48 protein-coding genes, 2 pseudogenes and 1 other annotated feature are annotated in these 50,506 nt (G+C 28.7%); of the genes and pseudogenes, 40 read left to right on the top strand and 10 right to left on the bottom strand.

All coding sequences use genetic code 11. The annotated features are described in order from the left end of the window. Positions 1 to 235 precede the first annotated feature (235 nt). Positions 236 to 913 (top strand): YczE/YyaS/YitT family protein, encoded by a 678-nt coding sequence (locus VN21_RS01040; protein WP_046821628.1) that lies wholly within the window; start codon positions 236 to 238, stop codon positions 911 to 913. Positions 914 to 978: 65 nt separating this feature from the next. Here the strand turns inward: VN21_RS01040 and VN21_RS01035 are convergent, their stop codons facing one another. Further along, positions 979 to 1,419 carry a hypothetical protein gene (locus VN21_RS01035; protein WP_046821627.1) on the bottom strand — a complete coding sequence of 147 codons (441 nt, stop codon included), beginning with the start codon at positions 1,417 to 1,419 and terminating at the stop codon, positions 979 to 981. 74 nt (positions 1,420 to 1,493) lie between these two features. Here VN21_RS01035 and VN21_RS01030 point away from each other — a divergent pair, with 74 nt between their 5' ends. Together VN21_RS01030 and VN21_RS01025 are read left to right on the top strand one after the other, a co-directional pair. Then, on the top strand, positions 1,494 to 2,615 hold the full coding sequence (locus VN21_RS01030) for a serine/threonine-protein kinase (RefSeq protein WP_046821626.1): 1,122 nt from the start codon (positions 1,494 to 1,496) through the stop codon (positions 2,613 to 2,615). A gap of 89 nt (positions 2,616 to 2,704) precedes the next feature. After that, positions 2,705 to 3,115 (top strand): FxLYD domain-containing protein, encoded by a 411-nt coding sequence (locus VN21_RS01025; protein WP_046821625.1) that lies wholly within the window; start codon positions 2,705 to 2,707, stop codon positions 3,113 to 3,115. Between the two features lie 105 nt (positions 3,116 to 3,220). Here VN21_RS01025 and gltS read toward each other — a convergent pair whose 3' ends face one another. The 3 genes from gltS to VN21_RS01010 all read right to left on the bottom strand — a co-directional run bounded on the left by gltS (position 3,221) and on the right by VN21_RS01010 (position 6,731). Next, a complete protein-coding gene (gene gltS, locus VN21_RS01020) occupies positions 3,221 to 4,486 on the bottom strand; it encodes a sodium/glutamate symporter (protein ID WP_046821624.1) in 1,266 nt (421 codons plus the stop codon). 166 nt (positions 4,487 to 4,652) lie between these two features. Next, entirely contained in the window at positions 4,653 to 5,996 is a 1,344-nt protein-coding gene (locus VN21_RS01015) for a uracil-xanthine permease family protein (protein ID WP_046821623.1), read from the bottom strand. A 33-nt stretch (positions 5,997 to 6,029) separates the two neighbouring features. Continuing rightward, positions 6,030 to 6,731 (bottom strand): cyclase family protein, encoded by a 702-nt coding sequence (locus VN21_RS01010; RefSeq protein ID WP_046821622.1) that lies wholly within the window; start codon positions 6,729 to 6,731, stop codon positions 6,030 to 6,032. A 218-nt stretch (positions 6,732 to 6,949) separates the two neighbouring features. Between VN21_RS01010 and ftcD the strand changes: the two genes are divergently transcribed. The 19 genes from ftcD to VN21_RS00915 all read left to right on the top strand — a co-directional run bounded on the left by ftcD (position 6,950) and on the right by VN21_RS00915 (position 24,845). Further along, positions 6,950 to 7,891, top strand: a complete 942-nt coding sequence (gene ftcD / locus VN21_RS01005; RefSeq protein ID WP_046821621.1) for a glutamate formimidoyltransferase — start codon at positions 6,950 to 6,952, stop codon at positions 7,889 to 7,891. A gap of 15 nt (positions 7,892 to 7,906) precedes the next feature. Beyond that, a complete protein-coding gene (locus VN21_RS01000; RefSeq protein WP_046821620.1) occupies positions 7,907 to 9,451 on the top strand; it encodes a dihydroorotase in 1,545 nt (514 codons plus the stop codon). A gap of 170 nt (positions 9,452 to 9,621) precedes the next feature. Beyond that, a complete protein-coding gene (locus tag VN21_RS00995; RefSeq protein WP_046821619.1) occupies positions 9,622 to 10,233 on the top strand; it encodes a cysteine hydrolase family protein in 612 nt (203 codons plus the stop codon). 182 nt (positions 10,234 to 10,415) lie between these two features. Continuing rightward, positions 10,416 to 10,970, top strand: coding sequence for a UbiX family flavin prenyltransferase (locus VN21_RS00990; RefSeq protein ID WP_046821618.1), 555 nt, complete (start codon positions 10,416 to 10,418; stop codon positions 10,968 to 10,970). A gap of 1 nt (position 10,971) precedes the next feature. Then, positions 10,972 to 12,312: a UbiD family decarboxylase gene (locus VN21_RS00985; RefSeq protein WP_046821617.1), complete on the top strand. Its 1,341-nt coding sequence runs from the start codon at positions 10,972 to 10,974 to the stop codon at positions 12,310 to 12,312. Positions 12,313 to 12,339: 27 nt separating this feature from the next. Next, positions 12,340 to 12,600, top strand: a complete 261-nt coding sequence (locus VN21_RS00980; RefSeq protein ID WP_021431056.1) for a BMC domain-containing protein — start codon at positions 12,340 to 12,342, stop codon at positions 12,598 to 12,600. An 11-nt stretch (positions 12,601 to 12,611) separates the two neighbouring features. Then, positions 12,612 to 12,923, top strand: coding sequence for a hypothetical protein (locus VN21_RS00975; RefSeq protein ID WP_046821616.1), 312 nt, complete (start codon positions 12,612 to 12,614; stop codon positions 12,921 to 12,923). An 11-nt stretch (positions 12,924 to 12,934) separates the two neighbouring features. Beyond that, positions 12,935 to 13,285 (top strand): BMC domain-containing protein, encoded by a 351-nt coding sequence (locus VN21_RS00970; RefSeq protein ID WP_046821615.1) that lies wholly within the window; start codon positions 12,935 to 12,937, stop codon positions 13,283 to 13,285. A gap of 15 nt (positions 13,286 to 13,300) precedes the next feature. Then, positions 13,301 to 13,579, top strand: a complete 279-nt coding sequence (locus VN21_RS00965; protein WP_270659173.1) for a BMC domain-containing protein — start codon at positions 13,301 to 13,303, stop codon at positions 13,577 to 13,579. 4 nt (positions 13,580 to 13,583) lie between these two features. After that, on the top strand, positions 13,584 to 13,976 hold the full coding sequence (locus tag VN21_RS00960; protein WP_046821614.1) for a hypothetical protein: 393 nt from the start codon (positions 13,584 to 13,586) through the stop codon (positions 13,974 to 13,976). Between the two features lie 2 nt (positions 13,977 to 13,978). Continuing rightward, positions 13,979 to 14,251: a EutN/CcmL family microcompartment protein gene (locus tag VN21_RS00955; protein ID WP_021431051.1), complete on the top strand. Its 273-nt coding sequence runs from the start codon at positions 13,979 to 13,981 to the stop codon at positions 14,249 to 14,251. 2 nt (positions 14,252 to 14,253) lie between these two features. Continuing rightward, positions 14,254 to 16,059, top strand: a complete 1,806-nt coding sequence (locus VN21_RS00950) for an adenine deaminase (protein ID WP_226896656.1) — start codon at positions 14,254 to 14,256, stop codon at positions 16,057 to 16,059. A 149-nt stretch (positions 16,060 to 16,208) separates the two neighbouring features. Next, positions 16,209 to 16,877: a hypothetical protein gene (locus tag VN21_RS00945; RefSeq protein WP_046821613.1), complete on the top strand. Its 669-nt coding sequence runs from the start codon at positions 16,209 to 16,211 to the stop codon at positions 16,875 to 16,877. 69 nt (positions 16,878 to 16,946) lie between these two features. Next, positions 16,947 to 17,429, top strand: coding sequence for a prolyl-tRNA synthetase associated domain-containing protein (locus tag VN21_RS00940; protein ID WP_046821612.1), 483 nt, complete (start codon positions 16,947 to 16,949; stop codon positions 17,427 to 17,429). A 324-nt stretch (positions 17,430 to 17,753) separates the two neighbouring features. Further along, positions 17,754 to 18,434, top strand: coding sequence for an ABC transporter ATP-binding protein (locus tag VN21_RS00935; protein WP_046821611.1), 681 nt, complete (start codon positions 17,754 to 17,756; stop codon positions 18,432 to 18,434). Positions 18,435 to 18,445: 11 nt separating this feature from the next. Next, positions 18,446 to 20,986, top strand: coding sequence for an ABC transporter permease (locus VN21_RS00930; RefSeq protein ID WP_046821610.1), 2,541 nt, complete (start codon positions 18,446 to 18,448; stop codon positions 20,984 to 20,986). A 53-nt stretch (positions 20,987 to 21,039) separates the two neighbouring features. Continuing rightward, positions 21,040 to 21,738: a response regulator transcription factor gene (locus tag VN21_RS00925; RefSeq protein WP_046821609.1), complete on the top strand. Its 699-nt coding sequence runs from the start codon at positions 21,040 to 21,042 to the stop codon at positions 21,736 to 21,738. Next, positions 21,739 to 22,959: a sensor histidine kinase gene (locus VN21_RS00920; protein WP_046821608.1), complete on the top strand. Its 1,221-nt coding sequence runs from the start codon at positions 21,739 to 21,741 to the stop codon at positions 22,957 to 22,959. Between the two features lie 620 nt (positions 22,960 to 23,579). After that, the gene (locus tag VN21_RS00915) at positions 23,580 to 24,845 is read left to right on the top strand and encodes a chloride channel protein (protein WP_052951934.1); all 1,266 of its coding nucleotides are present in this window, start codon (positions 23,580 to 23,582) and stop codon (positions 24,843 to 24,845) included. Between the two features lie 186 nt (positions 24,846 to 25,031). Here the strand turns inward: VN21_RS00915 and VN21_RS00910 are convergent, their stop codons facing one another. Continuing rightward, a complete protein-coding gene (locus tag VN21_RS00910) occupies positions 25,032 to 26,222 on the bottom strand; it encodes a coenzyme F420-0:L-glutamate ligase (RefSeq protein ID WP_046821607.1) in 1,191 nt (396 codons plus the stop codon). Positions 26,223 to 26,340: 118 nt separating this feature from the next. On the opposite strand from VN21_RS00910, the gene VN21_RS00905 reads away from it, so the two are divergent. After that, positions 26,341 to 27,246 (top strand): LysR family transcriptional regulator, encoded by a 906-nt coding sequence (locus VN21_RS00905; RefSeq protein WP_046821606.1) that lies wholly within the window; start codon positions 26,341 to 26,343, stop codon positions 27,244 to 27,246. 346 nt (positions 27,247 to 27,592) lie between these two features. Here VN21_RS00905 and VN21_RS00900 read toward each other — a convergent pair whose 3' ends face one another. From VN21_RS00900 to VN21_RS00890, 3 genes and pseudogenes are all read right to left on the bottom strand, one after another. Then, the gene (locus VN21_RS00900) at positions 27,593 to 28,405 is read right to left on the bottom strand and encodes an alpha/beta fold hydrolase (RefSeq protein ID WP_046821605.1); all 813 of its coding nucleotides are present in this window, start codon (positions 28,403 to 28,405) and stop codon (positions 27,593 to 27,595) included. Between the two features lie 101 nt (positions 28,406 to 28,506). After that, positions 28,507 to 29,199 carry a YoaK family protein gene (locus VN21_RS00895; protein WP_046821604.1) on the bottom strand — a complete coding sequence of 231 codons (693 nt, stop codon included), beginning with the start codon at positions 29,197 to 29,199 and terminating at the stop codon, positions 28,507 to 28,509. 191 nt (positions 29,200 to 29,390) lie between these two features. Then, positions 29,391 to 29,729: pseudogene (locus VN21_RS00890) on the bottom strand (CatA-like O-acetyltransferase); the annotation flags it as partial. 241 nt (positions 29,730 to 29,970) lie between these two features. Between VN21_RS00890 and VN21_RS00885 the strand changes: the two are divergent. From VN21_RS00885 to VN21_RS00860, 6 genes are all read left to right on the top strand, one after another. Beyond that, positions 29,971 to 30,321 (top strand): GIY-YIG nuclease family protein, encoded by a 351-nt coding sequence (locus VN21_RS00885; RefSeq protein WP_046821603.1) that lies wholly within the window; start codon positions 29,971 to 29,973, stop codon positions 30,319 to 30,321. Positions 30,322 to 30,323: 2 nt separating this feature from the next. Continuing rightward, on the top strand, positions 30,324 to 30,770 hold the full coding sequence (locus VN21_RS00880) for a DUF6530 family protein (RefSeq protein WP_046821602.1): 447 nt from the start codon (positions 30,324 to 30,326) through the stop codon (positions 30,768 to 30,770). Positions 30,771 to 30,789: 19 nt separating this feature from the next. Further along, positions 30,790 to 32,436, top strand: coding sequence for an AAA family ATPase (locus VN21_RS00875; protein WP_226896655.1), 1,647 nt, complete (start codon positions 30,790 to 30,792; stop codon positions 32,434 to 32,436). A gap of 5 nt (positions 32,437 to 32,441) precedes the next feature. Then, positions 32,442 to 34,541 (top strand): vWA domain-containing protein, encoded by a 2,100-nt coding sequence (locus VN21_RS18155; protein ID WP_052951932.1) that lies wholly within the window; start codon positions 32,442 to 32,444, stop codon positions 34,539 to 34,541. Positions 34,542 to 34,999: 458 nt separating this feature from the next. Continuing rightward, a complete protein-coding gene (locus VN21_RS00865) occupies positions 35,000 to 36,445 on the top strand; it encodes a DEAD/DEAH box helicase (protein ID WP_046821601.1) in 1,446 nt (481 codons plus the stop codon). Between the two features lie 99 nt (positions 36,446 to 36,544). Then, positions 36,545 to 37,027 (top strand): hypothetical protein, encoded by a 483-nt coding sequence (locus VN21_RS00860; RefSeq protein WP_046821600.1) that lies wholly within the window; start codon positions 36,545 to 36,547, stop codon positions 37,025 to 37,027. A 99-nt stretch (positions 37,028 to 37,126) separates the two neighbouring features. On the opposite strand, the gene VN21_RS00855 is transcribed toward VN21_RS00860, so the two are convergent. Then, complete coding sequence (locus VN21_RS00855; RefSeq protein WP_046821599.1) at positions 37,127 to 37,801, bottom strand: beta/alpha barrel domain-containing protein; 675 nt, start codon at positions 37,799 to 37,801, stop codon at positions 37,127 to 37,129. A gap of 303 nt (positions 37,802 to 38,104) precedes the next feature. Between VN21_RS00855 and glpT the strand changes: the two genes are divergently transcribed. The 4 genes from glpT (at position 38,105) to VN21_RS00835 (ending at position 43,156) form a co-directional block, all read left to right on the top strand. Beyond that, positions 38,105 to 39,433: a glycerol-3-phosphate transporter gene (glpT, locus tag VN21_RS00850; protein ID WP_021431039.1), complete on the top strand. Its 1,329-nt coding sequence runs from the start codon at positions 38,105 to 38,107 to the stop codon at positions 39,431 to 39,433. Positions 39,434 to 39,594: 161 nt separating this feature from the next. Continuing rightward, on the top strand, positions 39,595 to 40,221 hold the full coding sequence (locus VN21_RS00845) for a TetR/AcrR family transcriptional regulator (protein ID WP_046821598.1): 627 nt from the start codon (positions 39,595 to 39,597) through the stop codon (positions 40,219 to 40,221). Beyond that, a complete protein-coding gene (locus tag VN21_RS00840) occupies positions 40,221 to 40,919 on the top strand; it encodes an ABC transporter ATP-binding protein (protein ID WP_046821597.1) in 699 nt (232 codons plus the stop codon). The genes VN21_RS00845 and VN21_RS00840 overlap by 1 nt, the downstream gene beginning before the upstream one ends. Beyond that, complete coding sequence (locus VN21_RS00835) at positions 40,919 to 43,156, top strand: FtsX-like permease family protein (RefSeq protein ID WP_046821596.1); 2,238 nt, start codon at positions 40,919 to 40,921, stop codon at positions 43,154 to 43,156. The genes VN21_RS00840 and VN21_RS00835 overlap by 1 nt, the downstream gene beginning before the upstream one ends. A gap of 46 nt (positions 43,157 to 43,202) precedes the next feature. Here VN21_RS00835 and VN21_RS00830 read toward each other — a convergent pair whose 3' ends face one another. Continuing rightward, complete coding sequence (locus VN21_RS00830; RefSeq protein ID WP_046821595.1) at positions 43,203 to 44,066, bottom strand: YitT family protein; 864 nt, start codon at positions 44,064 to 44,066, stop codon at positions 43,203 to 43,205. A 208-nt stretch (positions 44,067 to 44,274) separates the two neighbouring features. On the opposite strand from VN21_RS00830, the gene VN21_RS00825 reads away from it, so the two are divergent. The 7 genes and pseudogenes from VN21_RS00825 to VN21_RS00795 form a co-directional block, all read left to right on the top strand. Continuing rightward, entirely contained in the window at positions 44,275 to 44,583 is a 309-nt protein-coding gene (locus tag VN21_RS00825; protein WP_046821594.1) for a hypothetical protein, read from the top strand. A gap of 140 nt (positions 44,584 to 44,723) precedes the next feature. Continuing rightward, positions 44,724 to 45,167, top strand: coding sequence for a MarR family winged helix-turn-helix transcriptional regulator (locus VN21_RS00820; RefSeq protein WP_046821593.1), 444 nt, complete (start codon positions 44,724 to 44,726; stop codon positions 45,165 to 45,167). A gap of 76 nt (positions 45,168 to 45,243) precedes the next feature. Further along, positions 45,244 to 46,608 carry an MATE family efflux transporter gene (locus VN21_RS00815; protein WP_046821592.1) on the top strand — a complete coding sequence of 455 codons (1,365 nt, stop codon included), beginning with the start codon at positions 45,244 to 45,246 and terminating at the stop codon, positions 46,606 to 46,608. 134 nt (positions 46,609 to 46,742) lie between these two features. Continuing rightward, positions 46,743 to 46,948, top strand: a binding site (T-box leader). A gap of 157 nt (positions 46,949 to 47,105) precedes the next feature. Next, a complete protein-coding gene (locus VN21_RS00810) occupies positions 47,106 to 48,236 on the top strand; it encodes a M20 family metallopeptidase (protein WP_046821591.1) in 1,131 nt (376 codons plus the stop codon). Between the two features lie 82 nt (positions 48,237 to 48,318). After that, positions 48,319 to 49,128: a nitroreductase family protein gene (locus VN21_RS00805; RefSeq protein WP_046821590.1), complete on the top strand. Its 810-nt coding sequence runs from the start codon at positions 48,319 to 48,321 to the stop codon at positions 49,126 to 49,128. A gap of 177 nt (positions 49,129 to 49,305) precedes the next feature. After that, positions 49,306 to 50,016, top strand: coding sequence for a LytR/AlgR family response regulator transcription factor (locus VN21_RS00800; RefSeq protein WP_046821589.1), 711 nt, complete (start codon positions 49,306 to 49,308; stop codon positions 50,014 to 50,016). Then, positions 50,010 to 50,506, top strand: a pseudogene (locus VN21_RS00795) (ATP-binding protein); the annotation flags it as partial. The gene VN21_RS00800 and the pseudogene VN21_RS00795, both read left to right, overlap by 7 nt.

Genomic DNA, 50,506 nt, shown 5'->3' with positions numbered 1-50,506 from the left:
AATATTTTAAAAAATAAATTCTTAATAAGTTATCAAAGTATAGTAATATCAAAGGTTTAAAGGTAAGAAAAAAGACAATAAGAAATATTATTACGTCGTAAGAATGAGTAAAAAATAACAAACTTTATTGACATATTTTTGAAATTATATTATTCTGTAAAAGTCAATAAATCAAGTAACCAAGTAATTAACTTAAAGTCAATTGGAATGATAGACATACTTAGGGGGTATATACATGAATAAACTTTTAAGCTCTGTGAAAAGGTTAACATTGTTTTTTATAGGAATGAGTATAATTCAATTTGGAGTAGCGTTATATTTAAAAACAAATATAGGCTCAGATCCATTTACAGTTTTTACACAAGGGTTAGCGTGTGCATTAAATAGCATTGGGGTAAACGCTACTACAGGAACTGCAAATAGAATAATCTTAATTGTATTATTTACAATAATATTTTTAGTTCAGAAAAATCATATCAAAATAGGTACTTTAATATGTGTTATTGGAGTTGGGCCAATTATTGATATGGCTGTAAACGTTGTTACATATTTTCCAATTCAACACTATAATTATATTGGGAAAGTAGTTTTAGTAGGATTAGGGTGTTTTATCATAGCTGTAGGATTTTCTATTCTTTCATCTACTAAGGTAGGAATGGCACCAAATGACATAATACCGTTTATTATAAAAGATAAAATGAAATTAGAATATGGCTGGATAAGAATGGGAATTGATGCTACATTTTTGATTGCAGGATATTTATTAGGAGGAACGGTAGGACTTGGAACAGTTATAGCGATGCTTATAACAGGTCCATTTATACAAACATGTCTTCCATATGGAGAAAAGCTAGTTAACTTTATTTTAAATGAAGAACCTGTAAGAAATAGTGTTGAAGACTTTAACATATAATATAATAAAAAACTCTTTCTTAGGTAAATTAAAATTACGAGGAAAGAGTTTTTTTATTAAAAAAATTAAATATCTAAAAGAGTTTCAAAATTTCTACTATAAAGTAATTCATCAATTTTAGAAATATTAAGGTTTTTATTAATACCAAAGATTAAAATACTATCTCTAGGATTTTTAGGATATAACTCTCCTACATTTCCTAGTTTTAGAGCTTTATTGCTATCTTCTAAGTTTAATTTAGCAGATAAGCATAGTTGAATAATTTTATCTCTGCTTGGTTTTTTGCTTCCGTTTAAAATTTGATATCCATAAGTCCTATCGATTTCAGCATTTTTTATAAGTAAACTCTTGCTTATATTTTTATCCTTACATATGCTTTCAAAAAAATTAGGCAAGCTTAAATCAGAAAAATTTTCTTTAGCAATTTTGATAAACTCATCTAGACAAGATTCATCTTCTATATTGTTTAAAACGCTCATAAGTTCAACTGTTTTATCCTTATTCATATAAATAATTCCACCTCACATATTAATATGATATAATTCTATGGAAGTAAAATCAATAAAAGAGGTGCAAAAAATTGAATATAGATGAAGAATATAAATTATCGCTATACGAAGAATTAAAATCTATACACAAGAGTAGAAAAAGTGAAATATTTTTAGTTCAAAATACTTTGGATGAAAAATTTTATATAAAACGAGTATTAAAAGAGTATACGTTACAAGTATACGAAAGCTTAAATCATATAGAAAGTAAAAATTTGGCTAAAGTATATGAATTTTTTGAATATGAAGACAAATTGATAATAATTGAAGAGTTTATAAGTGGACATACGTTACAAGAAATTTTAAAAATAGACGGTAAGCTAAGTGAAGATGCTGTAGCAAAATATATGATTGATTTATGTTGTGTGCTAAAAAAAATTCACAATTTAAATCCTTGTATAATTCATAGAGACATAAAACCTGCTAATATAATGATAAGTAATGATGGAGTATTAAAACTTATAGATTTTGATATAGCAAGAATATATAAATACGGAGAAAACATGGATACGACTCTTTTGGGAACAAAGGGATATGCATCTCCAGAACAATTTGGATTTGATCAAACTGATTGCAGAAGCGATATATACGCTATTGGGATAATGATGAATGTATTGACTACAGGGAAGCATACAAAAGAAATAGAAAGCGATGGCAAGCTAAAAGATATAATAAAAAAATGTACGAAAATATCTGCTAATGAAAGATATCAAAGTGTAGAAGATTTAAAAGTAGACTTAGAAAAGTTAATTAATTTAGATTATAAAGAAGGAAAAAAATTATATAAATTAAATAAAATCTCAGATAATGATATAAAAGATTTAAATATTAATATGAAAAAGAATAACAATTTGTTGGATATATTGCCAGGGTTTAGGTCTAGAAATAAGTTGAATATGATGTTAGCTATTTTATGGTACTTATTTTTAATAACTGGTCTAGTTTTTGTAGATAGTACAACAACATTCATAGAAAATATACTTGTAATAGGATTATTATTATCATTATTTTTATTATATACTAACTTCTTAAATATAACGAGTAGATTACCTATGGTACGAAGTAAAGTAAGATATTTTAGTGTATTTGGATATATAATTTATAGCTTTATGCTTTTTATGGTTTTTGGTTTAGGTCTTGAGTTAGTGAAATAATTAAAAATGTGTATGCTAATAGCATACCAAAAAATTAAAAATAAATTTTATAATAAAATCAACAAGTAATTATTAGTGGAGGTTTTATTATGAAAAAAGTTATAGTAGGTATATTAATAGGTATTGTAGTTGTTTTAGGAGGGTGTGCAGCAATGTTTACTGCTGGAGTATCTAGTGTTGATAAAGCTGTAAATCAAGTTAAAGAAGATACTGTTAAAAATGATAGCAAAGTACAAGATTTAGCTAAAGATATGTCGTGGGACGTAGAAAAAGATCAATTTACTACTAAAATAGTTGGAACATTTGAAAACAAAAGTAATGAGAAAATAGATTATTTACAGTTTGATTATAAATTAATAGACAAAGAAGGAACAGTTATTGAAAGTTCATTTACTAATGAAACAGATATTATGCCTAAAGAGAAAAGAAAAGTAGAAATATTATGTTCTAAGAATAATTTTGATAAGTATGAAATAACAGCTAAATCAAGTACATTTTAATAAAAAAGAGTTGCCATTAATTAAAGGCAACTCTTTTTTACGTTAAAAAGATTATAATTTAAACAATATAAATAAAAAACTTAGACTTAACATTCAAGTAAGATTTTAAGATAGTATATTTATAAACATTATTATAGTAGGTATTGCAACTAGATCAATTAAAAAAGCGCATACAATTGGTATCGTGAAAAATGCTTTTTCTGAGTAACCATACCTACTACATATTGAATTCAAGTTGGCAAGTGCATTTGGAGTAGCACCAAGTTCATGACCTATAAATCCACCAACCATTACGGCTGCATCATAATCCTTACCTAATAATTTAAACATTACAAATATAGTAAATAAAACTATAAATAATACTTGCATTAAAACTATAATTAACATAGGTAATCCAAGTGTTTTTAATTCCCAAAGTTTAATACTCATAAGGGCCATAGTTAAAAATAAATTTAAACTTATATCACCTAAAAGTTCGAAGCATGAATAGTCAACATCTACAAATTTAAATTTATCATTACTATTTCTAAATAACATAGCAACTAAAATACCACCTACATACTCAGGTAATGCATAACCTGTTATTTTACCTATAAAATTGCTAACAACATACCCTAATGACATACACGTAGTCAATATAAATATATGCTTAATAAATTCTGAAGAATCCAATTTAGATGATACTTTAGAATCGGATGCTATCGCAATTTCACTATTGATATCATCTTCAATTTGGATATGATTATGTAAGTTGTTTGAAAGCGAATCTTTTGGTTTTAATTTATACTTCTCAATTAAAAATTTAGAGGTTGGAGCTCCTATAAATCCACCACTAATAAGCCCTAATGTTGCAGCGGCAAGACCTATAGTATTAGCACCTACAACTCCCATTGATTCTAAAGTTGGACCAAAAGTTGCACTAGTTCCATGACCTCCACCCATAGAAATGGCACCACACATAAGACCTAGTAATGGGTCAAGTCCTGTTAGTAATGCCCCTAATAATCCTATGATGTTTTGAGAAAATATAAGTATTATACAAAATATCCAGTAAATAAGTACAGATTTGCCTCCTTTTTTAATAAGGCTAAAACTTGCGCCTATACCTACTGTAGTAAAGAAAGCAACCATAAATGTAGATTGTAAGCTAGTGTCTAATACAATATTTAATATATTAAATTGATTAAGAAAAAAAACTAAAAGTGCAAAAAAGATACCTCCTATAACTGGTCCAGGTATACATAGTCTATCTAAAACTGATATTCGTTTTTTTACTATTTTTCCTAAAATTATTAAAAAACATGTTAATGCAATTGTAGCAGCAATGTTTAAATTAAGATTAAGGATTCCATTAATTTTATAAAGCTCCATCAAATCACTCCTTATTTAATTTAGTTAGATATTAGATTATTATACTATGAAACGATATGGAATGTAAATACAATTTAAACAATTCTTAAATTTCATAATAGAATTTTAATTGAATTAAAATAAAAAGAACTATCTTTTGTATTAAAGATAGTTCTTTTTATAAAACTTATATTGTATTATTTTTATCTCTAAGCAATAAATTAAGAGTTAAAGCAAATATAGTTCCTGTACTTATACCTGAACCAAATAACATTTTTAAACTATCAGGAAGATTTAATAAAAGATCTGGTCTAGTTGTAATACCAAGACCTAGAGCCAATGAAATAGATATTATAATTAAGTTTCTATTGTTCATATCTACTCTACTTAGTGTTTTTATACCGCTAGCAGCAACAACACCAAACATTACAACTCCAGCGCCACCCAATACAGGATTAGGAATAGATGCAACTAAAGCTCCTAATTTAGGAAAAACTCCAAGTATCATCATGATTATTCCAGACATTATAACTACATGCCTGCTTGCAACTTTAGTTATAGGGATAAGACCCACATTTTGACTAAATGATGTATTTGGACCTGCACCCAAAAATCCAGCTATAAAACTTCCAATACCATCAGCTAGAACCCCACCACTTATTTCTTCACGAGAAGTTTCTTTTTCAGAGGCTTCTCCAATTGCAATTAAGCATCCAACTGTTTCTATTGTAGTTACTAAGTAAGCTATTACAAATGGAGCAACTCCTGCTAAACTAAATTTTATTCCATGTTTTAACACTAAAGGAATACCAGGGAAACCTATCCAACTTGCATCTTTTACAGGTGTAAAATCAACAAGACCTAATGGAATACATACTATATACCCTATTAGCATACCTATTAAAATAGATGCACTGCTTAGTACCCCTTTTCCATAAATATTAAAAGCTATTACTATAATCATAACTAATAAAGCTATGCAAATATTTGTGATACTTCCATAAGTAGGTGAACCAACACCTCCAGCGCACCAATCCATAGCGACTGGAATAAGTGTAAGGCCTATTAAGGTCACAACAGTACCAGTTACAACAGGTGGAAAAAACTTCATAAGAGGCTTTATAAATCTACTTAAAATCATTTCTATAAAAGATCCGAGTATGGTAGCTCCAAATATTCCTGCAAGCCCCATAGAACTACCTACTACTATAGATGGACCAACAAAAGTAAAATCAGTTCCCATTATACATGGAAGCTTAGAACCTACTTTAGAAACTCCTCGAACTTGAATTATTGTTGCAATACCAGCAACAAATATTGCAGCACTGACCATTAATGCGGTTGTTTGGACATCAAGCCCAATAGCAGGACCGACAACTAAAGGGACAGCTACAATTCCACCAAAAGCTGCAACTATGTGCTGAAAACCAAGTAGTATTGAAAGCTGTAGATTTGGTCTGTCTTCTATTTTATATAGTAATCCTGAGTTATTTTGATTTTTAATCTTTTGAGAAGAACTATTTTCACTCATAAATTCTCCTCCTAATATAAATTTTGCTGCTAGCTATAATATTGAATCTTCCAAAAGAGCGATGGCCCTTATTGGAGACCCAGAACCTTCTCTGATTTTAAGTGGTAATCCAAAATATAAAAATCTTTTACCAACTAATTGATCAAGGTTACAAAGATTTTCTGTGTTGGTTATATCATATTCTCCACATACTAAATGACCTGAAAAATTTAAGTCTTTTGGATGATCAATTGCAGGAGCATCAACTCCTATATTAACTACTCCAGATGTTGCTAGGTACTTAGCTGCATCATAACTAAGTCCAGAATATTCAGTTTGCCACTTATCTGTGTTAAAATTTCTGTCATAATGACCGGTGTACATTAGCAATATATCTCCTTTTTCAATTTGCAAGTTAGATTTTTTTAAGGAAATTTCTATATCCTTAATTTCGATATACCTACTATAAGGAATATTGCTTAAGTCTATACAAATAGCACTCCCGAAAAAATAATCAAGAGGCATATTATCTATAGTTTTACCACTTGATTTATATTCCCACACAGCATCAGAGTGAGTACCGCCATGTTCACTTATAAGTAAATTTCTAGCAGAAAATCCTAAAGTTTTACTTCCAGTTCTTTTCATATTTTCTTCATGAGTCATATTTGTCATTATAAAGGTAGGTTGATGCATTGGGAAAACAGACATACCTTGATAAATTTCTTGTGACAAATCAATTACTTTAAACCCCATTAAAACACCTCCTTAAAAACTTTATTTAATAAGTTATATTCACAATAGCTAGAAAATATAATTTATAAACAAGTGTAAATAAAAAAATTAGGAAACTTACTTTAAACTGCAGAAAAATTCAATAGATAAAAATTAATCATAAGTTTGGATAAATGAAGATTTGCTTGTTTTAATAGTTTATCTACTTATTAAATTAAAAAAAATAAGGAGATAATTGTATGGAGAAAAAACAATATGTATTAGCAGTGCCAAATTTTAGTAATGGAAAAGACAAAGATGTAATTGAAGCTATTGTGGACGTAGTTAGAAATTCAAATGTAAAGTTAGTGAGCTATGAACCCGAAGAAGATTTTAACAGAACAGTTGTTACATTTATAGGAGAGCCAGAAGATGTAAAAGATGCTTTAGTTAATATGGCTAAAAAATCTATAGAACTTATAGATATGAGAGAACATAAAGGAACTCATCCTAGAATAGGAGCACAAGATACTCTGCCCATATTCCCACTTAAAAATATAACTATAGAAGAGTGTGTTAAGCTATCAAAAGAAATAGGGGAAAGGCTACATAAAGAAAGTAAAGTCCCTATATACTTTGCAGGAGAAAGTGCAAGTACAGAAGAAAGAAAGGCATTTGCATATATAAGAAAAGGTCAATATGAAGGTGTTAGAGATCTTTTAAAAGAGATAAAAGATGATCAGAGTAGACAAGAAGAATATAACAATAGAAAGCCAGATTTAAGTGTTGATGGATTATTAAGTGAAAAAGCTGGAGCAACATTATCGAGTGCTGAAGTTAATGGACTTACAGCTTATAATATATTTCTTGGAACTGAAAATGTAGAGATAGCTAAAAAAATAGCTAAAGCATTAAGAGGACCAAGTGGTGGATTTAGTACAGTTAGGGCTGTTGGAATTAAATTCCCAGAAAAAGAAGGCGTAGTAGTTTCTATGAATTTACTAGATTGTTATCAAACTCCTATTCATAGAGCGTTTGAATTTGTAAAAAGAGAAGCTGAGAGATATGGAGTAATAGTAACTGGAAGTCAATTAGTAGGACCTATAAAGCTAGACTATGTATTAGATACATTTAACTATTATTTACAATTAGAGGATTTTAGAAACGAACAAGTATTAGAAACTCATTTAATGGATATGTAAGGGGGATTTTAAATTATGGATTTAATTATAAAAAATGCAAACATACCTCAAGGAGACGAAATGGTTCTTACTAATATATTAGTAAAAGACGAAAAGATAGTAGGGTTTGTTGATGATATAAATATGATAGATGCAAAAGAAATTATAGATGCAAATAAAAATTTAGTAATGCCAGGTTGTATAGATTCACATACACATTTTATGTATCAAGGATTTCCTCATAGAGAAAATTTTTTAACCGGAACAGCAGCAGCAGCTACTGGAGGAGTTACCACTATAATTGATATGCCTTGTTGTTCAGTTCCTTCGGTTAGAAGTGTAGAACAATTAGAAACAAAACTAGGTATATGTGGACCACAAGCTGTAGTGGATTATGCTATGTGGGGAGGAGTTACAGGAGAAGATGTTCGTGAAGGTTGGATGAATAATGTAAAAGAGCAAGCCGATTATGGAGTAGTTGCTTTTAAAGTTTATATGACTCCATCTGTTCCAACTTATCCAAGAGTTACAGACCCAGAAATGTTTGAATGTTTTAAAGCAGTATCAGAAACAGGGCTTCCAATAGGAATACATGCAGAAAATTTTGCAATGTGTGATTTTTATGTGAATAAATTTAAAGAAGAAGGTAGACTTGATGGACCTGCTTGGGCAGAAGCTAGAATGGAACTTGCTGAAAAGGTAGCTATAGAGTTAGGTATTAGCTTTGCTGAAGCTAGTAAAGCTAGACTTCATATAGTTCATATGAGTACGGGTGTAGGGGCTAAGCTAGTAAAAGAAGCTAAAATGAGAGGGTTAGACGTAACTAGTGAATCTTGTCCTCATTATTTAACTTTAAATTATCAAGATGCTATGACTGAATATGGGCCACTTGCAAAAATAGCTCCACCTCTTAGAACTAAAAAAGATAATGTGGAACATTGGAAAGGGATAAATGATGGAAGTATAGATTTTATAGCAACAGACCATGCACCATATGAAATAGAAAGTGAAAAATTAAAAGAAGGTACAAACATATGGACTTCATTCCCAGGTATACCAGGAGTTGAGACTATGGTACCAGTAATAGTTAGTGAAGGATACAATAAGGGAAGGATTTCACTAAGTAAATTAGTTGATATACTAAGCACTAATGCAGCTAAACACTATGGATTATATCCTAAAAAAGGTGCTTTAAATATAGGGTCAGACGCTGACTTTGCAATAATAGATTTAAACAAAGAATGGACTATTAAAAATGAAAATTTAGTAACTATGTGTGGATATACTCCACTTGAAGGAATGAAGCTAAAAGGAAGAATAATTAAAACTATAGTTAGAGGTAATTTAGTTTATGAAGATGGAGAAGCTGGAGTTTTGGGAAATCTAGAAAATTATGATGTTTTATTTAATAACCCTGAAGAACTAACTAGTGGAGAATATAAAGTTAGTTATAGAAAAGACCATCCAGAGTTAATTGTTGAACATGTTAAAAATATAAAAGGTATAAAGGTTAAACCAGGATTCGGTAAATTTATAAAACGTCAAACAATAAGTAAGTTAGATAAAAATATCAAGTTCTAAGGTTGATTAGTGGTGGAGAGCGGGAGTTGTGAATTGCTTCTGTCGCTAAAGACCTAAAATGCGTGGTCTTTAACGCTTCTTCAGCAAGTCACAACTCCCACCCTCTATACTATCAATCTTTAGAAACTTAATTTTTTCGGTGAGGAAAGAAAATAGGAGGGGGATTTATTATGAAAAGACATGCAATTTTAGTTATAGATATGTTAAATGATTTTGTGGGAGAGAAAGCTCCATTAAGATGTCCGGGAGGAGAAAAAATAATACCTGACCTTCAAAAACTTTTTGCTTGGGTTAGAGAAAGAAATGCTAGAGGATTAGACGATGTCCAATTAGTTCATATACAAGAAGCTCATAGGAAAAATGATGCTGATTTTAGAGTTAGACCAGTTCATGCAGTTAAAGGAACTTGGGGTTCTGATTTCATAAAAGAACTTTATCCACAAGGTGAAGAGTATATAGTTCCAAAGAGAAGACATAGTGGATTTGCACATACTGATCTAGATTTATATTTAAGAGAAGAAAATATAGATACTGTAGTTGTTACTGGAGTATGGACTAATGTATGTGTTAGAAGTACTGCTAGTGATGCATTATATAATGCGTATAAAGTTATAACTTTAAGTGATGGAGTTCATTCTAAAAATGATGAAATGCATGAAGCAGGGCTTAGGGATTTAAGCATATTTACAAAAGTTATGACTATTGATGAGTATATAGATGCATGGGAAAAAAACTTAGACCCTTGGGTTGGAGGTGGAGATACAGAAAACAAAGTAGAGTAGTTTAAATAGTTTTGATATTCTGGTTTAGGCTTGTCGATGATATTTGGTATTTGCTCCATACAAGCTGGGAAGATGCTTGTAAATGTCGCTACATACCCAAATATCAACTCAAGCCATACAGAATATCAAAACTATATAACTTTATGTATGAGAGAAAAAGATAGGAAGTGGAAGGGGATTTTATGAAAATTGTTGTTGGAATTTCAGGTGGTAGTGGAGCAATTTATGCTTTAGGAATTTTACAAGCATTAAGAGAACTTGGTGTGGAGAGTCACTTGGTAGTTTCTAATATGGGGGAATATGTTGTTGAGCATGAGTGTGGTGTAAGTTTAGACGAGCTTAAAAAAATGGCTGACTTTTATTATGAAAATTATGATTTAGCAGCACCGATAGCGAGTGGGTCATTTAAAACAGATGGTATGATAATTGTTCCGTGTTCTATGAAGACATTAGCTTCAGTTGCTCATGGATTTAGCGAATCTTTATTAACTAGATGTGCTGATGTATGCATTAAAGATAGAAGAAAATTAGTATTACTTCCTAGAGAAACTCCTTTAAGTTCTATTCATCTTGAAAATATGCTAAAGCTTTCTAATATAGGGGTTACTATTATGCCTCCTACTCCAGGATTTTATAATCATCCTCAGGATATAAGTGATATTGTTACATCGATTATAGGAAGGTGTCTAGATCAATTTGATATAGAACATAACTTACTTAAGAGATGGGGGGAATAACATGGAGAGCCAAATGCTTAGATTTACTTTAGATAAATTAGAAAAATCAGGATATCTAAAAACTTGCAAAAAGAGAGTTGATAAAGAATTTGAATTAGGAGCTGTACTTAGGTATTTTGATAATGAAGTACCTATAGTTTTTAAGAATATAAAAAATTATGATATAGATTTAGTTGGTGGAGTATACGGAAATAGAAAAATATTTAATGATTTAATGGATGTAAATGAAGAAAATAGAATTTATAAATTTATGGATGCTATAGCAAATCCAAAATCCTATAAAGAAGTTAAAAGTGGACCTATTGCTCAAAATGTTATAACTAAAAATATAGATATAAATAAATTATTTCCGATTCCTACATCTCATGAAAAAGATTCATCAAATTTTATAACAGCAGGGATGCTAATAATAAAAGATCCAGAAACTGATGACACACATATGGCAGTTAGAAGATTCCAAATAAATGATAAAGATAATATAAGTGCTTTAGTATCTGGAGCTTCTCCTCATTTGAATAAGATAATTAAAAAAGCTGAATTAAATAATGAAAAGCTAGAGTGTGCAATAGTTTTAGGATATGATGCAGAATTTTTGATAGCATCTCAAATTAGTTCTTCAAAATATGGGCTAGATAAGTATGAGGTTTATAGTTCTTTAAAAAATGAACCACTTGAAGTTATAAAGTGTAGTAGTGTAGATATATTAGTTCCAGCATTTTGTGAAATTGTAATCGAGGGGTATTTAAATCCAAATAAAAAAATAAAAGAAGGGCCTTTCGGGGAACTTATGGGATATTATGGTGAAGTATCAAATCATCCAACTATAGACGTTAAAACTATAATGCATAGAGATAATCCAATTTTTCAACATGCATTTCCTTCAAGGGAAGAACATTTATCAAATGGTCTTATAAGAGAGGTTGAAATATATAGTGCTTTAAAAAATATAGTGGATGTAATAGATGTTAATGTAACGATAGGCGGAGGATGTAGACTTCATGGAGTTGTAAAGATAAACAAGAAAAATGAAGGAGATGGAAAAAGTTCCATACTGACAGCACTTGGAAGTAGTAAAGACTTAAAACATGTTGTAATAGTTGATGATGATGTAGATATCTATAACTATAAAGATGTAGAATTTGCAATAGCTTCAAGAGTGCAAGCAAGTGAGGATGTAATTATAATACCTAATGCACTGGGAAGTCCATTAGAAGCCTCTCATGTAAATAAAGGCCTTAGCGATAAAATGGGGATTGATGCAACAAAGCCTTTGGACAATGAATTGTTTAATAGAGCTATAATACCAGGTTATGAAAATATAAACATAGATGATTATTTTTAACTTCTTATGTTAAAGGGGTGAGTATGATTGAAAGCACTAGGAATAGTAGAAGTAAAAAGCTTAATAGGTGCAATTCAAGCTGCGGACACAATGTTAAAATCAGCAGATGTAGAGTTAGTTGATATAGATTTGGTGGGCTCAGGAATAGTGGCAGCAATTATAAAAGGAGATGTAGCAGCTGTTAAAGCAGCTGTTGAAAATGGAGAAGAAAGTGCAGGAAGATTAGCGGAAATAATATCCACTAATGTAATAGCTAGACCTCATGATGAAGTAAGTAAAATTTTATAGGTGGTGGTTAAGTGGCAGATTTATTGACAAAAGTTGTTATGAAGAATATATCAAATAAAGCACTTAATAAAAAAATATGTAAAAAAGAAGAAAATAAAAAAATTGAAAATATAAATTGTAAAGAAGTAGAAATTTTAAAAAGTATATTATACAAGAATAGTAAAAAAAATAATTTAAATAATCTTAATAATGAAAAGCATATAAATAAAGAAATGAAATTTAAATCATTAAAAGATTTAAATCACAATATAGTTGTAGATAAAAATATACATACAAATAATAAATGTAAAAACATGATTAGCTTAAAAGATTTAGCTAAATAAGGGGGGATAATATGAGAAAAGCCCTAGGGATGATTGAAGCTGTAGGACTTACTACAGCGATAGCAGCTCTTGATGCTGCAAGTAAAGCAGCGGATATTACGCTAGTAGGATATGATAAAGTAATAGGTGTTGAAAAAGCGGTTAGTGTAACTATACATATAGCTGGGGAGGTTGCAGCAGTAAATGCTGCTATCGATGCTGGTGTTGAGGCAGGAAACAAAGTTGGAAAAATTGTTTCAAGTAAAACGATAGCTAGACCTCATGAAGAAATTGATGTTTTAATCAAAGAATTTGAAAAAAATCTTAAAGTAAAAAATATTAATAAAAAAGTAATAGAAAATAAAAGTGAAGCAAATAATTGATAACGGGAGGAATTTATTATGGGTCAAGCGCTAGGAATGATAGAAACTAAAGGTTTGGTAGGTGCAGTAGAAGCTGCAGATGCTATGGTTAAATCAGCTAATGTAACTTTAATGGGATATGAAAAAATAGGATTTGGACTAGTAACTGTTATGGTAAGTGGAGATGTAGGTGCAGTTAAAGCTGCTGTAGATGCTGGAGCAGAAGCAGCAAGAAATGTAGGTGAACTTCACTCAGTACATGTTATCCCAAGACCACACTCAGAAGTTGAAAGAGTAATTTTAAGCAGAGATTAAATAGATGAAAGAAAAAATTGATTTTACAAAAAATATACTGAATAAAATAAGTAAAAATATAAAAAAAGATAATAAAAAAGAATCTAGTAATTGTAAAACTATTATATCAAATAATAAATTTAATTCTATAGAAGACAATTCATATGTAATGATACCTACAAATCACAAGAATATAAAAGAAATTCTTGATCTCTTAAATAACAATCATACTAAATATAAAAATGAAACAATTAATCATAAAAATAATAAAGATGAAGTAAGGAAGGAAATAATAACATTAAATGATATTATGAATTTAAATGAAGGAACTATAAGCATATCAAAGAATACGATAATAACTCCAATGGCAAAAGATTATATAAAACAAAAGAAAATAAAAATTGAAATAGGGGGATAAACATGCAAATAGGAAAAGTTATAGGAACGGTAGTTGCGACTAAAAAAGACGATTCGTTGATTGGAAGCAAATTAATGATAACTCAACCATTGAACTTAAAAAATGAAATAGATGGTAAACCACTAATAGCTGTAGATACAGTAGGAGCTGGAATTGGAGAACTTGTAATATATACAGAAGGTACAGCGGCTAGAAATGCAACCAAAAAACTACAATCATCAATAAATGCAGCTATTATAGGGATAGTGGATAATATAGATGTTTGGGAGGATTAAAATTGAAATATATAAAACAAGCAATAGAGTACAAGGAGTTAATAGATACACTTATGAGTAATAAGCACCATGCAGATATTGTTCTGTATGGTGGGAACATTGTAAATGTACTGACTAAAGAGATATACACAGGAGATATAGCTATAAATGGGAAATACATATTAATGGTGGGAAATTGTGAGGATTTAATAGGTGAAAACACTATAGTAGTAGATGTACGTGGTAAGTACTTGTCTCCTGGATTTATAGATTCACACATGCATTTTGAAAGTAGCATGCTAACAGTTACTGAGTTTTCTAGGCTTTCGATACCATCAGGAACCACAACTTTGATAGCAGATCCTCATGAAATAGGAAATGCCTTAGGTACTGTTGGAATGAAAGCTATGGCAGATGAAGCAAGTTATGTTCCAAACTATGTAAGATTTGTAGTCCCTGCGTTAACTCCAGATTGCCCTAGTCTTGAAACAGCAGGAGTTGATGTTAGTTCTAAAGATATGGAAGATTTGCTAAACTATAAAAACATAATAGGTATAGGAGAACTTCAAGGATTTAGCAATGCAAAACATGTATACAACAATACTCCGGAAATAATAACAGATTTATTAGCATCGACTACTTATGCTAAAAGTATAGGGAAAATAGTAGATGGTAATGCTCCGGAATTGTTCTCGAATGAACTTGCCGCACATATAGTGTGTACTGGTGGAAAATGTTCTTGCCATGAAACAACTACTAAATCCGAATGTATAGAAAAGTTAAGACAAGGGGTCTACGTATTCATGAGGGAGGGATCTACTCAAAAGAATATGGGGGAATGTATAAAAGCAATAACAGAAGAACATTTGGATTCAAGAAGATGCATATTAGCTACAGATGATATGGTGGCAAAAGATTTACAAGAATTAGGGCATATGAATGAAATAATAAAAAGAACTATAAGAGCGGGTATAAATCCTGTTGAAGCTATACAAATGGCGACAATAAATCCTGCAACTTACTTTAATTTAGAGGATAGAGGGGTACTAGCTCCATCAAAAGTTGCTGATATTGCAATAATAAATAATTTGAATGATATGGATATAGAAGCTGTTTTTATAGAAGGAGAACTTGTAGCTTCTAATAAAAAACTATTGATAGACTTGCCTAAATATACCTATCCTGATAGTGTAAAAAACTCTATTAAAATAGATCAAATAAATGAAAAAGATATAGGAATTATAAGTGATGAAAAAGAAGTAGTTGCTAGATGCATAAAAGCAATACCTGATCAAAATCTAACTGAATGTATGGAAGTTAAGTTAAAAACTAGGGATAATGTAGTAGAAGCTGACACAACTAATGATATTTTACATATTGCATGTATTGAAAGATATGGGAGAAACAATAATATAGGTAAAGCTTTTGTCAATGGATTTGGACTTAAAAAAGGGGCATTTGCAGAAAGTATAGCTCATGATACTCATAATATAACTGTTGTTGGAACTAATATAAATGATATGGTAGTTGCAGTTAATAAAGTTATAGAAATGGGCGGAGGTATTGCTGTTGTCAATAATGGCCGAGTTTTAGAAGAACTAAGGTTAAATGTAGGAGGGCTTATTACAGATGAACTTACAGGAAGTGAAGTAAGTGAAAAAATAGATTTACTAGAAAATGTAGTAAGTAAAGATTTAGGTGGGAATTTACATGCTCCATTTATGCATTTATCTTTTTTAGCTTTATCCACAAGCCCTAAATGGAAAATTACTGATAAAGGACTAATAGATGTAAATAATTTTGAAGTTTTAAGTCCAATAGTTAATTAGTAAAAAATCCTAACTATAAAAATTAGTTAGGATTTTTTGTTTTGAACATATAACTATTTTGACAATTTATACTAGTAATCAACATATATTGATAATATAAGGCTAAGAAAAACCTTATATCATTATAGTATAAAGGAGAATGATATCAATTGAGTATATATGAAGATAAAAGATTAAAGCATTGTGAAAAATTTGAATCAAATGTAATTGAAGATAATTGGGGATTTAGTTATATAGAATCTAATGTGAATTTTAACTCGGTTTCTGTATCTGTTTTACCTAAAAATGCTGTTTGGGAGGATATGGAGGGGTTTGTTGATAGAAAGTATGGTCCGTTTGGATATTCTATCAGAAATGAAAATGATGAAATTATAGCTAGCTTAATATTTTACTTCTCATATAGTTGTAAAGGGACATTTAATGGAAAGGGTAGTTATTTAGCAGATGCAACTGTTTCACCTAAAATAATTTCTGCAAGTCCTGGATATTATTTGGACTGTAATGTAACTGCAAGTGAACCTAAAAATTATGGAACTAAAGAAAACCCAGCACCTGGGGTTACATTAAGATTGCAAGTGAAAATTTCAAGTTATAGAGATTTAACAAATTGTAATGTATGCGGAACGTCAAAATTAGAAAATATGGATAACGAATCAATTTGTACAAATCAAAATGAAATTGATTGTAATAAAAGTAACAATTTAAATTTTATATATCCACATTGTAGTTGTGATGGACTAAACTCGATAGAGTTTTTTGCAATTGCTACAGTAAGAGGAGATGGTCAAGTGAACTTAATTTCAGCTCAATGTTATTAATTTATACCGTTTAAATAAACTAAAATTTATGTAATAATATACTTATATAAATGCAGCAGGGGGTAACTTATGAAAAAACAAATATATAATAAATTAGATGAGCTCGGTATAGAATATAAAATTTTAGAACATGATGAAGTGTTTACAGCTGATGAATTTTATGCAGTTACAAGGGACATGCCAGGGCATCATTGTAAGAACTTATTTTTAAAAAACTCCAATAAAAGTATTAATTTTTTAGTAGTAGCAAAACACGATAAAGCTGTAGACTTAAAAGAAATAAAATCACAAATTAGAAGTAGTAGACTTTCATTTGATTCACCTGAAAAATTGTATGAATTAATGAAGGTAACACCTGGTAGTGTAAATCCATTTAGTATTATAAATGATGAAGATAGTGTAGTAGAAGTTATAGTAGATAATGATTTATTAGATGGTCAAAATCTTAATTTTCATCCAGCTATAAATACGGAAACCTTTAATATATCAGGAGACGATTTTATTAAGTTTTTAGATTATATAGAGAATAAAGTTGTTAAGATTAGTATATAGAATGAGTTAAGTTGTGCACATAAATAATAAGAGGTGGATAGGGGAATAAGTTCCGTCTATACCATTAAAATTCACATACAATTTATATTAATAAGATAATCTATAAGTTTTATCTTATAAGAGCCAGTTCCTGATATTTTAGCATGAACTGGCTCTTTAAATGTGATTTTATTTGAGAAATATATTTAGTACAGTGTATTTATAATTACATTTTTGTAAGTTAATATGAGAGATTGTAATGGTACGTTTATTGAGCTAAAAAAAGTATAAGTTTATAATAAATACATAATTTATCAATAAATATATAAATAGGAGGTTGGATATATGAAAGTCTTAGAGGTTAGAAATTTAAAAAAATATTATGGACAAGGTGAAAATAAAGTAAAAGCTATAGATAATGTAAGTTTCAACATAAATAAAGGTGAATTTGTAGCAGTTGTAGGTCAATCAGGTTCTGGAAAGTCAACGCTACTTAACTTATTAGGAGGATTAGATAGACCAAGTAGTGGAAGTGTAGTTATAAATGAGAATGAAATATACAAACTAGATGATGATAGATTAAGTATATTTAGAAGAAGAAACATAGGATTTATATTTCAATTTTTCAATTTAATACCAGTTCTAGATGTTGAGGAAAATATAGCATTCCCAACTCTTTTAGATAATGAAAAAGTAGACTCTAAATATTTAGATGAAATAATAAATACATTGGGGCTTAAAAAAAGAAGGAATCATCTACCTTCAGAATTATCAGGAGGTCAACAACAAAGGGTATCTATAGGAAGAGCTCTTATAAATAAACCGGCTATAATACTTGCAGATGAACCAACAGGTAACCTAGATAGTAAAACAACAAAAGAAGTTATAGAGTTGCTTAAATGTACGGCAAAAAAATACAACCAAACACTTATACTTATAACACATGACGAAAAGGTAGCAGAACAAGCTGACAGAGTTATAACTGTATCTGATGGAAAGATAATAGATGATGTATATAATGCATAGGAGGAAAATCAATGATAAATAATTATAAAAGTGTAAGTAATAGATACTTAAAGTATAATAAAAAAAGAACTCAGTTAATTATTATAGGTATAATACTTTCGGTAGCACTTATAAGTTCTATTGGTACATTTATTATTACACTTCAGAATAGTATTGTTCAAAATGAGATGAATTTAACTGGGAACTACCATTTAACACTAAGTAATACAGATAAAGAAAAATTTGAAAAGATAAAGAATAATCCGCAAATAGAGTTTATATCACCAGAAAAGGAAATGGTATATGATAACTTTGCAGGAGATAAGAAAATAGATGTAAAATCAGGGAATAAAAATTTATTTAATATAGAAAATATCAAAATTAAAGATGGAAGATTACCAGAAAAAAGTAATGAAATAGTTATAGAAAACTGGGTGTTAAAATATTTTGAAAATCCAGTTAATATAGGTGATAAATTAAAGATAGACAATAAAGAGTATACTTTAGTAGGTATAGCAAGTGATAAGCGTGAATCTAAAGCAAATGGAGTAACTAATGGGTATACCTTAGATAATAATTTAGAAAAAGATATAAAAAACTTACCGATATATATAAAAATAAAGGATAATGCAAATAAAAGGGAGGTTATAGATGATATTACTAAATTAGTAGGTAAAAATAATATAGTAGAAAATGAAACATTACTAAGGCTTACAGGAGATAGTAAAGACAAAAGCATGAATGTTGCCTTATTTGGTATAGTATCTGTAGTTGTAGGAATAGTAGTAATAGCTACTATCATGCTTATATATAATGCATTTAATATAAGTATAGCTGAAAGGCTGAAACAATTTGGGCAATTAAAAGCTATGGGAGCAACTAAAAAACAAATAAAAACATTAGTATTAAGAGAAGCAACTACAATGATAGTAATAGCTATTCCTATAGGTGTATTTTTAGGAACAATATCTATATTTGCTATTCTAGGTATGTTTAAACTTAGTACGGGTCAAGAGGATATAAATTTTATAATATCTCCTATGGTGATAATAGGTAGTATGCTTCTAGGGGCTATATCAGTTTATATATCAGCTTTATTACCAGCAATAAAAGTATCAAAAATATCACCTTTAGTAGCAATAAGTTCTAGCAACTTAATAACTAAAGAAAAAATAAAAAAATCAAGAAGAAAATCTAGGTTAAATAAGATATTAAAAGTAAATCACATAATGGCTATAAAAAATATAAGAAGAAATAAAAAGAGATTTTATATAACATCAATGTCGATGGCTATGAGTGTAACTTTATTTATATCATTTATAAGTTTTGCTAAATATGCTGGAAACTTTACTGATAAAATTACAGAAGAAAATAAGATGAGTTTTAGAATAGTGCAAAATAATGAGGGAATTGGAAAATACTCTATAGATGATAATATGCTTAAAAGTACAGAAACATTAAGTGATATAGGGAATATATACTCTAGTTATACACCTATAAAATTAAAGGCGATAGTAGATGAATCTGTTATTCCTAAGATAGTTAAAGATCAAAATTATAGTTTTATAAAAAATGTTAAATATGATAAGGAGGACTATAAATATTTATCTGTATTAATGAATGCCTTTGATAACAATAAACTAGAGACTTTAAAGCCTTATATATCTAATGGAAGCATAGATAATTTAAAAGAAAATGAGATAATAGTTATTAAAAATGAAAAAATGCCAAAGGGAGTATTATCTCCTGTAATGAATTTAAAGGTTGGAGATGAAATAAAGATAGACCCTAATTATTTCTATAAAGAGGAAAGATTAACACCAGAACAGTATGTTAATGGTGTAAAACCTAAAGTAGAGGAAAATGCAAAAGAAAGTTATGATGAAGACCAGCTAATAACACTTAAGGTAGGTGCGGTTATAGATGATGCCCCTTATGATTTAGGAACAAGTGGAATACAAAAGGTAATATTACCTACTGAAAATTTAAAGAGCATTATAAAAAATAATGATGTTGCTAAGGGGCAATTCGACAGAGAGTCTATAGATATTAAATGTGCTGATGGAAATGTGGATAAAGTAGAAAAAGAGTTAAATAAATTTATAAAAACATATCCTAATTTTAATGTTATAAATGTGGAAGATTTAAATAAAAGCGTAATGGTAAGTAACTTACTTCCAATAATATTACTTTTAGGATTTACGGTAGTTATAACATTGATAAGTAGTATAAATATAGTGAATACTATATCTACTAATATAACGATAAGAAGAAAAGAGTTAGCATCTCTAAAAGCAATAGGCATGACATCAAAAGAGTTAAAATCTATGATTTGTTTAGAAGGAATGTGCTTTGGAATATATGGTGGTATATTAGGAAGTATAGTAGGAACTATATTATCATATATAATTTATTTAAGATTTACAGAACTTAAAGGATTTGAATATAATATACCTTATATAGAAATTATAGTAGCTATAGTAGGAGTTATTGTAATAGGATATGTATCTGCATTAATTCCGATGAAAAAATTAAGAAAAAGTAATATAATAGAAACTATTAAGGCAAATTAATAAAAAACCATGAGTTATTCTCATGGTTTTTTGAATATACTTTGGAGGTAAATATGAAAAAAATATTATTGGTAGAAGATGATGAAGCTTTAGCTATGGGAACAGAATATTCACTTATAGAAGAAGGGTTTGAAGTTAAAGTAGTAGGGAGTGTAGAAGATGCCAAAAGTGAAATAGAAAATAATAATTATGATTTAGCGATACTTGATATAAACTTACCAGATGGAACTGGATATGATGTTTGTAAATTTATAAGAAAAAATAAGGACATGTCTATAATATTCTTAACAGCATTAGATGAAGAAGTAAATATTGTATTAGGACTGGATATAGGAGCAGACGATTATATAACAAAGCCATTTAGAATAAGAGAACTACTATCAAGAATAAAGGCGGTACTTAGAAGAAGTAATAAATATAATTCAGTTAAAAGATACCTAAAAAGTAAAGATATAATTGTAGATACTTTTAGCATAAATATAAAAAAGAATAGACAGGAAATCCTTTTAACAACACAAGAATACAAACTGTTACTTAGTTTTATGAAAAATCCGAATCAATTTTTAAGCAGAGATGATTTGTTAGAAGCGGTGTTCAAGAAAGATTATTGTTATGTAGATGACAATACAATATCTGTTTATATAAAAAGACTTAGAGATAAAATTGAAGACAATCCTAAAGAACCAAAATACATAGTTAATAAAAGAGGCATGGGTTATAAATGGAATATGGAAGTAGAGGAAGTGATGTAGTTGGAATTATACAGAAATAGTGAAATAAAGAAAACTTTAATAATAATAGTTATAACTAACTTAATAACATTTGCAATTTTAGCTTTAGTATTTTTTATTTCATATGATAAGTTAAAGATTGATTATATAGAAAATAAAGCATATACAATAGGTTATCTAAGTAGTAAATATCCAAATCTTGAAAATGAAATAGTAAGTTTAAGTTTTAGTAATGTTAATAAAAAGGATTTAGATTATGGACTAGATATAATAAAAGATTATGGATACAGTACCGATTTAAATATGAAATTTATTGGGAATTTTAATAATATATTTGTTATAACTTTTGTATTTATAGGTATTGCAATGTTAGTGCTTACAGGTATACATATAAAAATAAATAATAGCTATCATAAAAGAGTATATATCAAATTAAATAAATTGACCCAAGCATCTAAGGAAATTTTAGCTAGTAATTATGATGTAGATATAGATGAGTATAAAGAAGGTGAGTTTTCAAAAATTTCTTATGCTTTTGTACAAATGAGAGATGTAATCAAAAATCAAATGAATATTATAAACCAAGAAAAAGAGTTTTTGGTTAGAATAATGTCTGATATATCGCATCAACTAAAAACTCCATTGGCATCTACTATGATGTTTAATGAAATTATGCTTAATAAAAATTTAGATGAAGCACAAAGAAATAAGTTTTTGAAAGAAAGTGAAACTCAATTAGAACGCATGGAATGGATGATAAAATCTTTATTGAACTTGAGTAAAATAGATGCTAAGGCAATTGAGTTTAGGAAAAATGAAATAAATTTAAATTTAGTGGTAAAGGAAGTTTTAGCTAGCTTATATATGTTATCTAAAAAAAATAATGTAGAAATGGTATTTGAAGAATATGATAAAGCTATCATTTATGCAGATGGAGAGTGGATAAAAGAAGCTTTAATGAATATTGTTAAAAATAGTATAGAACATTCTAGAGATAGTAGTGTTAGGGTGAGCATAGAGAAAAGTAAAGTATTTACGAAGGTAATTATAAAAGATAGTGGACAAGGAATAAAGAAAGAGGATTTACCTAATATTTTTAATAGATTTTATAAAAGTAATAAGCCTAACTCTGTTGGAATAGGTCTTTCACTTAGTAAATCAATAGTAGAGTCTAATAATGGTTATATAGAGGTGAGTAGTGAGCTAGGTGTTGGAAGTCAATTTAGAGTTATATTTTATTAGAGGAGTAGTTTAAGAGACATAATTTATAGCATTTTATAGAATACTGATTTTATAAATATATACGAGAATGTGATAAATATATATACTTAAATTCGTGGGTATTGTTTTTGCGATTCATCTCCACCATTGAAATCCACGAACACTTATATCCTTCGGGTATAAGTGTTTTTAATATGCTTAGAATCTAAGTGGAAAATTATATGAGATTTTAAGCATATAACAAAGAAAATCACAAGGGTAAAATAATATATAAAATATAAATACTATCCATTTCAATTTCTCTATTTTTAAAGAGGCTATTTTTTAAGAATAGAATTAATAATTTATATAAGAAAATTATTATAAAAATAAGATGAAATTTAATTACTATAATTATATTATTTAAAAATCTATTAAGAACATACTAGATAAATATTGAATTAGGTTTTGTTTAGTTAAAATATTAAGGAGATGTTACATGAAAATATATGAAGGATTAGGTTTGCAGGAAGAGTATGATATAATAAATTCGTATTATGAAATTGGAGAGATAGATTATAATGATAGAGATATCTCATTTAGAATATAAATTATCTTATAGAGGAAAACTTTATTCAAGAGCAACTTAAGGAGGGAATTCATTGGATAAAAAAGTTGTAAAGTTAGATTTAGCATTAATGCTTAATAGCGCACTTATGGGTGCATTTGTAGGTATTTTAACATGGATGTTTTTAGGAATTGTAAATGTAGGTATACACTTTATATGGCGCACTTTAAAAGATTTTTTAAATATAAAATATTGGACTTTAATAGTTGCAAGTATAGGTGGTATATTAGTCGGAATAACGCAAAAACATTTTGGAGAATACCCAAAATATATGGATCAAACTTTAGAAGAGTTTAAGAAAAATAAAAGAGTAGAGTATAAATCGTTAAAATATTCTATTATAAACTCATTAACAATACTATTCTTTGGTGCAAGCGTTGGACCAGAAGCTGCACTATCAGGCATTGCAGGAGGTATAATTACCTTTGTTGGAGATAAAATGAAAGAACGATTTAAGAAAAAGAACGTTGTTAATCAGTATTCAGATGAACTAATAGAATATAGTATGCAAGTTAGTACAGGACTTGTATTTAGGGCGCCTTTATTTGGAATATATACACTAAGTGAAAAAAGTTCAGAAAATAGACATATAATAAAGAAAATAAAAGTAATTGTTTATACTGTAACGACAATAGCTGGTTTTTTAGTATTTATACTATTATCAAAACTTGATAATAGACCTTCATTTATAGTTAAATTTGGACAAAGTAATATTGGGTTGAAAGAAATTATTTGGTTTATACCATTAATTATTATAGCCATGTTACTTGCATATATATACAAAATGTACGCTTTAGCACTACATAGGATATTAAAGCCTATTGAAAATAAAAAAATACTAAAAGGAATAATTGGAGGATTAGGAATAGGTATATTAGGGACTGTTTTCCCATGGATATTATTTTCTGGAGAACATGGATTAAGAGAGCTAGTTGTTGAGTGGAATAACATATCTGCTTATATGCTTATTTTATTATCATTAGTAAAACTTTTATTGACAGAAATATGTTTATCAACGGGGCATAGAGGCGGACATATATTTCCCTTGATATTTTCTGGGAGCTGTCTAGCTTATGGAGTATCTAAGTTATTTTCTATAGATCCAGTTTTTTGCTTGGCTATAATAGTTACAGGTCTTGCAAGTAAGGCCATAGGAAATATGTTTGTAGCTATATTTTTATTGATATTTTTCTTTCCAATTAATACTATATTGCCAATGGTATTATCCGCAGCTATAGGTAAAATGATTAATGATATTGAAACTAAATTAGTATATAAAAATCAAAGTATTAAGAAATAAATCGTGGATTTTATTCCTGTGATTCGTTTCCACCATTGAAATCCACGATAGATATATGGTGGATTTTTACTTTATATATACAAATCCATTATAGAATTATTTACACGGCTGATTGTTTGAATAACTAAAAAAGAGCTACCACTAACAGATTTTTAAGCTGTTGAGACAGTAGCACTTTTTAATTTATTACTTTGTGTAATTATCGAAATAACCTTGGATGAATATAATAGGAGTTCCCTTATCTCCACTTCCTGAAGTTAAGTCAGATAATGATCCTATAAGGTCAGTAAGTCTTCTTGGAGTAGTACCTTGTGATTCCATAGATCCAACTAAATCTGATTCCTTATTTTTTATATATTCTGATATTGCCTTCTTAAGCTCTTCACCATCTAAATGAGAGAAGTTATTATCAGCAAGATACTTTAATTTTATTTCATTTGGAGTACCATTTAAGCCTGATGTAAAGGCAGGTGAAACAACTGGGTCAGCAAGTTCCCAAATATTACCAACTGGATCTTTGAAAGCTCCATCTCCATAAATCATAACCTCAACATCTCTTCCTGTCTTCTCTTTAAGAATAGATTGTATATTATCAACTATAGGTTGACAGTTACGAGGGAAAAGCTTAACTGTTTCCTCTGTTGATTTGTTTGAACCTAATAATCCATAAGTTTCATTACATCCACTTCCATCAATAGATTCACATAATATATTATCAAGGCCATAAATCTTTTCTCCACCATTTGCTTTTAAAATTTTCTTAGTTCTAAATCTTGTATGAATATCACAAGTAAGAACACTTTTTGTATAATTTAAGATAGTTTTAGGATTGTTCGAGAATATTACTTCACACTCAACACCATATTCTTCTACTAAAGATTTATAATAATCAATGTAATCGACACCTGTGAAAGTATGCTTATTATACCCAAATAGATTACGGAATTCTTGCTCTGTTAAAACATCTGCCCAAGGGTTAACGCCCTTATCATCTAACACATCTAAATCAACTAGCTGATTTCCAACTTCATCAGATGGGTAGCTTAACATTAATACTATTTTCTTAGCTCCCTTTGCTATACCACGAAGGCAGATTGCAAAACGGTTACGACTTAAGATAGGGAATATTACACCAATAGTATCGTCGCCAAATTTAGATTTAACATCCTTAGCGATATTATCTATAGAAGCATAATTTCCTTGAGCACGTGCAACTACTGATTCAGTTACAGTGACTATGTCCTTATCATTTATAGTAAAACCTTCAACTTCTGAAGCTTTAAGTACACTTTCTACAACTATATCCTCGATTTTATCGCCCTCTTTAATGATTGGACAACGAAGTCCCCTAACAACTGTACCAATAACTCTTTCCAAAATAATCTCTCCTAACAATTTAAATTTGATTTCAAATACTTTCTACTATTGTAATATACACCAATAAATGGTATAAGTAAAATAAATAGAATGAATACATGATATAAGGAGTACTTATATGGTTACTAAATTAGATTTATATAAGGTGTTTTGTCAGGTAGGAAAAAGTAAAAGCTTTTCAAAGGCATCAAAAGAGCTTTACATGACGCAGCCAGCAGTGAGCCAAGCGATAATGCAATTAGAGCGAGAACTAGATATTAGACTTTTTAACAGAACACCTAAGGGAGTATCATTAACTAATGAGGGGAAACTTTTATTTGAATATGTAAATTCAGCAATTAATTTAATCAATGTAGGAGAAGAAAAAATATTAGAATTTAAAGATTTAACTGCGGGAGAGCTAAAGATTGGAGTAGGAGATACTATATCTAGGTATTTTTTACTTCCATATTTAGAGTTCTTTCATAATAGGTATCCTAATCTTAAGTTTAAGATTATAAATGGTACTACCTCAGCACTTTGCGCCTTAATTAAGTCAGGAGAAATCGATATTGCAATCTGTAATTTTCCAATTGATGATAATTCATTAGAATTAATACCTTGTGGAGAGGTTAGAGATATTTTTGTTTGTGGAGAGAAATATAAGGATTTGTCAACCGCGAAAATTTCATTAGAAGAAATAGTAAAATATCCTTTAATATTCCTAGAACCTAATTCAAATTCTAGAAAGTATGTAGAAAAGTTCATGTTATCCAAGGGGATAAAAATCTCTCCAGATTTTGAACTTGGATCTTTTGATTTACTATTGGAGTTTGCAAAGATAAACTTAGGTATTGCTTGTGTAGTAAAGGAGTTCTCAGAAGATTATTTAGAAAAGGGAGTATTATATGAGGTTAATATTTTAAAAGAAATACCCAGTAGAAGCATTGGTGTTTGTTATTTAAAGAGTGTTCCACTTTCATTAGCTTCTACAAAATTTGTTGAGATATTATCCTCTGATAACCCTTCACTAAAAATTAAATAAAGTATGCGTTTATTATATTTAGATTAGAGAGATAGAGTCTATGTTAATAGTAGTAGGCTGTTGTGGAGAAGGATTGTTAGGCAGGGAATAAAAAAGGATTGACTTAATATTCAATCCTTTTTTATTTACTATATTTAATATAATTATATAAATTCATCTACCATAAAAAATGAATTTAAATGTTTTTTTAACTTCATTGCATTGTATATAAATGGAAAGTGAAGCTTCTGAGTTTGATTGTCATGGGTTAGAGATAGATTTTCCTATAGTTATATTTGGTGGAGATTATTTATAGGATTTTATTGACTTTGAATATTTTTATTAAGGTATTTTACGTTGCAAAGTTTTATTCTTCAATAAATTTCATCAATTCTTCATTAAATTTCTCTCGTTGATCATAGAAAGATGCATGACCGCTAAATTCAAATGGCATAAGCTTTGAATTTTTAATATATTGATTTTGTATTTTAGCTAGTGGAAATGGAACAACTTTGTCATGAATTCCATGAATAATTAAAGTTGGAACACTTATTGTTTCTAAGTCAGAAAACAGTGATTCCTCTATCCAAGTATTTGCGATAGCTGCAGTTGACCAACCAGCCGCCTGTAAGCCTAATTGAAGGAACCAATCAGAGAATGGTTCAGTTATATGTTGAAAGAAAAAAATATCACCGAAATCACTCAGCATTTTAGGTCGATCAGTGTATGTTCCCTCAATTATTTTGATTACGGCATCTTCTTCTAAACCATATGGGAAATTTGGACGTTTGATAAGGCTAGGAGCTGCTGCTGCAAAAAGAGAAAGTTTAGATACTCCATATCCTTTATGGCGAGACATGTATCGAATAGCTATAGCCCCTCCAGTCGAATGACCTGCCAGTGTGAAATCATGTAAATTTAAAGCATTAACTACACATCTAACATCGTCTGATAATCTATCATAGTCGTAACCTTCATAAGGCTTATCTGATTTACCAAATCCTCTCATGTCTATACCAATACATCGGTATCCCATTTTTGGAAGATAATTAAACTGATATTCAAATAAATTATGATTCCCAGGCCACCCATGTAGAAATAAGATTGTTTTATTGCCGCCTGGGTTAAGATCCTCTACATAAACTTTTACCTTTGACTCTACTTTAACATAATATCCCATACAAACACCTCCATTAATGAAAATCATTTATTAATAGGTTATTCCTCTAGACATAAGTATGTGAGTTGTCTGTTTCTTGTTTATATGAGTTTCTTATGGAATTAAACCACACTACATTCATAGATATTTATCCAAACTGCTTGTGATAACAATATAAAACTACAAACCCATACAGCCTTAGTACTTATAGCAATAGATATTAGAGTACCTGGAATAGCTCCTAATGCAAAAGAAAAAGTAAGACATGTAAAAATAATTAACTTTCTTATGGAATCTTTACTTTTTTCATCTGATGCATTATATAACAATTGACCAACATTTCTAATATTTCCTGTACATATAGTTGTGTTGAATGCAATACCAATGCAGTCTCTAAATAAACACAGCTGATATCCCATGAAAAAAGAAACCAAATTAGTAACAATAATATCTGGGAAAGAAGTAGGTAGAAGCCCTATAAAGAACAATGCGATTGTTTCTAAAACTAGAGCTAGCTTTCTCCAATCTCCTCTGAATTTATGTCGGATAAGGAGGGTTCTAATTAGCTCACTAAATGTAGCACCTAATATACAAGCAACAATTGGAATAAAGTAGCTTAGTGCATCTTGCCACTGACCAAGTGCGATGTTAATTCCTAATTTAGACATATTAGCAGTGTGCATGTTGGATAATATATTATGTCTTGTAATGTAGGTATATCCATTCATATAACCTCCAACAATGGTTATTATCATCATAAACATAGGCCTTTCCCAAGGAGGGGCCTTCTTTTTTATCTGATTTTTATCATCCATATAACATCACCTCTTATATATGAACATTACTATTAATGACTTATGTAGTATGTCCTAAATTAGGATATTTTTTCAATATTAGGAAAAGAATTTGAATCGTGAGTACTATCTCTGCGATTCGGCTCCACCATTGAAATCCATGAAAAGGTATTGATTTTTAGTCAATACCTTTTTATTTTATTAAAATAGATTTATTGAATCCATTTTTCAGGAAAATTCATATACTCTTGGAACTTTTCTAGAAATAATCCAACGTGATATCCATCTGCTATAGCATGATGGACTGTAATAGAAAGAGGCATTACCTTCCTATCATTCTTTTCAAAAAACTTTCCAGCTTGGATAACTGGGAAAAAATTATTCATTGGTGCATATGGGATGGGAGTATAACTTGAAAATTCTATCCATGGCAACATACCTATCATACAACTATTCTGAGTAGGAATTTCAGGTTTGGCCATAACACCATGATTAGCAGAGTATTTATTTTGATCAGTTATATAATTATTATAGAAAATTTCAAAATTAGAATCATATTCTGTTCACATATTTGATATAGATAAATCTACTAATAAAGTATACTGTAATTTCTAGAAGCTCAGAGTAAATGATTCGTAGAGTACAACTCTACGGAACGTTTATTGTTTACATGGAACGAATAGTATAAATTAATAAGGGTAGTGACAAGAAGTATATATAAATAACTATTTAAAAGTATAGATGTGATTAGACAGCAATAAAAAATATTAATAAGAAAGGTGAAAATTAATTATGGATAGAGCAAGAAAAAAAGAATTATTACAACAGTTTAAAGAGATGAAACCAGAGATGGGTGTATATATGTTTAAATCAATAAATACAAATACTGTTTATTTAGGTTGTGATAAAAATATAAAGGCAACTATAAATGGAGATAGATTTAAATTAAATTCAAAAAATCATAGATGCAAAAAATTACAAAAAGATTGGAATGAAAACAAAGAAGAAAATTTTGAAATAAAGATGGTAGAGGTACTTCCTTATGATAAAGATGAAAGCAAAGTAGATTATAGTGAAGATTTAAAAATACTATTAGAAATATGTAAAGATAGATTTATAGAAGAAAATGTGGAGGAAATATAGAAATGGAATTCAAACCAGTTATAACATGTGACAATTACAAAAAAATAGATGGATACAGAGCTCCTAGCTCAGATATAGAAAAAGTAGATATGGGAGTTAAGGAAAATATAGATAATAATAGACTTGAAATAATAGCAAGACTTTTAAAAGCAGATGGTAAATTTGATGAAATACCTGTAAATAGAATTTTAGATATGGCTATTTTACTGTGTGAAGCTAGTTTATATTTTAAAGAGGCTTATAGAATGCCTAAATTTTATGATGAAAATAATTTGACTATTAGCCGTGTTGGACTTCAAGGTGATGCTATGAATATTAAAATATGCGAAGATAATAAAAACTTAGACAAAGATATAATTACTTTGGCAGATGAACTTACTAATCAGGGTGAATTGCTAGGAGAAAGATTTAGCGTACTTGCAGAAATATTAGCGGAATTAGGCTATTAAACAGAAAAGGAGAATATTTATGAGAAAGATAAGCAGCATATCTTCTATTTGGGGAAGAGACTATAAACTTGAAGAAAAACCATTTGATGCTTTAAATAGTAAAAATGTTAACACTTCAAGTAAATATTCTCCAGATGGAGGATTTGGGAAAGGACAATCATTTTTAATTGATTCCATAATAGAAGCAACACATAAATATATAGATTTGATTGATAATGAAAATGATATAGGGTCTATTGGAATACTTGATGACAGTATATGTGCAGAATTACAGAGTAAAAATGAAAATATAGTACAAATTTTATTTTACAATAAAGTTAGTGGAAGATGTTCAGCATGTAATTATGATATAAAAAATAAAATATGTAATGAATATAAATTAAGAAGCCATAGAAACTCTAAAGGAGAAAAAGGAAGTATATTATTCTTTGCTATGATGATAGAAATATTGAAAGATAATGAAGCTTTAAGCGTATTTAATGAGTACAAACTTCATATAGAAGAGAGTGAGGAATTAGATGAATTATCAAGAAAATTAATGGCAACTTTCTGTGATAATGTATACCGTAGGATATTGAAAGGTGATTTAAAGTTACTTGTGCCAGATGAATCACCTCTAGAAAAAATAAATCTAGAAGATATACAAAGTAAAAAAATTGCATATACAAAATTATTAAATGGTAAGTTTAAAATAGTTGAAGAAATAAAGAATGAGAAAAAGCAAATCGAAAATTTAACGATAGAACAAGGGGAATTTGCATTAAATTTATCTAGAAAATTAACTGATTATGAAAAAAGCCAAATTATAAAATTACCAAATTCCCATAGAGTATCAAAAATTGAAAGAAGAATATGTAAAGAAATTAAACGCAATTGGGATAAAGGTGATATGAAGATATCAAATATTCTTCTTGAAGGTGATGCAGGTTCTGGAAAAACTCAAATGGCGAAAGCATTATCTTGTAATTTGGGACTACCTTACACCAAGATAACTTGTTTTTCAGATATGGATAAGTCAGACGTGCTAGGTTCTATACTTCCTGTTGCCGATGATGAAAACAATGATTCTAATAAAGATATCGAGTATAAGTACTTTCCTTCAGAAATAGTAAAAGCATTTACAGAAGGTTACTTATTAGAAATACAAGAGCCTACTGTAATCCGTGATGCAGCTGTATTAATGATACTAAACTCAGCGTTAGAGCCAGATGGGACTATAAATTTACCGACGGGGGTTGTTCATAGGCATCCAGATTTCGTAGCTGTAATTACAACTAATAGAAATTACATTGGATGTAGACCTCTTAATGAAGCACTAAGAGATAGAATACAGCATTCAGAAAAAATGGATTTACCAGAAAGAGAAGCTATGATAGAAAGAGCAATAGCAAAGACAGGATTTGATAATGTGGAGTTAGTTTCCAAATTAGTTGATGCTATTATAGCTCTAGATGAGTGTGCAATAGCCAATGCCATACGTGGAGTGGCAGGAATGCGTTCATTATTTTTCTGGGTGGATGCTATAAAAAATGGAGAAGACATACGAGAATCTATGTATTACAAGGTATTATATAAAATAACTACAAACCCTGATGAAATAAGAATACTGGAGGAATCCGTTGAAAATAATACTTCTTTATTTATTGAAACTCAAAGCAAGAGGTAAATTCTATGGATTTAGATAGTATTATAAAATCAATAAGAGAAAACAAACTAGATTTAGATGATAAGGGTATTTTAAAATCTAAAGAGTTTGAAGAATATCTAAAGAGTATATCAAACAAGTTGTATGAAAAATACGATTTAAATCAAGATAAACTAAAATTCCTATTTGATAAAAATATCGATGATGTATCTTATATAAAGAGAGATACTATTTATATAAATTTATATTCAAATAGTATAAGTGAAGGTGATAAATTTAAATTGATATTAGGATATTACGCTCATGAGATAGGGCATAGATTATTTACAGATTTTACATTAAGAGATATTTATGAGCAGTCTATTCTAAGTGGAACTTTACGTGTAGATTCGATAGAATTTGATGATGAAGAGTCCAATGAAAATATAATTAAAATGCAAAGCTATATAAATAATCCCAAGAAATCAGGAAAGTTATGCTCTTTATTACTTTTTATATACGATATTATTGAGGATAGTAGAGTGGAGGAATCTATATATAAATATTTATATAACTATGGTCGGTTAATTGATGGACTTAATGAATTGAGAGATGCTCAATATAAGAGTATTAAAAATTTCAAAGTAGATTTGATTGATAATAAGCGATTCAATGCTTTAATAAATCAAATAATTTGTTATATTAAATTTAGAAAATTTAAAGATATATCAGATTATGATATAAAAAATATTGAGAAAATCAAAAAAGAAATAGATGAATCTATTTATGAAGAAGATGGAATTAAAGTAATAGATAGAGTTAATAAGATAAATATTTTTATGTGGGATGAAATAGAAGAATACTTACAAGAATTTGATGATGTATACAAAGGGGAGCTAGATAATATAAATCCAATAAAATCACTGGAAATAGAAAAAAATCTTGATGAAAATAGCCAAGCAACATCAAGTATAGGACAGACTCATACAAGGGGGGAAATAGGTAAAACTATAAAAAGCAACAACGATATAAAAGAACAACCTAAGAAGGAGCTAGTTAAATCAGAAAATGAAGATACTATGGAAATTAATTCTGATAAAAATAGCTCCTATAAAAGTACTATGGTAAGAGATAAAGATGTATTGAAGCTAAGGAAGTCTAGCAACGAAGATAGTACAAGTGATGACTCTATAAGTAAAGAAAATGAAGAATTATTTGATGGAGTGTATAATAATAAAAATTCCTTTGGAAAAGGAATAATGAAATTAAGAAATATAAAAGAAAGTAACGATGAACAGTCAAATGATTCAAATCTAGTTTTATATGGAGATATTCATAAGAATATTAGAATAAAAGTTCATAGACCTGAATTTACTTATGAAGATAAATTAAATTATAAACAAGATAGCAAAAAATATATTAAAGCAGCCAATGAGCTAGCTAATCAAGTGTTGCCATTCCTTAAAAATGAAGTATCTAGTGAGTATAGTAGAAATAGATACTATGGTAATAAATTTGAGGCTTCAAATGTAGCAAAAAAAGACTATAGATATTTTAGTAAAAAAAATCCACCCAATGAATCACCATCAATGGCAGTAGCTCTTAGAATAGATGAATCTGGCTCTATGAAAGCCAATAATCGTATTGAAGTGGCGCGTGCAACTGCTATTTTAATTTGGGAATTTTGCAAAAAATGTGATATACCTATAGGTATTTATGGAGATACAGCGGATATAAGTGATAGAGAAGATGTATCAATATATTCATATTCTGATTTTGATAATCAAGATAAAGATAATTGTTATAGAATGATGCAAATAAGTGCGAAAAGTAATAATAGAGATGGAGTACCGATAAAATATGCGTCAGAAAAGTTATTAAAAGTTGATGCTGACATTAAAGTTCTGTTTATAATAAGTGATGGTAAGCCTCTTGCAAAGCCAAATTACAAAGATGAATTAGCTAAAGAGGATTTAAGAAGTATTATATCAGAATACTCAAGAAAAGGGATACATTTATTTGTATTTGCCATTGGAAATGATAGAGATGTGATCAAAGATATTTATGGCGAAAATAGATTTCTGGATATATCTAATATAAATACATTACCTAATAGGATTTCTATTATATTAAAGAATTTATTATAGTTAAAAATAGAATGATTATATAAGGAGTAATTTAATATATGAATATAATCGTGTATATGATTTATGTGATTCGTCTCCACACTTGAAATCCACGAAAAATATAAGAGAACTGTTAAGTTTATAGTCTAGCAGTTCTTTTTATATTATTCTAAAATGGAAATTCATTTAATAAAAATTGTTTGAAAAGTTTAGGTAGAAAAGAAAATAATGAAGCAGAGAAAATAGGATTAGATAGAACAAATTTATACTTCTCAATATATTGATAAGACATGGGGGATTGCACAAAATAATCCATTGTCGTACAAGATAAAATTATATTAAATGAAATGAAGTAAATATATAATTAGGAGAAGTTGGACTTTTATGATATATTTAGTATTGATAAATAAAGAATATAGATTAATAGAAAGATAATAATATATAAAAATACTAAAACGACATAAAGGAAGAACACATAAATGACAAATATAAACTTTAAAGATTACAAACTAAGCAATGAAATATTAAAATCACTTAATATGCTAAACTATAAGACACCAACCAAAGTTCAGCAAGAAGTAATACCAGTTGCACTAGAAAATAAAGATGTATTAGTAAAATCACAAACAGGAAGTGGTAAAACAGCAACATTTGCAATACCACTATGTGAGTTAGTTGATTGGGACGAAAACAAACCACAAGCATTAATACTTACACCGACAAGAGAGCTTGCAATACAAGTTAAGGAAGATGTATTTAACATAGGAAGGTTTAAAAGAATAAAAGTGCCAGCACTTTATGGTAAATCATCTTTTTCATTACAAGCAAAAGAGTTAAAACAAAAGACTCATATAGTAGTAGGAACTCCAGGTAGAACAATAGACCATATCAAAGAAGGCAACTTTATAACTGATAATATAAAATATCTTGTACTAGATGAAGCTGATGAGATGCTTAGTATGGGATTTTTAGAACAAGTAGAAGAGATAATTTCATTACTGCCTAAGAATCGTGTGACTATGCTATTTTCAGCAACTATGCCAGATGATATAAATAGATTATCAAAAAAATATATGAAAAATCACGTGACAATAGAAATTGAAGCAAAAACATTAACTGTTGATAGAATACAACAAGATGGATATAGCATAGAAGAAACAGGAAAATTAAATTTATTAAAAGATGTAACAACAATAGAAAATCCAGATAGCTGTGTTATTTTTTGTAATACACAAGTTAAGGTAGAGTCTTTATACAATGAATTAAGAAAACTTAAATATCCATGTGATAAAATACATGGAGGAATGGAACAAGATGAGAGAATTAAAGTAATGAATAACTTTAAAAAAGGATATTTTAGATACTTAATAGCAACAGATGTAGCGGCCAGAGGTATAGATATAGATAATATCACTCATGTAATAAATTATGATGTACCTGTTTTAAGAGAAAACTATGTTCATAGAATAGGTAGAACAGGTCGTGCAGGTAAAGAGGGAAGAGCTATTACTTTTGTTATGAAATCTGATGAAAGACGTATGTTTGAGATATACTCTTATACAGGTAAGGAATTAACAATGAAAATGAAACCAAGTAAAAGAGTCGTAATGGATTTAAAGCCTGAATTTGACAAAAAGTTAGAGCAAAGACAAAAAGTTAAAGAAGACAAAGGTGCAAATCTAAGTCAAGAAATAATGAAGCTTCATATAAATGCGGGTAAAAAAACTAAGATGAGACCTGTTGATATAGTAGGTACGCTTTGTAGTATAGAAGGTATGAATGCAGAAGACATTGGAGTTATAAGTGTACTTGATATATCTACTTATGTTGAAATATTAAACAACAAAGGCGAGATGGTGTTAAAAGCACTACAAACTAAAAATATAAAAGGTAGGCCAAGAAAAGTAACTAGAGCAGATATGTAATTTTAAAAAATAAATTGATTTGCATAAATAAGAACCATTGTTTGAAATTTTCATATGATATATAGAACAATATTTATATCATAAAAAGGAGAATCAACAATGGAAAAAAATTATTGGCAAGAATATTGGGATAATTATTGGAAGTTTATGGCTGTATATCTTAGAGAATTACAAGACGTACGACCAGATGTGGATATTAAAAATGAATACTTAGAAGTGGCTAGTTTACTTGAGCCTTCTATGAATTTTGAAAATTACGAGATTTACGATGAATATGATGATAATAGTGATTCAGAAATAGATACAGAAGTAGATTTTATGATGCCTAATCCAGTTCAATCACCTGAGACTTTTATATCACCTGAGGGGGGACAGTTTACTATAGGTAATTGCAGAAGGATGGCAATAGTTAGAATAGTAATGAGAAGAGGATTTAATCCTTCTAATTTCTTTATGATAGTGGATAGAAGTGATCGTAGGAGCATTCAAGGATTTAGGATAGCTTGTCAATCTGGTAATATTAGATTTGTACCAATGGCTGTAGAATATAGAAATATAAACTTTATAGAATGCGCATTTTAATTTAAAAATAATAAGAGGTATCCAGTAGATATGCATATGCAATTCTTGGGATACCTCTTATTATTTTGATTGAAATTGATAAATTACGAAAATTATACACTAATGAGAATTTGCATTTTCCCTATAAGAAGTCATAACATCTTTAAATAATTCAGCAACAGAAGGTGGAGTCCAAGTGATTGCGTTTGCCCCAGCGGCTATTGTTTTTCTTATACTTTCATCAGTTGGACCACCTGTCGCTATTATTGGAAAATCAGGATAAGATTCTCTAATTTTTGAAACTATTCGAGGAGTATCAGAAGAAGCTGAAACATTAAAAATAGTTGCTCCGGCATCTATTCTTTCCTGAATGTTTGTATCATCGTTTACAATCGTAACAACAACAGGTATATCAAGTGCATTAGATAAAGCTCTAACTACACCGTTTGTTGTAGGAGCATTAACAACGACACCAATGGCACCTTGTAATTCAGCGTTAGTGCCTAACATTATTGAGCGTATTCCTTTTGTAAGACCACCACCAACTCCTGCGAAAACAGGGATATCAGAAGCCATAATAATAGATTGTGTAATTATTGGCTGAGGAGTAAATGGATATACAGCTATTATTGCGTCTGCATTTACATTTTTTATAATAGCCAAATCAGTTGAAAAAACAAGTGACTTTATTCGTTTTCCAAAAATATTTATACCACTACATTCTCTAATAACCTCAGGAACACGTAAAAACGATTTTCTAAGTGTACCATCTATGGATTTTGGTCGTTGCTTCATAGATAAAAGCCTCCTTAATAACTTTAATATTTTATCATTAATTATAAATTAGGTATGTTAAATTTGCTATATTTTAACGAAATAAATTTATTATGAATATTTAATATGTATATTTGTAAAAAAATGTTGAAAAACCAATCATCATGTGATACCTTTTATATTGAGGACATAAAGTTAAAAAAATTACAATATATAACGTGCGTTAGAGAAGAGGAGTCAAGCACAAGCCTTAAAATGTTACTATTTTAACAATATTAACATAGGCTTAGCTTGGCTTTTTTAACGTAAAAAGGGGGATTTTTAATGTTAAAATTTTTAAAGCCAGCTCCATACATAAGCAGGCTACCAGAAAAAGAAATAGATTCAGCTTATAAAAAATATCGTATCCAGATGTTTATTAGTATTTATGTAGGATACCTTATATACTATTTTGTAAGAAGTAACTTTGCTTTATCTAAAGTATATCTTTTAGAACAGGGGTTTACAAAAGTTGAGATAGGATTTGTTGCATCAGCACTTGGATTATCTTATGGTATTAGTAAATTTGTAATGGGAAATGTATCTGATAGATCTAATCCAAGATATTTCTTGGCAATAGGGCTTATATTATCAGGTATAGTAAACTTGTTTTTACCAAACACAACTAATATTGCTTTTATGTTTGTTTTAATGTTGTTAAATGGATGGTTTCAAGGAATGGGATGGCCTCCATGTGGAAGAATAATGACTCACTGGTTTTCAGATAGTGAACGTGGTGTTAAAATGTCAATTTGGAATACTGCACATAATGTAGGTGGAGGATTTATAGCTACAATTGCATTAATTGGGGTATCACTATTTGGAACATGGAAAGGTATTTTTTACTTACCAGCAATAATAGCAATTGTAGGTGGACTAGTATACATTATATTTGCAAGAGATACTCCACAATCTGTTGGATTACCACCAATTGAAGAATTTAAAGATGATTACCCAGAGTACGAGGTTGAAGTTAAAGATGCTGAAGAAGAGCTTACTGCTAAAGAAATTTTATTTAAGTATGTATTAAACAATAAGCTTTTATGGTGTATAGCTATTGCAAACGTTTTCGTATATTTGGTTAGATATGGGGTTATAAGTTGGGTTCCTACATATTTACAAGAAGTCAGACACTTTAACCCAAAAGACTCTTCTATAGCATTTGCATTGTTTGAGTATGCGGCTATACCTGGAACTATTATAGTTGGATGGATTAGTGATCATATATTCCATGGTAGACGTGCTCCAATGGGAGTTATATGTATGATTGGGGTGGCTATAGCCACAGCAGTATATTGGAAAAGTACAAGTCCATTTGCTATAAACTGTGCATTAGCATCAATAGGAGCATTAATTTATGGACCTGTTATGTTAATAGGGGTAAGTGCACTAGACCTTGTACCTAAAAAAGCAGCAGGAACTGCGGCTGGGTTTACCGGTTTATTTGGCTATATGGGAGGACAAGTTTTAGCTGAACTAGCAATGGGTATGGTAGTTGATAAGTTTAATTGGGATGGAGGATTTATAATGCTAATAGCATCTGCAATCTTATCTATAGTATTTTTATCATTTACATGGAATACTCACAATATAAAAGAAAAATCTAATGCTTAGTTACATATAAAAATAAAAAAATTAAGGATATAATCTAAAAAGATTATAGCCTTAATTTTTTTATTTTTATTAATCTATATAAAAGTTGACTAACTTAGTCATATTCAATAATATATAAGTATGACCAAGTTAGTCATACAGAGGAATAAGGAGGAATAACATTGAATAAGACATTTGAAAATCTAGGTGAGGAAAAAAGACTTAGGATAATAAATTCAGCCATAGAAGAGTTTGCCAATAAAGGATATATGCGTGCAACAGTAGATAACATAGTATTAAGAGCGGGGATTTCAAAAGGTTCAATATTTCAATACTTTAAAAATAAAGAAAGATTATACTTATATATTTGCAATTATCAAATAGATATAATTAAAGATGAAGCATTTAAACAAAAAGAAAATAATGAAACTGATTTTTTTGAAATATATAAACAGGCTGCGCATATTAAGTTTGAAATACTTAAGAAAAATCCATATATTTTTAAGTTTTTTCAAACATTGTACACAGATGAGTCACCAGTATCACAAAAATGGATAGAAGATATGCTTAAAAATAGAAACGAAATAGTATTAAACTTTATAGGAGATTATGATAAGACAAAATTTAAAGATGATTTAGATATTGATATGGCAGTAAAGTCCATTAAACTTACATTTGATGGACTATCAATGAAATGGATGGATAAATTATCATATGAAAACTATGAAGAGGATTTAAAAAGATTATTTGAAGAAGTGGAAGACTATATAAATTTTTATAAAAAATTATACTATAAGGGAGAAAACTAATGTTTATTAAAACTAGTAACTTATGCAAGTCATACAAAACAGAGGATATCGAAACTATAGCATTAAAAAATACAAATATATCAATTGAAAAAGGAGATATAGGTGTAATATTAGGTCCATCAGGAAGTGGAAAATCTACTTTAATGAATATTCTTGGAGGGTTAGATAAATCAGATAGCGGTAAGGTAATGGTAGATGGAGTTGATATTACTAAACTATCAGATGATGAACTAGTAGAATATAGACGTGAAAAAACAGGATTTATATTTCAATCATACAATTTAATGCCTCATTTAACAGTATTAGAAAATATAGAGATAATAGAAAACATAAGTAAATCACCTCTTGATATCAATGAAGTATTAGAAGCAGTAGGATTAATGAATAAAAAAAATAGATTTCCAAAAGAACTATCTGGTGGGGAGCAACAACGTGTTGCAATTGCTAGAGCAGTAATAAAAAATCCAGCAATATTATTTTGTGATGAACTAACAGGTGCACTAGATTATAAGTCTGCAATAGATGTACTTTCTCTTATACAAGATATAAATAGAAAATTCAATACTACAATTTTAATAATCACACACAACGCTTCAATAAGTGCTATGGCAAATAAAATATATAAATTTAGAAGTGGTGAGGTTACGGATTCTATTACTAACAACAATCCGGCTGATGCGAGGGAGGTTCAGTGGTAATGAAGCTAAATAAAAGCATATTACGCGTAATGAAAGAAAATATGGGAAAATACTTAGGTATGCTGTATATGTTAATACTATCGGTTTTTTTATTTGTTTCATTGAACCTTACAGCTCAAAACTTAAGATATAATAAAGATGAATATGTAAGAAAAAATGTTCAAGAAGATTTAGAATTTTATACTTTAAATAAAATTAATGATATAGGCAAAATAGAAAGTAAGTTCAATTTAAAAATGGATGAAGCGATTGTAAAAGAATATGAAGATGGTGGGAAAACATTAAGGTTGTTTACTCCAAATGAAAAAGTAAATATTACTTCCGTTTTAGAAGGTTCTATGCCAAGATCTGGAGAAATAGCATTAGATCCTCAATTTGCTAAATCAAATAAACTAAATATTGGAGATAATTATCGTATAGGAGATTCTTCTTATAAAATTTCAGGATTTATTGCTATACCAAATTATGCTTATATACTTGAAAAAGAAGGAGACTTTATAAATAATCCAAATGAATTTGGTATAGGTATAATAAATGAAAAGGATATTAAAAATGGTACATATTTATATTCAGTAAAATACAACAATGAAAATCAAAATATATATGACATATCCAAAAACTTAAAAACTTACTTGAATGAAAATGGAGTAAATATAATTGACTGGGTATATGCTAAAAATAACTTAAAGATATCAGTATTAGATATAGAAGTTATTGCCATAAGCACATACTCAATAGTATTACCTACAATAATATTACTTATAACAGTTGTATTAATAAGCATTGTTTTAGGAAGAATGATAAAAAATGAAATGGCAGGGATTGGTACATTATATGCACTGGGGTATAGAAAAAAAGAAATAATGAGGCATTATCTAAACTACCCTATAATACTTTCGTTAACTGGTGGGGTGATTGGAGGCACAATTGGACTTATAGTACAAAAATATATATTTGACTTATTTCTTGAATTTTTCCCAATACCAGTTGAAAAATTATCGTATAGCCCTATATATTTCATATTAGGAATAATTTTATGCGGATTGTTTACTGTTGTAGGAAGTTACATATCTATTAATAAGATATTGAAATCATCACCAGTTTTATTAATGAACAATGAAATTAAGATCAAAAAAGTAAATAAAATTGAAAGAAAAATCAACTTAAGTAAATTCAAATTTAAGACAAAATTTGCTATAAGAGAACAATTACGTTCAATACCTAGATTGGTATTTTTGGTAACTGGAGTTGCTATAGCTACGGTATTTTTGATGTATGGATTTATTGCTAAATGTTCAATGGGCTATGCAATTAACCAAGATAGTAATGATGTATTTAGCTACAACTATGAATATATATTAAAACAGCCTACAACAGATAAACCTCCTGTAGGTTCAGAGGAGATATCGGGAATTAGATTTGCAATCGATAGTACTCTAAAAGATAAATTTGAGTTATTGGGAGTAAGCAAAAACTCACAAATGGTAAGTTTAAAAGATAAACATGGAAAAGAAATAAATATTAATGATAATAAATTTATTATTTCTTCTAAAATGGCAAAAAAATATAAATTAGATATTGGTGATAAACTATCTTTTATAAATATACTTGATGACAAAAAGTATTCTATAAAAATTACTGATATAGCTAAAACAAATACAGGAGACTATGTATTTACTTCAATAGACAACTTCAATAAAATGATGGGACTTAAAAAAGGCGAGCATAGTGCAATTATTTCAAAAACGCCTATTAAATTAGATAAAGATTCAGTGTATATGGTAAACACTCCTAGTAACATGAAAGATATGCTAGCAGATTATATGGATTTAATGGAAGCATTTATATATGGAATAGCGGTTGTAGCTTTTATTATAGGAATAATTATAGTATATATAATAGCGTCTACAAGTATAGAAGAAAATAAAAATCATATAGCCCTTATGAAGGTCTTTGGGTATAAGAAAAAAGAAATAAACTCAATGATGTTAAATGGGTCAAGGATTTATGTAATAATTGGATATATTATAGGAGTACCTATTGGGTATATCATAATAAATTTAATCTTTAAAATATTTGAGGAACTTGACATAGCTCTAGAGGCTAAAATTAACTTACCTTATATACTTATAGGTTTTGTTATAATAGCTCTTACCTTTGAGATATCGAAATCTATATGTTCCAGAAAAATTGAAAAAATAGCTTTAAGTGAAGCTTTAAAAACACAAAAAGATTAATAAAAAGCCATGAAGATTAATATCTTCATGGCTTTAGTATTTTATACTAAACTTTTCTAGTAAAACCTTCTCCAAGTACTTCATAAGCATTATTTATTATAACAAATGCTAAAGGATCAATTTCATTAACAAGTTTTCTCAAAATAACTTCTTCACGTCGAGAAACTACGACTAATAAAACATCTTTCTTTTGCTTTGAATATCCTCCACGGCCTTCTAAAAAAGTAACTCCTCTTTCTAGGTTTTTCATAATTGAATCAGAAATCTCATCGGGATTATCAGTTATAATTATAAAAGATTTAGAAAAATCAAATCCCTCAACAATAGTGTCACAAATTTTGACTGAAATATATAAAGATATTATAGCATATAGAGCTATTTGAATATTTTTAGAAACAAGTCCTGCTAAAGCTATTACTAAGCCATCTATTATAAACATGAAAACAGAAATAGATATAAATGGAAAAACCTTATTTAAAATAAGGCAAGCAAGTTCTGTTCCACCAGTAGATGCATCTATTCTAAACAACATTCCAAGACTTATCCCAACAACTATACCACCTGCAATTGATGATAACAATATATCATTAGTTTGAAAAGCTGAAGTTAGAGGTTCTGTGACTTTCAAGAAAAATGTAAGTAATAAAATTCCTATCAAAGTCTTTATAGCATCTTTCTTACCAAGAATCTTAACTCCAAATATAAACAAAGGGATGTTGAAAACTAAGTTTATAAGCCATAAAGGAGTATTAAAAATACTTTTAAGGACTATTGCAAGACCTGTAAGTCCACCTGACGCTATCATATATGGCTCTAAGAACATATTAAGTCCAACAGACATTATAAAACATCCTAATGCTAAAATTATAAGTTCAAAAAGATACTTGTATTTCTTATCTTTTAAAATCAATTCCCATCACCATCCTTTTTAAACTTGGAAACTTTTTTATTGATTTTACAATAATTTCCACATATTTAAGTATATCATGAAATTTTGTATAAAATGTTAATAGAGATAAAAATATATACATAGATAATTATTAAATGTGTAATATTTAATAATTATAAAAAAAGAAGAGATAATAAATATATAAACATAATTTTAAAAGGAGATACATATGAAGAACTATAGCTTTAATACCAGAGAGGAACTTGTAGAATTTTTAGACAATCACAATTTTAAATATTATATTCCAAGAGTAAGCGAGTATATGAGCGCTATTAAAGATGAACTTAAGCATTATTATGTAGAGTTATCCGATTCCAATGAAGTTGAAAGTTGTTTTATTATAACAATCACAGGAGGAAGAGAGCTTAAGGAAAGTTTCTTTGATATCAGTAAAGTTAATGAATTTAAAGATAAAGCTTATAATAGGGAGTATCGAGAAAAACAATATAAAGAAGGTATTGAAAAAGGATATTTTTAATTTGAAAATAATTATATAAATAAAAGGCAGAGAAATCTGTCTTTTTTTATTTCATAAAAATTTATAATATTTTATTGACACAAAGAGTAAGAATAGTTAATATTGTTTTGTACTAAACAAATTTATGTTGAGGTGTTTATATGATAAATAAAGAAAAGCTTAAGTTAGGTCTTGATATTAGTAAAATTAATCACATAATTTCAAGAAAGATGGATGCGTCTGTAATCAGTGCAATTGATGATAATTTAACCATATCACAGGCTTATGTAATAGATTTTATATGTAATGAAGGTAAGGATAAGGACGTATTTCAAAAGGACTTGGAGAGTGTATTTGATTTAAAACGTTCATCAATTAGTTTAATGTTAAACAATATGGAAAAAAGTAGTTTAATAGAAAGGGTGCCTGTTAAGGAAGATGGACGATTAAAAAAAATAGTTTTAACAGAAAAGTCTATAAAGATTTATGAAAAAATATCTGATGCAATTGATTTAATAGAAAATAAGTTATCAGAAAACATAACGGAAGAAGAATTGAAAGTATTTCAAAATGTACTTAATAAAATAAGAAATAGTATAGAATAACCATTTGGATTTCCAATAACGTTTATATTTAGATGAATATTGTTTTGCACAAAACATAAAAATAGGAGGATGATATATGTCAAAAATATCTAATTTTACAGAGGGAAAAATATTTTCTCCTTTATTAAAATTTACTATACCTATACTGATTGCATTATTTTTGCAAACTATGTATGGAGCGGTTGATTTGCTTATAGTAGGTCAATTTGGAAATGCAGCAGATGTATCAGCAGTTTCAACTGGCAGTCAAGTAATGATGACTATAACTGTAATAATTACAGGATTAACTATGGGTATCACAATACTTATAGGGCAAAAGCTTGGAGAAGGTAAATCAAAAGAAGCTGGAGATGTTGTAGGAAGTGGTATTTCAATCTTTGCTATCATAGCGATAGTTATAACTATTTTAACTGTTACTTTTGCTTCACCTATTTCAACTTTTATGCATACCCCAAAAGAGGCCTTTGATAGTACCACGGTATATATAAAAATTTGTGCCTCAGGATCTGTTTTTATAATTGCGTACAATATTATAGGAGGAGTATTTAGGGGGTTAGGTGATTCAAAAACTCCACTTATCACAGTAGGAATTGCATGTGTGACAAATATTATAGGAGATTTAATATTTGTTGGAATATTTAAAATGGCCGTTATGGGTGCTGCGTTGGCTACTATAATGGCTCAGGCAATTAGTGTTATATTATCGGTAGTTATTATTAAAAAAAGAGGACTTCCTTTTGAGTTTTCTAAGAACAGTATAAAGTTTCATAAAAATTTAACTTCAAAGATAATCAAATATGGAACCCCAATAGCATTACAAGATGGACTTGTACATATGTCTTTTCTTGTAATTATGATAATAGGAAATTCAATGGGAGTTATTCCATCAGCAGGAATTGGTGTTGCAGAAAAACTTGTTGGATTTATAATGCTAATACCATCAGCTTTTTCTCAAGCTGTATCTGCATTTGTTGCACAAAACTATGGAGCTAAAAAATACGATAGGTCAAGGAAAGTTCTTATTTATGCTATTTCAGCTTCATTGTGTTGTGGTATTATAATGTTTTATACTACATTTTTCCATGGAAATATACTTGCAGGCATGTTCTCTAAGGATAAAGATGTAGTTTTAGCAGCATGGGAATATATGAAAGCGTATGGAATCGATTGTCTTTTAACTGCAATTATGTTTAGTATGGTAGGTTATTTCAATGGATGTGGAAAAACAACATTTGTAATGATACAAGGAATAATAGGTGCTTTTGGAGTAAGGATACCTGTAGCATATCTTATGAGCAAAATCATACCTGTATCATTATTTAGAGTAGGCCTTGCTACACCAATGTCTACAGCTGTACAAATTATATTATGTGTAATTTATTTTATAATTTTATCAAAGAAATTATCAAAAGAAAACACAACTATAGATGTAACTTATTAAAGTCATTAACTTTCGGAATTAGTGTGTTTTTTATTTATGTTTAAACTAAAAAAAGATTTTGGAATATAATAAGCTTGATAGTTAGTAAAACATTGACATTATAAATATAATATTATAAAATAAATGAAAACTATGAAAATTCGATGAAAAAGAGAGTAGCATGAATTAATTTTATAGAGAGTTTAGGATGGTGGAATCTAAACATTGATGTTTATGTGAAAAGAACTTTGGAGAAGACTGCAGGAAACTAAGTATTGCAGTAGGTTGCTCGCCTTAAGAGATTGAGTGGGTAAGTTTATTACCAATAAGAGTGGTAACGCGGAGATAGTTCGCCTCTTGGATTTTATTCCAAGGGGCTTTTTTTATTATCAAGATTGTTATCATTTTTAATATTAATAAATTTACCAATAAGAGTGGTACCGCGTAAATTCGCCTCTTAGCATATTGCTAAGAGGTTTTTTATTTTATTAAATGTAAAATTAAACAGGAGGTAAGATATGAAGTCTATATTATTTGAAAAGGGAAAAGAAATACATAAAGAATTATGTGAAATTAGTGATTTTATATATCACAATCCAGAACTTGGGAATGAAGAGTACAAGGCTGTAGAAAAATTAACTTCTTTTTTACAAGAGCATGACTTTGAAATAGAAACAGAATTTTTAGGTATAAAAACTGCATTTAGAGCAACTTATGATAGTAAAAAAGAAGGTCCAACTATAGGATATTTATGTGAATATGATGCATTGCCAGAAATAGGGCATGGGTGTGGACATAACATGATAGGAGCAATGTCAGCAGGTGCTGGTGTTATTCTAAGTAAAGTTTTAGATGATATTGGAGGTAAGATTATAGTTTATGGAACGCCTGCTGAAGAAACTAATGGAGCTAAAGTTGTTTTTGCAGAACAGGGAGTATTTGATGAACTAGATGTTGCAATGATGGTCCATCCATCAGATAAAACTATAGAAAGTGGTACATCTATGGCACTTTATCCATTACAATTTACTTACACAGGAAAAACTGCACATGCGGCTTCTTGTCCACAAGATGGAATAAATGCTTTAAATAGTGTTATTCAGTTATTCAATGGAATTGATGCTTTACGACAACATGTCACTCCAGATGTTAGAATACATGGAATTATAACTAATGGAGGCGTAGCTGCAAATATTGTTCCAGATAAAGCTATAGCTCAATTTTACTTTAGAGCATCTAAAAAAGAGATACTAGATGATGTATTAGTAAAAGTAAAAAATATTGCAAAAGGAGCTGCACTTATGACGGGTTCAAAACTAGAGATCACAAGATATGAATTACCTAATGATAATTTAAAAACTAATAAGAGCTTATCAGAGGCTTTTAGTAAGAACCTAAGAAAGCTTGGGGTAAAAGATATTTATGAAGCAAAAGATACAGGATCAAGCGATATAGGAAATGTAAGTCATAAAACACCTACAATACATCCTTATATAGGAATATCTAATTGTAATGTAACAGGTCATAGTGTAAACATGGCAGATGCTACTATAACACCTTTTGCACATGAAAGACTACTTATAGGAACTTTAGCACTTGCATATACAGGATATGATGTTTTAATGAGTAAAGTAAATTTAAATGATTAATTTAAGAAATTTCTGAAAAAATAATTATATTAAATAGAAAGTGGGTATAAGTATATAAATGAATTTAAAAGGGGGATTATTTATGAATTATAAAAAACTTATATTAGATGGGAAGTCAGTAAGAGATTTTAAAGAGAAAGCTATAGAATCAGAATGTTTTAATGAAATAGAAAGCTACATAAAAAAGTCTAAAAAATTATTACCCGAATTGAATATAGAGTTAAAAATATTTGACAACGAGGAAACTTATGAAAAATTAAAAAATGTAGCTGGATATAATGGACATATGATAAAAGCTCCTAGTTACGCTGTTATATTATCAGATGTTAAACAGGGATACATTGAAAATAGCGGATATATAGGAGAAAAATTAATCTTAAAAGCTAGGGATTTAGATATTGACTCATGTTGGGTAACTTTTAATGATAGTGATATTATAAAAGAAAAATTAAATATTTCATCAAATAAAGAGGTAACTGCGATTATAGCGTTAGGTTATGGAATTGATAAAAACATTAAAAATAAGAGTGGATCAGAAAGATTAGGAGTAGAAAAAATTGTATATATGGATAAATGGGGAATAAATACAAGTATAGATGAGCTAGAAGAAAGAGGTCTTCTTGATGCATTTAGTTACGCTAGAATGGCACCATCAACTCTTAATAGACAACCATGGAGATTTATAATAGATGGAGGAAAAATTATACTAGCAGTTAAAAAAGATGATTTTACTAGCAATTACGAGATAGGTATAGATGCTGGAATAGCTATGTTATATTTCGGGTTAATAATAGATACAACTTTATTTGATTTAAAATGGAATTTAGATAAAATAGATAAAGATTATAATATACCTGAAGACTATGAAGTTATAGGATACTGTAGTATATAAAACTTTAGATTTACTTATATAGAATTAAAAACCATACTGAATTTTATTCAGTATGGTTTTTTACGATTAATTAACACTACTTATACTTGAGTATTGATAAAAATGATTTAAAAATGTTATCCTAAAGTGTACGTATATAGATAAGTTGAAATCTTCTATAAGACATAAGGGGGTATTATGATTAGGATAGCAATTTGTGAAGATGAAAAGGATCAACAAGAGTTACTAGAAGGGTATATTAATGAAGCGTTTAAAAGTCTTTCATTACAATATAAATTAGATATATTTAGTTCAGGAGAAGAACTACTTGAAAGTTACTCTAAAGATTTTGATATAGTTTTACTAGATATACAATTAGATGAAATTAATGGGATGGATACAGCTAGAAAAATTAGGATTTTAGACAATAAGGTGGAAATTATATTTATTACATCTTTAATCGAATATGCACTAGAAGGATATGAGGTAAGAGCTTATAGGTATTTAGTAAAGCCAGTAAAATATGAAAACTTAAAAAATAATATAATAAACTGTATTAAAGAAGTAGAGATAAAAAATAAATATATTATAGTAAAGGAACATGGCAATCAAATTAAATTAGATATAAATGAAATAACTTATATAGAAGTTCAAAAAGAAAATATAACTATACATACATTAACCAAAACTTATAAAACAAAGGGAACCATGAGCAATTTTGAGAAGGATATAGATTGTAGTAGATTTTTTAGATGCCACAAGAGTTTTTTAGTTAATTTAGATTACGTAAAATCTATAAAACAATATGTTGCCATACTTGAAGATAGTGAAGAAGTACCTGTAAGTAGATATAGATTTAAGGAAACTAAAGAGAAATTTTTTGAGTTGATAGAGGAGATCTTATGTTAGATTTTTATTATGTTCTAGCTAGGATAAATATGGTTATATTTATAGTTTTATTTTTTATGTTGATGAATAAAAGAGGTTATGCCTATAACATCAAAAATAATATTCGCTTTATATTAATTTTAATATTATTAATAGCTTTAATTAAAGATGGTATGCCTTTTGGAGTTGTTGTATTACAGATTTTAATAGTAATAATATCAATTTTATCATTGATATGTAAAATTACTTATAAAATTGATATGAAAGAATCTATTATTAACTCTCTTATGTATAGTCTATTTTATATTTTTATAGAGTGTAGTATATATTGGATTTTACAGTGCTCACTTAAGTATGAAGCTATTCACATGATAATATTAGATATTGCAATAAACTTTATTATTATTTTTACAGGCATCTATTTTTTTGATAGACTACAAAAGATATATAATGATAAAAAGTATTATATATGTATTATTTTAACAATACCAGTTAATGTAGTTATAATTTT

Source organism: Paraclostridium benzoelyticum, from assembly GCF_001006285.1.
GTDB classification, from domain to species: domain Bacteria; phylum Bacillota; class Clostridia; order Peptostreptococcales; family Peptostreptococcaceae; genus Paraclostridium; species Paraclostridium benzoelyticum.
The sequence above is the reverse complement of the archived record's forward strand: the minus strand, read 5'-3'. Positions and strand labels throughout refer to the sequence as shown.

Bases quoted from the DNA above. Each gene is read 5' to 3' on its own strand.
- VN21_RS01040 (WP_046821628.1), top strand. From the start codon at position 236: ATGAATAAACTTTTAAGCTCTGTGAAAAGGTTAACATTGTTTTTTATA.
- VN21_RS01035 (WP_046821627.1), bottom strand. From the start codon at position 1,419: ATGAATAAGGATAAAACAGTTGAACTTATGAGCGTTTTAAACAATATA.
- VN21_RS01025 (WP_046821625.1), top strand. From the start codon at position 2,705: ATGAAAAAAGTTATAGTAGGTATATTAATAGGTATTGTAGTTGTTTTA.
- gltS (WP_046821624.1), bottom strand. From the start codon at position 4,486: ATGGAGCTTTATAAAATTAATGGAATCCTTAATCTTAATTTAAACATT.
- VN21_RS01015 (WP_046821623.1), bottom strand. From the start codon at position 5,996: ATGAGTGAAAATAGTTCTTCTCAAAAGATTAAAAATCAAAATAACTCA.
- VN21_RS01010 (WP_046821622.1), bottom strand. From the start codon at position 6,731: ATGGGGTTTAAAGTAATTGATTTGTCACAAGAAATTTATCAAGGTATG.
- ftcD (WP_046821621.1), top strand. From the start codon at position 6,950: ATGGAGAAAAAACAATATGTATTAGCAGTGCCAAATTTTAGTAATGGA.
- VN21_RS01000 (WP_046821620.1), top strand. From the start codon at position 7,907: ATGGATTTAATTATAAAAAATGCAAACATACCTCAAGGAGACGAAATG.
- VN21_RS00995 (WP_046821619.1), top strand. From the start codon at position 9,622: ATGAAAAGACATGCAATTTTAGTTATAGATATGTTAAATGATTTTGTG.
- VN21_RS00990 (WP_046821618.1), top strand. From the start codon at position 10,416: ATGAAAATTGTTGTTGGAATTTCAGGTGGTAGTGGAGCAATTTATGCT.
- VN21_RS00985 (WP_046821617.1), top strand. From the start codon at position 10,972: ATGGAGAGCCAAATGCTTAGATTTACTTTAGATAAATTAGAAAAATCA.
- VN21_RS00970 (WP_046821615.1), top strand. From the start codon at position 12,935: ATGAGAAAAGCCCTAGGGATGATTGAAGCTGTAGGACTTACTACAGCG.
- VN21_RS00960 (WP_046821614.1), top strand. From the start codon at position 13,584: ATGAAAGAAAAAATTGATTTTACAAAAAATATACTGAATAAAATAAGT.
- VN21_RS00955 (WP_021431051.1), top strand. From the start codon at position 13,979: ATGCAAATAGGAAAAGTTATAGGAACGGTAGTTGCGACTAAAAAAGAC.
- VN21_RS00940 (WP_046821612.1), top strand. From the start codon at position 16,947: ATGAAAAAACAAATATATAATAAATTAGATGAGCTCGGTATAGAATAT.
- VN21_RS00935 (WP_046821611.1), top strand. From the start codon at position 17,754: ATGAAAGTCTTAGAGGTTAGAAATTTAAAAAAATATTATGGACAAGGT.
- VN21_RS00930 (WP_046821610.1), top strand. From the start codon at position 18,446: ATGATAAATAATTATAAAAGTGTAAGTAATAGATACTTAAAGTATAAT.
- VN21_RS00925 (WP_046821609.1), top strand. From the start codon at position 21,040: ATGAAAAAAATATTATTGGTAGAAGATGATGAAGCTTTAGCTATGGGA.
- VN21_RS00905 (WP_046821606.1), top strand. From the start codon at position 26,341: ATGGTTACTAAATTAGATTTATATAAGGTGTTTTGTCAGGTAGGAAAA.
- VN21_RS00900 (WP_046821605.1), bottom strand. From the start codon at position 28,405: ATGGGATATTATGTTAAAGTAGAGTCAAAGGTAAAAGTTTATGTAGAG.
- VN21_RS00895 (WP_046821604.1), bottom strand. From the start codon at position 29,199: ATGGATGATAAAAATCAGATAAAAAAGAAGGCCCCTCCTTGGGAAAGG.
- VN21_RS00885 (WP_046821603.1), top strand. From the start codon at position 29,971: ATGGATAGAGCAAGAAAAAAAGAATTATTACAACAGTTTAAAGAGATG.
- VN21_RS00880 (WP_046821602.1), top strand. From the start codon at position 30,324: ATGGAATTCAAACCAGTTATAACATGTGACAATTACAAAAAAATAGAT.
- VN21_RS00875 (WP_226896655.1), top strand. From the start codon at position 30,790: ATGAGAAAGATAAGCAGCATATCTTCTATTTGGGGAAGAGACTATAAA.
- VN21_RS18155 (WP_052951932.1), top strand. From the start codon at position 32,442: ATGGATTTAGATAGTATTATAAAATCAATAAGAGAAAACAAACTAGAT.
- VN21_RS00865 (WP_046821601.1), top strand. From the start codon at position 35,000: ATGACAAATATAAACTTTAAAGATTACAAACTAAGCAATGAAATATTA.
- VN21_RS00860 (WP_046821600.1), top strand. From the start codon at position 36,545: ATGGAAAAAAATTATTGGCAAGAATATTGGGATAATTATTGGAAGTTT.
- VN21_RS00855 (WP_046821599.1), bottom strand. From the start codon at position 37,801: ATGAAGCAACGACCAAAATCCATAGATGGTACACTTAGAAAATCGTTT.
- glpT (WP_021431039.1), top strand. From the start codon at position 38,105: ATGTTAAAATTTTTAAAGCCAGCTCCATACATAAGCAGGCTACCAGAA.
- VN21_RS00840 (WP_046821597.1), top strand. From the start codon at position 40,221: ATGTTTATTAAAACTAGTAACTTATGCAAGTCATACAAAACAGAGGAT.
- VN21_RS00835 (WP_046821596.1), top strand. From the start codon at position 40,919: ATGAAGCTAAATAAAAGCATATTACGCGTAATGAAAGAAAATATGGGA.
- VN21_RS00825 (WP_046821594.1), top strand. From the start codon at position 44,275: ATGAAGAACTATAGCTTTAATACCAGAGAGGAACTTGTAGAATTTTTA.
- VN21_RS00820 (WP_046821593.1), top strand. From the start codon at position 44,724: ATGATAAATAAAGAAAAGCTTAAGTTAGGTCTTGATATTAGTAAAATT.
- VN21_RS00815 (WP_046821592.1), top strand. From the start codon at position 45,244: ATGTCAAAAATATCTAATTTTACAGAGGGAAAAATATTTTCTCCTTTA.
- VN21_RS00810 (WP_046821591.1), top strand. From the start codon at position 47,106: ATGAAGTCTATATTATTTGAAAAGGGAAAAGAAATACATAAAGAATTA.
- VN21_RS00805 (WP_046821590.1), top strand. From the start codon at position 48,319: ATGAATTATAAAAAACTTATATTAGATGGGAAGTCAGTAAGAGATTTT.
- VN21_RS00800 (WP_046821589.1), top strand. From the start codon at position 49,306: ATGATTAGGATAGCAATTTGTGAAGATGAAAAGGATCAACAAGAGTTA.